The organism is Chloroflexus sp. (assembly GCF_034431535.1).
Classification (GTDB): Bacteria; Chloroflexota; Chloroflexia; order Chloroflexales; family Chloroflexaceae; genus Chloroflexus.
Genome location: NZ_DAOUDC010000048.1, coordinates 1 through 57,671, shown reverse-complemented (window position 1 = coordinate 57,671; position 57,671 = coordinate 1). Strand labels below are relative to the sequence as shown.

General features: G+C 59.1%; 47 protein-coding genes, 1 tRNA gene and 1 pseudogene (1 of these 49 running past the window's edge). 23 read left to right on the top strand and 26 right to left on the bottom strand.

Going from position 1 to position 57,671, the window contains the following annotated elements; translation table 11 throughout:
* From U9R61_RS11345 to U9R61_RS11315, 7 genes are all read right to left on the bottom strand, one after another.
* A protein-coding gene (locus tag U9R61_RS11345) for a fused MFS/spermidine synthase (protein WP_322488927.1) crosses the window boundary here: on the bottom strand, nt 1-299 show its start. 1,375 nt of this gene lie to the left of the window's left edge; only the first 299 of its 1,674 coding nucleotides appear in the window; the start codon lies at nt 297-299; its stop codon lies off the left edge, out of view.
* Nucleotides 300-341: 42 nt separating this feature from the next.
* The gene (locus U9R61_RS11340) at nt 342-599 is read right to left on the bottom strand and encodes a YggT family protein (RefSeq protein ID WP_322488926.1); all 258 of its coding nucleotides are present in this window, start codon (nt 597-599) and stop codon (nt 342-344) included.
* Nucleotide 600: 1 nt separating this feature from the next.
* Nucleotides 601-1,908 carry a histidinol dehydrogenase gene (hisD, locus tag U9R61_RS11335; protein WP_322488925.1) on the bottom strand — a complete coding sequence of 436 codons (1,308 nt, stop codon included), beginning with the start codon at nt 1,906-1,908 and terminating at the stop codon, nt 601-603.
* Nucleotides 1,909-2,290: 382 nt separating this feature from the next.
* Nucleotides 2,291-3,493 (bottom strand): S1C family serine protease, encoded by a 1,203-nt coding sequence (locus U9R61_RS11330; RefSeq protein WP_322488924.1) that lies wholly within the window; start codon nt 3,491-3,493, stop codon nt 2,291-2,293.
* A gap of 271 nt (nt 3,494-3,764) precedes the next feature.
* Nucleotides 3,765-4,292 (bottom strand): DUF2085 domain-containing protein, encoded by a 528-nt coding sequence (locus U9R61_RS11325; protein WP_322488923.1) that lies wholly within the window; start codon nt 4,290-4,292, stop codon nt 3,765-3,767.
* A 135-nt stretch (nt 4,293-4,427) separates the two neighbouring features.
* On the bottom strand, nt 4,428-5,432 hold the full coding sequence (locus U9R61_RS11320) for a phytoene/squalene synthase family protein (protein ID WP_322488922.1): 1,005 nt from the start codon (nt 5,430-5,432) through the stop codon (nt 4,428-4,430).
* 125 nt (nt 5,433-5,557) lie between these two features.
* Nucleotides 5,558-6,505: a MerR family transcriptional regulator gene (locus tag U9R61_RS11315; RefSeq protein WP_298401905.1), complete on the bottom strand. Its 948-nt coding sequence runs from the start codon at nt 6,503-6,505 to the stop codon at nt 5,558-5,560.
* A gap of 253 nt (nt 6,506-6,758) precedes the next feature.
* Between U9R61_RS11315 and U9R61_RS11310 the strand changes: the two genes are divergently transcribed.
* Entirely contained in the window at nt 6,759-7,733 is a 975-nt protein-coding gene (locus U9R61_RS11310) for a GDP-mannose 4,6-dehydratase (protein WP_322488921.1), read from the top strand.
* Between the two features lie 118 nt (nt 7,734-7,851).
* Nucleotides 7,852-8,964 carry an NDP-sugar synthase gene (locus tag U9R61_RS11305; RefSeq protein WP_322488920.1) on the top strand — a complete coding sequence of 371 codons (1,113 nt, stop codon included), beginning with the start codon at nt 7,852-7,854 and terminating at the stop codon, nt 8,962-8,964.
* A 54-nt stretch (nt 8,965-9,018) separates the two neighbouring features.
* On the opposite strand, the gene mscL is transcribed toward U9R61_RS11305, so the two are convergent.
* Nucleotides 9,019-9,432 carry a large conductance mechanosensitive channel protein MscL gene (gene mscL / locus U9R61_RS11300; RefSeq protein ID WP_322488919.1) on the bottom strand — a complete coding sequence of 138 codons (414 nt, stop codon included), beginning with the start codon at nt 9,430-9,432 and terminating at the stop codon, nt 9,019-9,021.
* A 426-nt stretch (nt 9,433-9,858) separates the two neighbouring features.
* Here mscL and U9R61_RS19940 point away from each other — a divergent pair.
* The 10 genes and pseudogenes from U9R61_RS19940 to U9R61_RS11245 all read left to right on the top strand — a co-directional run.
* Nucleotides 9,859-10,260 (top strand): annotated as a pseudogene (locus tag U9R61_RS19940) (sulfatase-like hydrolase/transferase); the annotation flags it as partial.
* Between the two features lie 321 nt (nt 10,261-10,581).
* A complete protein-coding gene (locus U9R61_RS11285; RefSeq protein ID WP_066787451.1) occupies nt 10,582-10,911 on the top strand; it encodes a hypothetical protein in 330 nt (109 codons plus the stop codon).
* Between the two features lie 25 nt (nt 10,912-10,936).
* A complete protein-coding gene (locus tag U9R61_RS11280) occupies nt 10,937-11,380 on the top strand; it encodes a universal stress protein (protein WP_322488916.1) in 444 nt (147 codons plus the stop codon).
* A gap of 279 nt (nt 11,381-11,659) precedes the next feature.
* Nucleotides 11,660-13,771: an elongation factor G gene (gene fusA, locus U9R61_RS11275; RefSeq protein WP_322488915.1), complete on the top strand. Its 2,112-nt coding sequence runs from the start codon at nt 11,660-11,662 to the stop codon at nt 13,769-13,771.
* Nucleotides 13,772-14,437: 666 nt separating this feature from the next.
* A tRNA-Thr gene (locus U9R61_RS11270) sits at nt 14,438-14,513 on the top strand.
* A gap of 161 nt (nt 14,514-14,674) precedes the next feature.
* Nucleotides 14,675-17,542: an excinuclease ABC subunit UvrA gene (gene uvrA / locus U9R61_RS11265; protein ID WP_322488914.1), complete on the top strand. Its 2,868-nt coding sequence runs from the start codon at nt 14,675-14,677 to the stop codon at nt 17,540-17,542.
* A 129-nt stretch (nt 17,543-17,671) separates the two neighbouring features.
* A complete protein-coding gene (locus U9R61_RS11260; protein WP_322488913.1) occupies nt 17,672-19,168 on the top strand; it encodes a multidrug transporter in 1,497 nt (498 codons plus the stop codon).
* Nucleotides 19,169-19,194: 26 nt separating this feature from the next.
* Nucleotides 19,195-20,139, top strand: coding sequence for a response regulator (locus U9R61_RS11255; RefSeq protein ID WP_322488912.1), 945 nt, complete (start codon nt 19,195-19,197; stop codon nt 20,137-20,139).
* A gap of 95 nt (nt 20,140-20,234) precedes the next feature.
* A complete protein-coding gene (locus U9R61_RS11250) occupies nt 20,235-28,592 on the top strand; it encodes a GAF domain-containing protein (RefSeq protein ID WP_322488911.1) in 8,358 nt (2,785 codons plus the stop codon).
* A complete protein-coding gene (locus tag U9R61_RS11245) occupies nt 28,589-29,425 on the top strand; it encodes an alpha/beta hydrolase (protein WP_322488910.1) in 837 nt (278 codons plus the stop codon). Before U9R61_RS11250 ends, U9R61_RS11245 begins: the two co-directional genes overlap by 4 nt.
* A gap of 474 nt (nt 29,426-29,899) precedes the next feature.
* Here the strand turns inward: U9R61_RS11245 and U9R61_RS11240 are convergent, their stop codons facing one another.
* On the bottom strand, nt 29,900-32,665 hold the full coding sequence (locus U9R61_RS11240; protein WP_322488909.1) for a valine--tRNA ligase: 2,766 nt from the start codon (nt 32,663-32,665) through the stop codon (nt 29,900-29,902).
* 171 nt (nt 32,666-32,836) lie between these two features.
* On the opposite strand from U9R61_RS11240, the gene U9R61_RS11235 reads away from it, so the two are divergent.
* From U9R61_RS11235 to U9R61_RS11215, 5 genes are all read left to right on the top strand, one after another.
* The gene (locus U9R61_RS11235) at nt 32,837-33,562 is read left to right on the top strand and encodes an ABC transporter ATP-binding protein (RefSeq protein ID WP_322488908.1); all 726 of its coding nucleotides are present in this window, start codon (nt 32,837-32,839) and stop codon (nt 33,560-33,562) included.
* A 58-nt stretch (nt 33,563-33,620) separates the two neighbouring features.
* Nucleotides 33,621-33,926: a hypothetical protein gene (locus tag U9R61_RS11230; RefSeq protein WP_322488907.1), complete on the top strand. Its 306-nt coding sequence runs from the start codon at nt 33,621-33,623 to the stop codon at nt 33,924-33,926.
* Between the two features lie 436 nt (nt 33,927-34,362).
* Nucleotides 34,363-34,620 (top strand): hypothetical protein, encoded by a 258-nt coding sequence (locus U9R61_RS11225; RefSeq protein ID WP_322488906.1) that lies wholly within the window; start codon nt 34,363-34,365, stop codon nt 34,618-34,620.
* Between the two features lie 7 nt (nt 34,621-34,627).
* Nucleotides 34,628-34,765: a hypothetical protein gene (locus U9R61_RS11220; RefSeq protein WP_322488905.1), complete on the top strand. Its 138-nt coding sequence runs from the start codon at nt 34,628-34,630 to the stop codon at nt 34,763-34,765.
* On the top strand, nt 34,762-35,145 hold the full coding sequence (locus U9R61_RS11215) for a TIGR04086 family membrane protein (protein ID WP_322488904.1): 384 nt from the start codon (nt 34,762-34,764) through the stop codon (nt 35,143-35,145). Before U9R61_RS11220 ends, U9R61_RS11215 begins: the two co-directional genes overlap by 4 nt.
* A gap of 11 nt (nt 35,146-35,156) precedes the next feature.
* Here the strand turns inward: U9R61_RS11215 and U9R61_RS11210 are convergent, their stop codons facing one another.
* The 3 genes from U9R61_RS11210 to U9R61_RS11200 form a co-directional block, all read right to left on the bottom strand.
* A complete protein-coding gene (locus U9R61_RS11210; protein WP_322488903.1) occupies nt 35,157-36,674 on the bottom strand; it encodes a hypothetical protein in 1,518 nt (505 codons plus the stop codon).
* 87 nt (nt 36,675-36,761) lie between these two features.
* A complete protein-coding gene (locus U9R61_RS11205; protein WP_322488902.1) occupies nt 36,762-37,697 on the bottom strand; it encodes an RluA family pseudouridine synthase in 936 nt (311 codons plus the stop codon).
* Between the two features lie 304 nt (nt 37,698-38,001).
* The gene (locus tag U9R61_RS11200; protein WP_322488901.1) at nt 38,002-39,138 is read right to left on the bottom strand and encodes a PLP-dependent aminotransferase family protein; all 1,137 of its coding nucleotides are present in this window, start codon (nt 39,136-39,138) and stop codon (nt 38,002-38,004) included.
* A gap of 131 nt (nt 39,139-39,269) precedes the next feature.
* On the opposite strand from U9R61_RS11200, the gene U9R61_RS11195 reads away from it, so the two are divergent.
* Entirely contained in the window at nt 39,270-40,658 is a 1,389-nt protein-coding gene (locus tag U9R61_RS11195) for a S41 family peptidase (RefSeq protein WP_322488900.1), read from the top strand.
* Between the two features lie 60 nt (nt 40,659-40,718).
* Here U9R61_RS11195 and U9R61_RS11190 read toward each other — a convergent pair whose 3' ends face one another.
* From U9R61_RS11190 to scpB, 3 genes are all read right to left on the bottom strand, one after another.
* On the bottom strand, nt 40,719-41,975 hold the full coding sequence (locus U9R61_RS11190; protein WP_322488899.1) for a glycosyltransferase family 39 protein: 1,257 nt from the start codon (nt 41,973-41,975) through the stop codon (nt 40,719-40,721).
* Between the two features lie 49 nt (nt 41,976-42,024).
* Nucleotides 42,025-43,467 carry a chromosomal replication initiator protein DnaA gene (dnaA, locus tag U9R61_RS11185; protein ID WP_322488898.1) on the bottom strand — a complete coding sequence of 481 codons (1,443 nt, stop codon included), beginning with the start codon at nt 43,465-43,467 and terminating at the stop codon, nt 42,025-42,027.
* 475 nt (nt 43,468-43,942) lie between these two features.
* Entirely contained in the window at nt 43,943-44,524 is a 582-nt protein-coding gene (gene scpB / locus U9R61_RS11180; protein ID WP_322488897.1) for an SMC-Scp complex subunit ScpB, read from the bottom strand.
* A gap of 90 nt (nt 44,525-44,614) precedes the next feature.
* On the opposite strand from scpB, the gene U9R61_RS11175 reads away from it, so the two are divergent.
* The gene (locus U9R61_RS11175; RefSeq protein ID WP_322488896.1) at nt 44,615-45,892 is read left to right on the top strand and encodes an ABC transporter permease; all 1,278 of its coding nucleotides are present in this window, start codon (nt 44,615-44,617) and stop codon (nt 45,890-45,892) included.
* A gap of 69 nt (nt 45,893-45,961) precedes the next feature.
* Here U9R61_RS11175 and U9R61_RS11170 read toward each other — a convergent pair whose 3' ends face one another.
* Complete coding sequence (locus tag U9R61_RS11170) at nt 45,962-46,216, bottom strand: UPF0158 family protein (RefSeq protein WP_322488895.1); 255 nt, start codon at nt 46,214-46,216, stop codon at nt 45,962-45,964.
* A gap of 140 nt (nt 46,217-46,356) precedes the next feature.
* On the opposite strand from U9R61_RS11170, the gene U9R61_RS11165 reads away from it, so the two are divergent.
* The 3 genes from U9R61_RS11165 to U9R61_RS11155 are packed head-to-tail and all read left to right on the top strand — an operon-like array spanning nt 46,357 to nt 48,304.
* Nucleotides 46,357-46,938 (top strand): RNA polymerase sigma factor, encoded by a 582-nt coding sequence (locus U9R61_RS11165; protein ID WP_322488894.1) that lies wholly within the window; start codon nt 46,357-46,359, stop codon nt 46,936-46,938.
* The gene (locus tag U9R61_RS11160; protein ID WP_322488893.1) at nt 46,911-47,360 is read left to right on the top strand and encodes a hypothetical protein; all 450 of its coding nucleotides are present in this window, start codon (nt 46,911-46,913) and stop codon (nt 47,358-47,360) included. The genes U9R61_RS11165 and U9R61_RS11160 overlap by 28 nt, the downstream gene beginning before the upstream one ends.
* A complete protein-coding gene (locus U9R61_RS11155; protein ID WP_322488892.1) occupies nt 47,357-48,304 on the top strand; it encodes a polymer-forming cytoskeletal protein in 948 nt (315 codons plus the stop codon). Before U9R61_RS11160 ends, U9R61_RS11155 begins: the two co-directional genes overlap by 4 nt.
* A gap of 55 nt (nt 48,305-48,359) precedes the next feature.
* Here the strand turns inward: U9R61_RS11155 and U9R61_RS11150 are convergent, their stop codons facing one another.
* The 10 genes from U9R61_RS11150 to puhE form a co-directional block, all read right to left on the bottom strand.
* The gene (locus U9R61_RS11150) at nt 48,360-49,100 is read right to left on the bottom strand and encodes a Yip1 family protein (protein WP_322488891.1); all 741 of its coding nucleotides are present in this window, start codon (nt 49,098-49,100) and stop codon (nt 48,360-48,362) included.
* A gap of 1 nt (nt 49,101) precedes the next feature.
* The gene (locus U9R61_RS11145; protein WP_322488890.1) at nt 49,102-49,800 is read right to left on the bottom strand and encodes a Yip1 family protein; all 699 of its coding nucleotides are present in this window, start codon (nt 49,798-49,800) and stop codon (nt 49,102-49,104) included.
* A gap of 43 nt (nt 49,801-49,843) precedes the next feature.
* On the bottom strand, nt 49,844-50,473 hold the full coding sequence (locus tag U9R61_RS11140; RefSeq protein WP_322488889.1) for a phosphoribosyltransferase family protein: 630 nt from the start codon (nt 50,471-50,473) through the stop codon (nt 49,844-49,846).
* Entirely contained in the window at nt 50,470-51,210 is a 741-nt protein-coding gene (gene pyrF, locus U9R61_RS11135) for an orotidine-5'-phosphate decarboxylase (RefSeq protein WP_416208845.1), read from the bottom strand. The genes U9R61_RS11140 and pyrF overlap by 4 nt, the downstream gene beginning before the upstream one ends.
* A gap of 16 nt (nt 51,211-51,226) precedes the next feature.
* A complete protein-coding gene (locus tag U9R61_RS11130; protein ID WP_322488887.1) occupies nt 51,227-51,664 on the bottom strand; it encodes a hypothetical protein in 438 nt (145 codons plus the stop codon).
* Nucleotides 51,664-52,749: a quinone-dependent dihydroorotate dehydrogenase gene (locus tag U9R61_RS11125; RefSeq protein WP_322488886.1), complete on the bottom strand. Its 1,086-nt coding sequence runs from the start codon at nt 52,747-52,749 to the stop codon at nt 51,664-51,666. The genes U9R61_RS11130 and U9R61_RS11125 overlap by 1 nt, the downstream gene beginning before the upstream one ends.
* Nucleotides 52,736-53,086, bottom strand: a complete 351-nt coding sequence (locus U9R61_RS11120; RefSeq protein ID WP_322488885.1) for a hypothetical protein — start codon at nt 53,084-53,086, stop codon at nt 52,736-52,738. Before U9R61_RS11120 ends, U9R61_RS11125 begins: the two co-directional genes overlap by 14 nt.
* An 8-nt stretch (nt 53,087-53,094) precedes the next feature.
* Nucleotides 53,095-54,165: a phosphotransacetylase family protein gene (locus U9R61_RS11115; protein ID WP_322488884.1), complete on the bottom strand. Its 1,071-nt coding sequence runs from the start codon at nt 54,163-54,165 to the stop codon at nt 53,095-53,097.
* 12 nt (nt 54,166-54,177) lie between these two features.
* Nucleotides 54,178-56,268, bottom strand: coding sequence for an acetate--CoA ligase alpha subunit (acs, locus tag U9R61_RS11110; RefSeq protein ID WP_322488883.1), 2,091 nt, complete (start codon nt 56,266-56,268; stop codon nt 54,178-54,180).
* A 276-nt stretch (nt 56,269-56,544) separates the two neighbouring features.
* Nucleotides 56,545-57,309 (bottom strand): putative photosynthetic complex assembly protein PuhE, encoded by a 765-nt coding sequence (gene puhE, locus U9R61_RS11105; protein ID WP_322488882.1) that lies wholly within the window; start codon nt 57,307-57,309, stop codon nt 56,545-56,547.
* A gap of 162 nt (nt 57,310-57,471) precedes the next feature.
* On the opposite strand from puhE, the gene U9R61_RS11100 reads away from it, so the two are divergent.
* A partial coding sequence (locus tag U9R61_RS11100; protein WP_322488881.1) for a hypothetical protein occupies nt 57,472-57,671 on the top strand: 200 nt, incomplete at its 3' end.

The following is a 57,671-nucleotide window of genomic DNA, read 5'->3' as shown; positions in this document are numbered from 1 at the left end:
ATGAACGGGATGATCGCACAGCTCAGGCCAGCCCAGCCGATCAATTGAAACAAGAGCCGCCAATCGGGCCGCCGGTCGGCCAGCACCCCGCCCATCCGGTAGCCGACCGCTAAATAGACCAGCGTCATTCCGATCACGACGGCCCAGATCGGCTGGGAAGTACCAAAAAAGGGCGCCAACATGCGCGGCATCACCATCTCGATGCCGAGCGTGCCGATCCCCGCTAGAAAGACCACGGCGAGCAATAGCCGATCGTTGCCAGCTCGCCGCGCACCTATCGAAAAGGTTTTCTCAGCCATTCACTTATCCGCTCGCAATAATGGGTTTGGCCCGCCGGCGTCTCACTGAATTGCACTAATGATCAGGCGTTCAAGCAGTTGCAAGACGAGCATTGCCACAATCGGCGAGAGGTCAAACATGCCGAGATTGGGCATAATGCTCCGGATAGGCCCCAGAATCGGCTCGGTAATCTCATGCAGAAAGCGGGTCAACGGAGAATTGCCCTGCGGATCAATCCACGAGGCCAACACCCGCCCTAAGATGGCGTAAAACAACACGGTAAACAAAATACTGACAAAGCTCACCAAAAAGCCCGACATCTTATTCCCTCCCGTCGGTATCGAGTGATTCAAGTCGCGCCCGCACCGCTGCCGCGTGCGCAAACAAACCTTCAGCTTCGGCCAGCCGCATCGCCGCCGGCCCGATCCGGCTCAGACCGGCTCGATTGACGCCAACTAGCGAGATGACCTTACGGAAACTATCGACATTGACCGGTGAAGCGTAACGCGCCGTGCCTTCCGTAGGCATGATATGCGATGGCCCGGCTACGTAGTCGCCCAACACTTCAAACGACTCTTCACCCAAAAAGACGCCGCCGGCATTGCGCACCTCTCCTACATACTGCCACGGATCAGCAATCAGCAGGCAGAGGTGCTCTGGGCCATACTCATTGGCCAAGTGAAACGCTGTCGCGAGATCGGGCACCAACACAATCCCGCCGCGTTGCGTGACCGCTTCGCGCGCCGCGCGCGCGTTTGCGTCGGGCAACGCCGCTAGTTGCCGCTCGACTTCTTGCTGCACTTGTTCGGCCAAGACCTGATCGGTGGTCAGCAAAATGGCGCTTGCTTCGACATGCTCAGCTTGCGCCAACAGATCAGCGGCTACTGCACGCGGATTAGCCGTGTGATCAGCGATAATCAACGTCTCGGTCGGCCCCGGCAGACTAACCACGCCTACCGTTCCGTACACCATCCGCATTGCCTGTATGACGTACCGGTTGCCCGGCCCCGCCACTGTATCCACCCGTGGAATGCTCTCAGTACCATAGGCCATCGCAGCAATCGCCTGTGCGCCACCCACTGCGAACACCCGGTCAACGCCAGCTAAGTGGGCCGCCGCCAGCACCATTGCCGCCGGTTCGCCGGCAGCGCGCTGCGGCGGCGAGCAGACGACAATCTCGCGCACACCGGCCACCCGCGCTGGCACCGCAGCGTGGATCAGCGATGACGGCAGCGGCGCTGCCCCTCCCGGCACATACATCCCTACCCGGTCGAGCGGGCGCACAATTTGCCCCAGCGCTCCTTCGACGCCAAATTCGACCCATGAGTTGCGGAGTTGTCGCTCATGGAAGCGACGAATTTCGCTAATCGCCAGCAACAGCGCGCGGCGCAACGCCGGATCGAGATCGGCTGCCGCCGCCGCCCACCGCTCCCGCGGTATCTCTATCGCCGTCCGGTCTACACCGTCGAAGCGCAAAGTGTACTCGCGCAGCGCGTTATCGCCCCGCTGCCGCACATCAGCAATAATCTCGGCGACGACGCGGGTCGTCGCGGCATCATCGTCCAGCGGCATGCGCCGCAAAATCCCGGCGCGAGCGGCATCGAGATCGGTTATAGTAGGGATTGCCATCGCTGCTCACTTTTCATACTACCGGCCACCCCCTCCAGCGAGAAGTGGCGCTTGCCTCGCTCTGTTATTGTCATTCTACCGCACCTTGGGGTTATAGTCGCACCACTGCCGTCACTCCCATCGCGGAGCGCGGGCCGCTGGCCCTTCCCCTATCGCGGAGCGCAGGCCGCTGCCCCGCATCACCCCCCAGCTGAGCGTTGCAGGGCGGACAAACCATTTGGTCAATCACCACCGTTGATCGCGGTGCAAGCCTCAACGTGCGGCACTCCGCCCCTCTCCCGCGCCAGTGGGAGCGGGGCTGGGGGGGAGCGCACCAGCGCATCGCAACCCCACCCCCCCTCGCGGAGCGCGGGCCGCTGCCCCGCCGCCGAAGCGTTGCCGGTTACGGTCGTGCAGCTAATGTCACCGCCATCTCAAGCTGCTCGTTGCCACGCTGAATCGTCAACGTGATCCGTTCGCCAACCGTAAACTGGTCAAGCAAGCCGATAAGTTGGTCGCTGGAGACGATCGGCACCCCATTGCACGCCAAAATAATGTCACCACCTATCCGCACCGGCAGACCGCGGTAGGTCTCGGTTGTATTGCCACCCCGCAACCCAGCCTGTTCCGCCGGACTATTCGGCTGGACTGTCCCCACCAGTACCCCACGGTTGACCGGCAACCCAAACCGGTTGGCAAACAGGGTGTCAATCGTGGTCATACTCACGCCAAGCCATGGATGGTCATACCGTCCTTGCCTAATGAGCACTGGCGCCACGCGCGCAATCGTCTGCGCCGGCACCGCATAGCCAACCCCCTCGAAATCGCGCCCGCCAAGGCTGACCGCAATCGCCGTATTGATCCCAATCACTTCGCCGCGCAAATTGAGCAACGGGCCGCCCGAATTGCCGGGGTTGATCGCGGCATCGGTCTGGATGACGTTCGGAATGCTGAAACTGCCGAAGCTGCGGGTTGGCCCGCGCAAGGTACGGCCTAAGCCGCTCACCACCCCCACCGTCAGCGTGTTCTGCTCGCCAAACGGGCTACCGATCGCAATCGCGGTCTGCCCCACCTGCACTGCCCGGCTATCACCCAACGGCAACGGCGTCATCCCCTCCGGCAAGCTCGTCACTTTAATCACGGCCAAATCACTATCGGGATCGCTGCCAATCAGATCGGCAATCACCGTCGCGCCATTGGCAAAGCGCACCTGTATCTGCACTGCGCCGGCCACCACGTGATGGTTGGTTACAATATGGCCCTGAGCGTCGAACAAAAAACCAGAACCCTGCCCGGTCGGCCCATCAGGCGTGATCGGCGGATGGCCTGGTGGCAAATTGGCGCTCGGATCAACGACCACATCAAGGCTCACCACGGCTTGGCTAGCCCGCTGGTAGAGTACGATCAGCCGTTGTTCGTACTCGGTGAATGAAGCCTCGGCCGTAGGAGCCGGCGGTGCAGAAGCGATTGGCGGCAACGGCGCATCGGTCGGGCGCACTGGCGGCGCTGTCGGGGTTGGCGCAACCGCTGCCGGCGAAGCCGGCACATCGGCGCGCGCGCAGCCGGTGAAGAGGACAGCCAACAATATAAACAACCATAAACGCATAGGTCGATCTCCTCACTTGATCAAGCGTATGGATGGAGCAGATGAGTCTCCTCGCCAATCTTGGAATCGGTGCATTCGGCGCGCCCACAGCGGGCGCATCTGCCAACCGGCGGCCTGCGCCTGCGGATCGTGATCTAAGCCGTCCGTCTGCTCCTCGGTGTGCAGCGCATGGCCTCACCACATGAGAAAAGGCAACAAAACCGGCGAGAGGTTGTGAGCTTTACCCCTCTCGCCGGCCTCATCATTTCAGGTTGCGTCGCTGCGCCAGACACTATCCCGCCATACGTGACGGCGCCGGCCACAAGCCGGGCCAAACCGAGGCAAAGAAGATGCCCGCGGCAAAACCGGCTTGCACACCATTGAGCAGCAACAACCAGAGGGGAGCAAACCACCAGCCACTGTAATGACCAACAATCTCAAGCGGCCAGAGCAAGAAGGGAAGGGCAGCGATGACGAACCGCAACGGCCATACCAGCGAGCGATAGGCGCGCAATATCGCCGGCGCACGTTTACCGATGCTTAGGCGCGCGAGCCAGAGACCAATCGTCGCCCCCCAGCACCGGGCGCAAACCGCCATCGGCCAGCCCCACAACCAAAACGAACGCTCCGGCGTCGGGCAAATATAGACTGCCAGCAGATCACGGGCCAGCACCCCGGCATCGCTTACCAGCGGCAACCCGGTCGCACGGAAGAGCGGCGATGCAATCGGGCCAAGAAAGAGAATCCACAGCAAGAGATCAAATATCCAGCGCGGCCACGGGCGGATCGTCTGCGGCGTCGACAAAGCGTATGTAGTCATAGAACCATTCTAGGCTTGAACAGCATCTATTCAGTACAAAACAAACATCATTAACGGGCTGATGACCGCTTTTGCATCTCGTTAGTACAAACCAGACCACCCCGTGCATCTAGCCAGTACAAACTAAACTGCCCCTCAACGGGCCTGCTTCTCCAACCGGCGTACATCCCACCAGATGCGCGGCAAGCACGCCACCTTTTCGCGCAAGGTCAAATACGCACGGTTGGTATAGGAATCATACTGGTTTGCGACGATTTTATCAAGGATGCCCCGGTAAACACACGCCGCAGCGGCAACTGCAAAGCGCACCTCCACCGGCAAGAGCGCAATACCGGGCCAGCTCTCCTCGTACAAGCGGTGAGCGCGTTCGATCTGAAACTTCATCAGGGCGATAAACCGGTCATCATAAACGCGGGCCAGAATATCATCAGCGGTCAGGTCAAAGCGCGCCAACTCATCTTCAGGCAGATATACGCGCTGGCGGCCAGCATCTTCACCAATATCGCGCAAGATGTTCGTCAACTGCAAAGCCACTCCTAGCTTAATCGCATACGGCGTCGCACCGGGAGCAGCGCCGGTGATCCCCATGACCAACAACCCCACGACCGAGGCGACCCGGTAGCAATAGAGCCAAAGATCGGCAAAGGTGGCGTAGCGCGAAATCGTCAGATCCATCGCAACACCAGCCAACAACTCATCGATCAAGTGAGGAGCGAGATTGTAGCGTTGGCAGGTATCGGCCCATGCCAACAGCACCGGGTGCGAAGTATCAAGGCACGGACGGCGGGCAACCCGCACCCATTCGGCAAGAGCGCGAGCTGGATCGGAGGTTGCCATATCCACCGTATCATCGGTCGTGCGGCAAAAGGCGTACAATGCCCGCACTGCCCGGCGCTGCGGCGGCGGCAAAAACTGCGTGCTAAAGAAAAAACTCTTGGAATGGTGCCGGATAATCTGGTCGCAGATTGCGTAGGCCTCAGCCAGCGAACGAACCGGCGGCGGCGGGAGTTCATCAGCATTAGACGAGGCAGGCAGATCGCTGAGATGGAAGAGCTGGGCAAGCTGCTCATCAGCCGGCAGAGCTTGGCTGACCGGTAATCCGTTCCCGCGCGTAATGATCGAGATCGAATTCAGCGACACACCGCACTCCTTTTGTCACATATTCACGCTTATTTGTACTATACGCAATCTTCCGTGTACAGGCAAGCTCGAATCAAGCGTTATGGGCCCGGATCGCCAATAACGCTCGCCTTCCTCGCACACCATTAGCGACTGCGACTCAGGAGTGCCGCGACGTTTTCTACCGCTTCCTGTGCATCGCGACCCAAGAATGTGCCCGGCATCTTATGAGTCAAGATCGGGTTAAGGTTGAACGCGCGACCGCCATAGCCGAAGAGCGGCGTTGGCGGCGGCAATTGTTGCAATGCGCGCCCAATTTCGAGCAGTTGGGTGGCGGTTTCAGTTGTCGAAGCTGACAAACAGACCAAATCGGGCTGAATGTGGCGCACCGCATCGAGCAGATCTTTCACCGGCACTTCCGGGCCAAGATAGACGACTTGCCAACCGTGCCGCACAAGGAAGACGGCCAGCATCAGCGCACCGAGATCGTGCTGTTCGCTCGGCGCGCAGCCTACCACCACCAATCCGCGGCCCTCGGTCACGTTGTAGGTGTTAAACAGGCTCGACAACTTGCGCCGGATGAACTGAGTGGCAAAATGTTCGGCGGTCACCGAAATCCGCCCAGCGTGCCACTGCTCGCCGATCTCGATCATGGCCGGCTGGATCAGCTTCAGGAAGACATCTTCGAGCGGGTAAAGCGCGAATGCCTCACCCAGAATCTGTTCGGCGCGGGTGGCGTCAAAATCGGTCAGCGCATTGATCATCCGTGCCTGCATGCGATCCCACGTGTGCGGTTCCGTATCAACCGCGGTATTCAGCCACGAGAGACTCGTCTCGCTTCCGTCAATCATCAGTGCGATCGCTTGGCTAATGGTTAATCCTTCCGCCGTGCGATCCCGAAGCCAACGAATCGTGGCAATATCACGCTCAGAATAGAGGCGGTGGCCGCCTTCGGTGCGCTGTGGGCGTGGCACGCCATAGCGGCGTTCCCATGCGCGGAAGGTATCGGCCGGCACGCCTGTCTCCTGTGCGACAGCCTTGGTGTTGTATCGCGGCTTGTCTGAAAATTGGGAGAGAAAATGTTGCGGTGCCATCGTTCCGCGGCCCTTCCCAGCGCTCAAGCTGTGCTGTAGCGATGGCGCATAATCTTTACACCCGATCCATATCGTACCACGGTTCACAATTGCGTGTGCGTTGCCCAAATCTATTTAGCGCTGCACAAGCTTTACGCTAAGCGTGGTACAATGTTGTCAATATTGTAGCATGTTGCACAATCACTGTCAATAAAATGCACAATCACTCGCGATATAATCTCAGCGCAGCGCGCTGACTGCAGCTATCACGATTATGCGTGTATTGATCACCGGAATTAACGGTTTTGTCGGCGGCCATCTTGCCGAGTATTTGCTGGCCAGCGGGCGCTGGGAGGTCTGGGGGCTGTCGCGCTCGCCTGCGCTCGCGCTGCCCGAACTCGCCGGCCAGGTGCAATTGGTGCAAGCCGATCTGGCTGACGCTGAGGCAACGATGCGTGCGCTGGTGCAGGTGCGGCCACATATCATCTTTCATTTGGCCGGCCAGCCGTTCGTGCCTGAGTCATTCCGTGATCCGGCCGGCACGTTGGCTGCCAATACCCTCGGTGCGCTCCACATCTTTCTGACCTTGATCGAATACCGTATGGCCACCCGGGTGCTGGTGATCGGTACGAACGAAGAGTACGGCAAGATCGACCCTGAAGATTTGCCGATCGATGAGGATACCCCCTTACGCCCAACCAGCCCCTACGGAGTCAGTAAAGTGGCCCAAAGTCTGTTGGCGTTGCAATACCACTATAGCCATGGGCTTGATCTGGTGCGGGTGCGCCCCTTTACCCATATCGGCCCGCGCCAAAACGAGCGGTTTGTGACCGCGGCCTTTGCCCGCCAAATCGCCCGCATCGAACTCGGTTTGCAACCGCCGATCGTGCAGGTGGGCAACCTTGCCGCGCAACGCGATATTTCCGATGTGCGCGATGTGGTAGCAGCCTACGCGCTGCTCGCCGAACACGGCGAGAGCGGCACCGTGTACAATGTGGGGTCGGGAAAAGCCGTAATGGTGCGCGAGTTGCTCGATATGCTCTTGGCCGAATGCACGGCGCCGGTCGAGGTACGGCTTAACCCTGAATTGATGCGCCCAATCGATATTCCGCTCGTCGTCTGTGATGCGAGCCGCTTGCGCGCGCGCACCGGCTGGCAGCCACGCTATACTCTGCCAGAGACCTTGCACGATATTTTGACCTACTGGCGTCAACGAGTCCGCGCCGAGACGCTGGCAGCCGCTGGCTAAGAAAATTGTCACCAAACCGCGAGCGATTGGTAAACTGTTTGTGGTCTACCGGCGCTATACTGCGCCTAGCCATATCGGATATCGTTTAGTTGGCAAACCTATCAACAGAAACAATGCTATGAAAGCAGTCATTCTGGTTGGCGGTCAGGGTACGCGCTTGCGCCCCCTCACTTGCCGCACGCCGAAACCGATGTTGCCGCTGGTTAATCAGCCGTTCATTGAGTGGATGCTCTTGCGCTTGCGCGATTATGGCATCCGCGAAGCGATTCTCGCCGTGCAATATCTGGCTGACCGCTTCCGCGCGGCGCTTGGGGATGGTTCCCGCTTAGGCATGAAGCTGCACATTATCGAAGAACCTGAACCGCGCGGCACTGCCGGTGCAGTCAAGTATGTCGAGCATCTGCTTGACGGCACTACCTTTATCTTTAACGGCGATGTGATGACCGATCTCGATTTGCAGGCGATGCTCGATTTTCACCGCGAGCGCGGCAGCAAGGTGACGATCTCGCTCACGCCGGTGGACGATCCCACCCAGTTCGGCTTGGTCGAAACCGACCGTGATGGCCGGGTGCGCCGCTTCCTCGAAAAACCGCGGCTGGAAGACATTACCACCAACCTCGTCAACGCCGGCACTTACCTGATCGAGCCAGAGATTTTCCGCTATGTGCCGCCGAACCAATTCTATATGTTTGAGCGCGGTCTTTTCCCCGTCGTGTTGCAGACCGGCGACCCGATGTACGGCTTCCCTTCGCGCGCCTATTGGACAGACATCGGCAAACCGCAAACCTACCTCGATGTCCACCACGATATTCTGATCGGGAAAGTACTGTACCATTTCCGTGGCCAGCAGATTGGCGAACGGATCTGGGTCGAAGGCGAGGCCGAGATCCATTCCAGCGCCCAAATTGTCGGCCCAGTGGTGATTGGTCATGGCACGCGGATTGGCCGCGGCACGCGGATTATTGGCCCGACCGTGATCGGGGCGCGCTGCGACATCGGCCCTGAATGCCAGATCGAAGGCGTGGTGATGTGGGATGGGAATGTGATCGAGGAGGGCGCTACGCTGCGCAATTGTGTGTTGGGCTCCGGCAACCGGATCGGCGAGCGTTCGCACGTGACCGATAGCGCCATTATTAGCGATGAATGCCAGATCGGGCAAGACAACCGGCTTGAACGTGGTATTCGCATCTGGCCAGGGACGACTCTCGGCGACCGAGCAATCTCGTTTTAGTAGTCTTGCCGCAGGATGCCGAACAGCGTGATGTTCGGCATCCCGTTTTGTTGTTCAACGCTGCGCTAGAAGATCGCGAATCTCGGCCAATAACCGCTCACTTGGTGTTGGTTGAGGCAGAGTAGGTGGCTCCGCCGGTTTCGTATTGAACCGGTTAGCCATTCGGACGATCAAAAAAATCACGAAAGCTACGAAGAGAAAATTGATTACCGCATTGAGAAATGCCCCATACGCCAATACAGGCCCCGCCACCTGCGCTTCGGCCAGCATCGTGGCCGTTTGGCCGGCCAGCGGGATGAAGTAATTGCGAAGATCGGCCTGTCCGCCAACGATCAAACCAATGATCGGATTGATGATATCGCTGACCGGCGAATCAATGATCGCAGTAAATGCCGCGCCAATAATCACGCCAACCGCGAGATCGAGCACACTCCCCCGGCTAATAAACTCGCGAAATTCCTTGAGCATACGAACCCCTTCCTGCGAGCGCCATAGCACGAAGAGCCATCTTACAACTGGCGCAGCATAAACCGGAAAAATCCGCTAATTCTACATTACAGACGACGACTTGAATATAAATAAGTTGCCACTTTTCGTCAAGTAGTCATTCAATAGTTAATTACACATTTAAAGATTATGGAAGCATTAAATTTACTCTGACCAAAATATTGACAATACCGGTCATGATATCGTCTTGCCGGGTCGTGTATGATGTTCATGCAAGCTTGAGCGAACCTTGTCGAGACCCCAACACCGGCTGGTCACAGAGACAGAACATTCGCATAGATCGGCTTTGATGCAATAGAGTTTGATATACCACCCTTGATCCGCCCTGACTCGTGCTATACTGCTCATGTTGATCCCGAACCATCTGTTCGTGGAGAAGACAGAATTGTGCGCCGCCACCCCGATATCGTGTTGCTGGTGCTTGACACGCAGCGCAGCGATCGTCTCTCTTGTTACGGCTACGCTCGCCCGACCTCACCCCAGCTTGATGAATTTGCCACCGGTGCAACCCACTTTCAACGCGCTTTCGCCACTGCCCAATGGACAATCCCCTCGCATGCGTCGCTCTTTACCGGCACATACCCACTTGAACACCGAACCACCTAGTCGTGGTCGATCTTGCCGCCAGAGATGCCCACATTAGCGGAACGGCTGCGAGCCAGCGGGTATTTCACCGCGGCTTTTTGCAATAACCCGCTGGTGGGGGTCGTCAACAACGGTTTCCGGCGCGGCTTTGAGAGTTTTCCCAATTACAGCGGGAAGCTGAGCCGGCCCCAAATATGCTCAGCATCCATCCTCCGCCGATTCAACCTCACCATTCCCGACGGATTACGTGGCAAGGCATTGGCACTGTAGCGACGTTACGAGACCATCCTTGGTGATATGAGACGCCGTTCCCTTTGTAGCGAGTAGATGCAATAAGACAGCACAGTATTCCCATGCACCTCATGGCGAAAACCGGGGCAAAATACCGAATCATCAAAGATTGAACATTAGTCCAAAAATCTTCACATACGGTTGTGAGCTATTGTCCCCTCTTTAGTCGAATTCGTGATACCGTGTACATAGAATGGCTGCTGGCACTAGCTTCAAGCCGGGAAGGGTCAGGCTATGGCACGACCGAAACGACCGCCACATCCGATGATCGCGCGCGCCCGCGCGCATCTGCGCACGATTGCGCCTGATCTGCAATACGCGCCGCTGATCTTGCGCACCCTCGACGGGCCGCCGGGAAGCCCACGCTACGCAGTTTCGGTGGCGCGGTGCCAGAACGTTGGCGAATGCCCTTACGACATGGCCGATCCGTCGGTCTGCACCGTGCCAAGCTGCGATCTGCGCCGTTCGCTCCGCCTCTTGCTCAATGCCGACGGCAGCTTAGCGCAAGTGATTGAAGGCCACCGGCGCTGGAATCCGCGCCCGCTCGATGATATCGGCCCCTAGAAGGTCTAGCAACAAGGAGGTTGCGATGTACCGCCACATTCTCGTCCCGCTCGACGGCTCGGCGCTGGCCGAGCAGGTGCTGCCCCACGTCCACGCACTCGCCGCCAGCGAAGGCACGGTGAAGATCACGTTGCTGAGGGCAGTGCCGCCGATCTTTACCACCAGCGTTGATTACAGCGGCATGCTGGCGACCACGGCTGACGCGATCACCACGATGGAGCAAGAGGCGCTAGAGTATCTCAATCAGATCGCCAAGCAGTTCCAGAGCGAAGGCTATCAGGTACACACCGAGATTAGCGCGCTGCCACCGGCGGAAGCGATTATCGAATACGCCGAGAGTCACGATGTCGATCTGATCGTGATCGCCACCCATGGTCGCAGCGGCATCAGCCGCTGGGTGTTCGGCAGCGTCACCCAAAAGGTGGTGCAGGTTGCGCCCACACCGGTGCTGGTCATCCGCCCCAAATGATTGTAACGACGCACGGCTGTGCGTCTCTATTATCAGGGTAATGCCATGCCATACCTTCCTTTGGGGTAAACCGCACGGCAGGGTATTCCTCATGATTAGGGAGACGCACTGCCGTGCGTCTCTACGTATGATTGGCCTGTGAATTGGCTGTGCAAAGGTTGTGTTGCGCTGTTACCTCTTGACGCAACCATGCCAACCCTGATAATCTGTTCTTAACAAAAATTTTTTCCTTTCCAGCACACGCCCATCGGGCGCGGGCTTGCGTCAAGGAGGACAGCCATGCGAGCGTTCGAACCGGAAAGGATCCACAACATCGGCATATTCGGTCACCTCGGCAGCGGGAAGACAACGCTGGCCGAGGCAATGCTGATGACGGCCCACGCCATCCCGCGGATGGGGCGCGTCGAGGACGGGTCAACCACCAGTGACTACGACCCCGACGAGCACCGACGCGGGATGTCTATTTCGCTCAGCGTTTTACCGCTTGAGTGGAACGGCGACAAGATCAATTTGATTGATGTACCCGGCGCCGCCGATTTCGCTGGCGAGGCCGCGGCGGCGATGCGCGTGATCGATGGCGCGGTGATCGTGCTTGACGCCAGCGCTGGTGTCGAGGTCGGCACCGAACTCTTCTGGGAAATGGCGGTGGAGCAGCGCGTTCCCCGCATTCTGTTCGTGAATAAGCTCGACCGCGAGAATGCCAATTTCTACCGCGTGATCGAGCAGGCGCGCGAGGTGCTCGATGCCGCGGTAATTCCGCTGCATCTGCCCATTGGGGCCGGCAAAGATTTCAAGGGCATTATCTCGCTGCGCCAGCAGCGGGCATGGTTGACCAGCCCCAAACACGACGGCGGCTATATCGAGGCCGATGTGCCGGCTGAACTCGATGCGCTGATGCACGAGTGGCGCACGGCCCTGATTGATAAAATTGCAGCAACCAACGATCATCTGATCGAACGCTACCTCGAAGGTGGTGAAGATGCTCTTACCCGCGAGGAGCTGTTACTCGGTCTCCGCACAGGAATCGCCGACGGTACGATTGTGCCGGTCTTCTGCGGCTCGGCGACGGAAGTGGTCGGGATTACCCAGTTACTCAACGGGATTATCGACTCGATCCCCTCGGCTGGACGCAAGACAACAACCGCGCTCGATGCGAATAGCGAGGCTGCGGTTGAGCTGCGCCCCGACCGTAACGAACCGCTGGCGGCATTGGTCTTCAAGACCGTGTCTGACACTTACGGCAAGCTCAGCTACTTCCGGGTCTTTTCGGGTGAAGTCCGCGCTGGGATGACGCTGATGAATGCGCACACCCGCAAAGAGGAGCGGATCGCGCATGTCTACATCGTGCGCGGTAAAGAGCAGATTGAAGTTGAGGCAGTCGGCCCCGGCGACATTGGCTTGCTCACCAAGCTCGGCGAGACACAGACCAACGACACGCTCTGCCTACCGTCGCGCCCGCTGAAGCTCAGCCCGATTGAATTCCCGGCGCCGGCCTTTATCGCCACGGTCAAACCGCGCAGCCGCGCCGATCTTGATAAGCTCAGCTCGGCGCTGAGCCGGATGATCGAGGAAGATCCGTCGCTACACGTCTCGCGTGATGCGCGCACCGGCGAAGCCTTGCTCAGCGGCCTCAGCGAAACCCACTTGCAGATTATCGCCGAGCGCATGAAGCGCAAGTTCGATGTGAATATCGATCTTGAGCTGCCGCGCATCCCGTACCGCGAGACGATCCGCACCGTGGCCACGGCCCAGTACCGCCACAAGAAGCAGACCGGCGGCGCTGGCCAGTTTGCCGATGTCTCGCTGCGGGTTGAGCCGCTGCCGCCTGATCCCAACCGCGAAGACCCGCTCGAATTCGTCAACGAAATCGTTGGCGGCGTGATCTCGCGCGGCTTTATGCCAGCGATCGAGAAGGGCATCCGCGAGGCGATGGAAGAGGGGATTATTTCGGGCAATCCGGTGTTTGATGTGCGCGCTGCGGTCTTCGACGGCAAAGAGCACCCGGTCGACTCGAAGGAAATCGCCTTCAAGACCGCCGCGAAAGAGGCGTTCCGCTTGGCCGCGCAGAAGGCTGGCGTGATTATCCTCGAACCGATCTACAGCATGGAGATTATCGTCCCCGATCAGTACGCCGGTGACGTGATGAGCGATATGAGCACACGGCGCGGGCGGGTGCAAGGGATGATGCCGCACGGCAACGGCAAGACGGTGATCCATGCCCAAGCACCGCTGGCCGAGATTCAGCGCTACGCCACCGATCTGCGCGGCATGACCCAAGGCCGTGGCCGCTTCTCAATCAGTTTTGCCGGCTACGAAGAGGTGCCGCCGCATCTGGTCAACCAGATCGTCGAAGCGTACAAGAAGGAGCTGGAAGCGGCGCACAGCCATTAGGACAACTGTTGACCGCATCTGGCCAGCTGCAGCCCCTCTCTCCTGTACGCAGGGGAGAGGGGTAAACATCTAATCGAGCAGAGCACTCAGCCGATCAGGGCCGGGTTCCGTTTACAAAGCCCGCTGCGCGAGCAAGAAAGCCCGGCCCGCATTCGCCCGGCCCATCAGGGCCGGGCATGGTTACGAAGCCCGCTGTGCGGGCTGGATGTTTTGTGGCTCTTTGGAGCTATCCCCCAAAACCCTTTGCGCCTTCTGCGTGCTTCGCGCGTACACTGCCTCTCGGCAGTGGTACATCGTCGACTTGACCCCCAAAACCCTTTGCGCCTTCTGCGTGCTTCGCGCCTTTGCGTTAAACTCTTTGCGCTCTTTGCCATCTTTGCGGCTTTGCGTTGACTCCCTCGTCTCATACCCCTCTCCCACTGGCGTGGGAGAGGGCAAGATGCTTACCGCAGCGAGCGCCGAGGACGTGGAGGGGGAATAACGACGAAACAATGAAAAAAACCAAAAATATGATATTTATTTTTTGTGTCTTTTGGCGTTTCTTGGTGGCTATGCCGCTATCCCCAACCCTGAAGGGCGAGACGCCACTTGCTTCATGCTTGCACTGTTGGGCGCTTCCCGCTTGACAAACTGCCCCGCTTCGACTACAATCCTGAATGGCACAACGCCAATGTAGCTCAGTCGGTAGAGCAGCTGTTTCGTAAACAGCCGGTCGCCGGTTCGAGTCCGGCCATTGGCTCCACCCGTTGCCCCCTTGCGTTGCAGAGGCCCACGTTGATGCAGGTCATCGACGTGGGCCTCAGGCTTTTTGCCACAGATCACTGAATCCGTGGTACCATGATATGCTGTATATTCAAGGGATAGGGACAACGCGGTGCGTTGTCTGGTTGGCAAACAACATGTATGGACTGGATACGCATTCGCGGCGCGCGGACACACAATCTCAAACACATCGATCTCGACATCCCTCGCGGCAAGCTCGTCGTGTTGACCGGCGTGTCTGGTTCGGGGAAGAGTTCACTCGCGTTCGACACCATCTTTGCCGAGGGCCAGCGCCGGTACGTCGAGAGCTTATCGGTCTATGCCCGCCAGTTGCTTGGCCAGCTTGAAAAGCCTGATGTCGATCTGATCGAAGGGTTATCGCCGGCGATTGCGATTGACCAGAAGAGCGGCGCGCGCAACCCGCGTTCGACGGTTGGCACTGTGACCGAGATTTACGACTTTTTGCGCCTGCTCTTTGCCCGCATTGGTCAGCCGCATTGCCCGCAGTGCTTTGCGCCGCTGCGCCGGTATACGCCACAACAGATGGTCGATCTGATCGTCGAGTTGCCGGCTGAGCGGCGGGTGCAGTTGCTGGCGCCGCTGAGCGGCGAGGCTGAAGCGGCGCTGGCCGAGATCCGCCGGCGCGGGTTTGTCCGCGCACGCATTGACGGCACGGTGCGTGATCTCGACGAGCCGATCCGGCTGGAAAAGTACCGTCCGCACACGATTGAGGCAGTCGTTGACCGCTTGATCATCCGCCGCACCGCCGATGGCGCACCGGCGCTCGACCGGGTGCGGGTGGCCGACTCGGTGGAAACGGCGCTTAAGTTGAGCGGCGGGCAGTTGATTGTCCAGATCATCGACGGCGAAGAGTTGTTGCTCAGCGAACGCTACGCCTGCCCGCACCACGGCCTCATTGAGCTGGGTAAGCTCGAACCGCGCGATTTTTCGTTCAATAACCCGCAAGGGGCCTGTCCCGCCTGTGATGGCTTAGGCGTGGTGCCCGAAGTTGATCCGGCGCTTGTGATTCCTGACCGCAGCCTGCCGCTGAACGAGGCGATCGCATCGTGGCGCGAGGGTGATGCCGGCAGCCAGCAATACTACCGCGATGTGCTAGTCTCATTTGCTGCGCACTTTGGCATCGACCCGCAAACCCCGGTGCAAGCGCTCGCGCCTGACATCATCAGTGCGTTACTCTACGGCACCGGCGGTGAGCCGATCACATTACGTTACCAGCTTAACGGCAAAACCCGCAGCGTCGAAACCGAATTTGAAGGCGTCATTCCCAACCTGCGCCGCCGCTTGGCTGAACAACGCACCGGCAACGAACCATCCGCGCTCGACCAATACACCACGCCACACACCTGCCCGGCTTGCGCTGGTGCGCGCTTGCGCCCGGAAGCGCGGGCGGTCACGATTGCCGGCGCCTCGATTGTGGATGTGCATCGCATGAATGTGGCCACGGCGTTGGAATGGGCGAGTGGATTGCTTGAACGAACTGATCTGAACGGACGTGACCAGACGATCGCCCGCCCGATTATGCATGAGATCAACCAACGGTTGCGATTTTTATGTGAAGTCGGCTTGCCATATCTCACGCTTGACCGCACCGCGATCACGCTCAGCGGCGGCGAAATGCAGCGTGTGCGCTTGGCGACGCAGGTCGGCGCCGGCCTTTCCGGCGTGCTCTACGTGCTTGACGAACCGAGCAGCGGGTTACACCCGCGCGATCACGATCGCTTGCTGGCCACGTTGATCCACCTGCGCGATCTCGGCAATAGCGTGCTGGTGGTCGAACACGATGAAGCGACGATCCGCGCCGCTGACTGGGTGGTCGATATGGGGCCGGGAGCCGGGCCGCATGGCGGCGAAGTACTAGCGAGCGGCACACTGGCCGAGATCATGGCAGCGCCGCGTTCAATCACCGGCCAGTACCTAAGCGGGCAACGGCGCATCCCGATCCCCGCCCAACGCCGCCCGGCCAATAGCCCGTGGCTCGAATTGCGCGGTTGCCGGGCCAACAACCTGAAGAACGTCGACGTGCGCATCCCGCTCGGTTGTTTGGTGGCGGTCAGCGGAGTGAGCGGCAGCGGCAAGAGCAGCTTAATCAGCGACACGCTAGCGCCGCGCCTCAGCCAACTGCTCCACGGCGCCAAGGCGCGGGCCGGCGACCACGATGCCTTGCTCGGCGTCGAGCACCTCGATCGTGTGATCGTGGTCGATCAAAGCCCGATCGGGCGCACGCCGCGCTCGAATCCGGCCACCTACAGCCGGATTTTTGATCCGATCCGCAATCTGTTTGCCGCTACCAACGAAGCCAAAGCCCGCGGCTACGACGCAGCGCGGTTTAGCTTTAACCTCAAAGGCGGGCGTTGCGAACACTGCGCCGGCGAGGGGCTGATACAGGTCGAGATGCAATTTCTGCCCGATCTCTTTGTCACGTGTGACGTTTGCGGCGGAACGCGGTATAATCGAGAGACGTTGGATATTCGTTACCGCGGTCTCAATATTGCTGAGGTGCTCGATTTAACGGTGGCCGAGGCGCTCGATTTCTTTGCCCGCGTGCCGGCCATCGCCGAGCGGTTACAGGCGCTGCACGATGTCGGGCTTGATTATTTAAAACTCGGCCAACCGGTGCCAACGCTGAGCGGCGGCGAAGCGCAGCGGATCAAACTAGCCGCCGAACTCAGCCGGCGCAGTAACGGGCGCACCCTTTACATCCTTGATGAGCCGACCACTGGCTTGCATCTGGCCGATATTGAGCGCCTGTTAGCCGTGTTGCAACGGCTCGTCGATGCGGGCAATACGGTGCTGGTGGTCGAGCATCACATTGATCTGATTGCGGCGGCGGATTGGGTAATCGAGTTGGGGCCAGAGAGTGGCGATCGGGGCGGCCAGTTGATCGGCACCGGCCCGCCGGAAGTGATCGCAACCACGCCGGCATCGCCAACCGGACAGTATCTACGCCAGCGCTTGGGGATTGAACTCGCCAGCAAACTGGCGTCCTAATGCGGTAAACGTGGTAATCCGACTGTAATCTGTACGCCTTGTGTCTACAGGAGCTACAACCTATAGTAACAACAGCACGATAAGACGGTTGGCACATCCGCGCCGACAACGGCAGAAAGGACTCGCCCGATGGAGCGGATCATTCTACGCGATCTAACGCTCATACCGCCCTTCGCTGAGCCTGCCCGTGAGTTGCGCATTCTCAACAAGCCGCTTTGGCTCCTGCAGCGCGATCTAGTCAAGGTATACGGCAAGAGCGCAATTGAAATCGATCACTTAGCTGAAGTGGCCGAACTGCCGGCTACTGATGAGCGGTTGATCTACCGTGATAATCTCTTTTTCAACGCAGCATTGATCGACACCTTCATGAGCGAGGCGCGGAGACGCGGCATACCGGCGCAGATTGCATTTAAGGCGAGCAATCCGGCGACCGGCCAGAAGGGCGATCCGAGCATCGAACGCCACGCCTTGCAGCTCTCGCGCCACATCCGGCGGGTAGGCGACTATTATGTCGCCGATCTCTATTACCTCCCCGCTGGTGTCAACGATCTGGCACAGGCGCAGCCGTTAGTGATTGACACGCTCAGTCATGAGATGGGCTATTATCGTATTCCCAGCTACATGGCGCACAAAGGCGATCTGACCTATCAGATTCCGATTCGGGCGTTCATCTCAATCGAGAGCTGGTTGCACGTCTTGATGGCCAACGTCTTGATGGGGGTCTTTTCGTGGGCGGCTGACCTTGATACACGTATGAGCAAGGCGCGCCTGCGCAACATCCTGAAATGGACGGCGGAAGACTGGCGTCTGTTTCCGGGCAAGATTGCTTTTACGCTTAAGGCGTTCTGGGAAAAGATTAATCCGCTGGAAGAACAGTGGCGCAATCACTTTCTCGCCTCACGGGCACTCGTCAAAGTTGGAAAACGCTGTTCGATCGATCCGACGGCCATCATTCACGGGCCGACCGTGATCGGCGACGATGTCTATATTGGCCCCGGCGTCGTGATTGCCAACAGTTATATTGGCAACAACGCCAACATTATGCAAGGGTCGCAGATCATGCTCAGCGTGGTTAGCGATCGCTGCTTCTTGCCCTTTAATGCCGGCCTGTTTATGACCGTGCTGATGGAAAACAGCATGGTGGCGCAAAACAGCACGTTGCAACTGTGCGTCGTCGGGCGCAACACCTTTATCGGCGCCAACAACGTCTTTACCGACTTTAATTTGCAAGGCGAACCGATCAAGATCATCCACGAAGGCGTGCCGGTTGAAGTCAATATGCCGGTGCTTGGTTCGGCAGTGGGGCATAATGTCAAGCTCGGCAGCGGATTTGTAGTTTACCCCGGTCGCATGATAGAGTCAAATGCTGTTATAATCTTTGACAATGAGCAAAATCTCATTCGGAAGACTGTTACCGGCCACGATCTAAACGATATCGATGAAACAACCGGTGAACCGCGCCGCATCATTTACCACTGGCCGAACGTCTACTATGATCCAGCTCGACCAGAGGCCAGCGCGGCCACCGAAGACGAGCCGCCGGTACACATGACAACACTTCGTTCCAGCCAACCTGCCGGGAATGGACGTCTGCCCGAGCACATCAGTGCGAGCCAGCGGTCGTAGCCGCCGCATCGCGAGGAGAAGGCATTGTGAGCAAGGAACGCATCCTCGTCGTTGAAGATCAGCCAGACATTTCGAGCCTGCTGAAAATCTACTTCACCGCACAGGGGTACGAAGTCTACACTGCGCTGCGTGGCCAGCAGGCGCTCGAGATTTGCAGCAGAACGCCGCCGAATCTGGCCTTGCTTGACGTCAATTTACCCGATATGGAGGGGTACGACGTTGGGCGCGCGTTACGCGCCAGCCCGCGCACGCGGCACATTCCGATCATTTTCTTGACAGCGCGCGGCGAACGGCGCGACCGGCTAATCGGCTTAGGTGAAGTGCAAGCGCAATACTACATCGTCAAGCCCTTCGATATCGAAGAGGTACATACGATCGTCAAGAACCAGCTCGAAGACGCGCGCCGGCGCAATCAACTCCATCCGGTCACAAACTTGCCCACGGCGGAACTGCTCAATGACCAGCTCCGCCAATTGCTGACGGCGCCGCGGTGGGGGCTGATCAATGTGCATATCAACGGCTTCGAGACCTTTACCCAAGTCTACGGCGCGATTGTTGGCGAAGACGTGCTGCGCTTTGTGGCATTGATGCTCAACGAAGTGGTGAGCGAAGTGGGCGGCAATGAGGAATTTATCGGCCAACAGTCGGTTGGGCAGTCTTTCCTGATTACGACCATTCCCGAACGGATCCAAGCGATTTGTGATCGCATCATCGCCCGCTTCGACGATGAGATTGGCCTGCACTACAATTACCGGCATCGTAAACAAGGCTATATCGAGTTTGTTGATGACACCGGTGAAACGCGGCAAGCGCCGTTGATGTCGCTCTCGATCGGTGTGCTGACCAACGATAACGGCCCCTTCGCTGACATCCGCGAGCTGAGTGAAGCGGCGGAAGAGGTGCGGCAGCGAGCATTGGTGCAAGCGCGCGAACAAGGCAAGCGCAGCTTCGTGGCTTATGGTCGCTCCTGATTAAACCCGTTATGAATGGTCGAACTGCATGTTGTTGATGCATTCCGTAGTCGCCTGTGCAGCCCAAACATGTCAGCAGGAGCGATAGCGACACTATGGATACGACGATCACCGGAGCACCACCTCAGGGTTGGGAACTACTCGCCCAACTGGCTCTGCATAGCCAACAGCCGCTTAGCCAAACTGAGCCAGCCGAGCTATGCGCGCTGATCGGCGAGTTGCTCGAACGCCACCTCGGCGTTGGTGGTCGCTTAACCCTACTGACCAGCGAACGTGAATTGGCAAGCGTGGTCTGGGGGCATGCGCCGCTGAATGGGACGGCGCTGGAATTACGCGATGCCACATCGCTATATGGCCGCTTGACGCTCACGGCTACGTTCGAGGCAGCCTTTACCACTGCGCTCACCACCCAAATCACAACCCTCCTCAGTGTATGGCAACGCGCGCGCGTCCACGAGCGGGGTGAGCAATTGCGCACCCTTGGCTATACCGCGCTTGAAAACATCGGCACCAGTGATCTGACCGTGGCGCTGGCGCAGTTATGCCGGCAAGCGACGACGCTATTGCCCGCAACAGCACTGGCGTTGTATTGGATTAATTTTAGCAATCAAACACTGACGCGGGCGGTCAGCAGCGCCGGCGACACTGTCTTTCCCGAACAAGTTGCGATTAACGACAATACAACCATCGAGCAAACGATCGCCTTGCAAACCCTCCAACGCGGCGTATGGCGCACACGCACCCAACGCCGGGATATACCTGCCGAATGGGATCTGTTGGTTGAACCGCTCTCGGTAGGTGTTGAGCTAGTAGGGTTGCTCTTGTTGCTGAATCCCGGCCCAGAGGCCGCGCACACGATTCACTTCCTTTCCCGCCCGCTTGCCCTGCTGCTCTATGCCACGAAGCTCCAGCAACACGAAAGCCGCCACGCACGCGAGCTCTTCGTGCTGTACGAGAAAAGTCTGGAAATCGGGTCAGGGGTCGTGATCGAAGAGACGATCGCCCACGCGGCCGAGAATATGGCGCTGGCGCTTGAAGCCGATTTTGGGGCGGTCTATCTCATTGATCCGAACCAGCCGCGCCACCTTCAAACCATCGCCGTCTACAGCGAGCATGCCAGCGGGGTGAGCGGGTTTGAGCGGATGAAGCTGGCGCCGGCCTTGCAAGCGATGAGCAAACGTAACGAGCCGGTGTTAATCGCGGAAACAAATGTTGAGGCCAAGAGCAACCCAATCGCGGCACACGCCGCAACCTTTGGCTGCCGCAGTGTGTGGCTGACGCCGTTGCGGAGCAAGGATCAGTTTGTCGGCCTGTTGGCGATGGGGTATGCGGCCCCGGCTCATATGCTTGACCAGATCGAACGGAATCTGCTGCAAGTGCTGAGTGCGCAGATTACGACGACCGTCCAACACCGCCGGCTCTACGATGCCGCCCAACAGCGCGCCGGCGAACTGGAACGGCTGCAACAGATTAGTGAACTCTTGGCAGCGGATCTCTCGCTGGATGAAACGCTGGAGTCAACCTTAGCCGGCGCAGCGAAGTTGGCGCGATTTAGCGGCGGACGAATTACGCTCTTTGACGAACGCAACCAGCGCCTGCGCGTCGCTTGCCAGCAGGGTCTGCGTTGCCGGGTAGGTGATGAAGGTGACACACTCAGCTCGTGGGTAGCCCGCCACCAGCGACCGCTGCGGATCGATGATCTCAGCCTCCCGCCAGCGTGGCTGGGTACGCTCGACGATGTGAGCGGGTTGACGCTGAACACCAACCTGCCGGCGCGCAGCTATCTGGGGATCCCGTTACGCAGCGGCAACGCCCTGCTCGGCGCGTTAGAGCTTGTTTCTGCCCAACCCAGCGGTTTTAATGCCGAAGATGAACGATTGTTGAGCATTTTGGCCGGCCAATCGGCGCGCGCCATTACCAATGCTAGCCGGTTTGCCCAAGTGGATAGCAGCTTGCGGTTGCGTATCGAACAACTGCGCGCGCTGCAACGGATCGGCAGCCAACTGGCGATTACGCTCAACCAAAACGAAATCCTTGCCTTTGTGCTCGAACAGGCGCTCCGCGCGACCGGCGCCAGTCACGGCCTGATAGCGTTGCGTATTAACCCGGCCAATGCCCAAAATAACAACTCTTCGCTAGCCGAACTACTACACCAATCGCTGACTGATGAGGTTGAAGCGGAAACGAGCGCATTCCTCATTGTCGAAGTGATTGGCTACACGCCGCCGCTGCGCAGCCGGCTGATCGGGAGTATGCTTGGCCAAGCGGTGCTTACTGCGCAAGAAGCGCTAACTAAGCGCGAGGCTACCTTAGGCGACTATCTCAGCGAAGGCGAGCGCGAGGCGTTACTGTGCCCGAATGCAAATTCGGCGCTAGCGGCGCCCATCTTCTATCAGGGCAGCGTGTATGGGCTCGTCTTGCTGCTGGCGGAACAATCACGCCATTTCGATTACGAAGCGGTCGAATTCCTGCGTGCTCTGACCCATCAGGCTGCTATCGGCATCGGCAATGCCCAACACTACCTCGAGCTAGAGCACATGGCGAAGATGCTCCAGCGCCGGGCCGACATTCTCAACGACGTGTTGGAAATCGGGCAGGCGCTGCGCGCCGACCAATCGTTGGCGAGCCTGCTCGAACAGATTGGCTATAGCATTATCGAAGCGGTCGGGCTGCGCACCGTGCTCTTCTGCCTCACCCGGCCAGATCAGACTGATTACTTCTATCTAGAGGCAGCAGCTGGCATCCCGCTCAGCGAGCAAGCGCGTCTGGTCCAACACCCATTGCCACTCAAACTGGCCACCCGCTACCTTGATCCACGCTTCCGCTTTGGCCGGACGTACTTTATTCCGGCAGACGAAGCACGGGTGATAGAAGCAGGCTTCGACACTAGCATCTTCGATTATCATCCGTTCGTTGATGAGCGCAGCAGCGATGAATGGCAACTCGAAGACCGGCTCTGCGTGCCGCTCTACTCAACCGATGGCATGTTATTGGGAATGATCTTCGCCAGTGACACCGAAGATCGCCAACGCCCAACGGCCCGCATGGTTGAACCGCTCGAGATTTTCGCCGATCAGGCCGCGATTGCGATTGAAAACCACCTCTTGCTCCGCGAGGCGCGCGACCGGGCCGAAGAGATGGCGGCGCTGTTCCACGTCGGCGCAGCCGCCACCTCAACCACCGATCTCGCTATACTCCTCGAACGGGTGTATCAAGAGATTGTCGCGTTCCTTGGCACGCCGGACTTCTTCTATATTGCCAGCTACAATGCTGAGCAAGAGACGGTACGGTTTGAACTGTTCAAGCAACACGGCGCGACGTTGGCTGAATATCACAAACGCACGGCGCCGAAAGCGGGACTGACCGCCAAAATTATTGACGAGGGCAGCCCATTACGGATCGATGATCTGCTGAAGAGCAACTTGCACAGCCAAGCGCAAATCTTAGTGAGTGAAGGCCGTCAAGTGCGTTCGTGGATCGGCGTACCGCTGATTAGCCAAGGCGCTGTGATTGGCGTACTGTCGGTGCAGAGTGAAACCGCCGGCGCCTTTACCGATCGCACGCTCCGCTTCTTGGCGGGCTTGACCAACCAACTCGCGATTGCGCTGGAAAATGCACGCTTGTTCGCCGAACGCGAGCAGCGCATCACTGAGCTGAACAGCATTAACCGTATTGGTCAGACTATCGCCTCAACGCTCGATCAGCGGCAGATGCTGCGCGATGTGTATCATCATCTGCGCAGCTTCCTCAGCCTCGATTCCTTCGTCGCTTACCTGTATGACCCGGAAAGCGATGAAATGACCTTTTGCTATGAGGTAGATGAAGGGATCGAGTCCGTTACCGAACAGCGCGAGCCGCCAAGACCGGACAGCTTGACGGCGCATATCATTCGCACGCGCCAGCCGCTCGCGTTCACCGATCTTGGAGCGGAAGCTCAGCAAGCCGGGTTTGATTTTCAACCCGTAGCGTTTGGCTCTGACCGCGTCTCAGCAGCATGGCTAGGAGTGCCGCTGCTGGTTGGCGATCAAACCGTGGTCGGCGTGCTGGCGGTGACGAGCTACACTCCCGGCATCTACCGCGAGCGCGAGCGCGCGTTTCTGACCACCGTCGCCAACCAACTCGCGCTGGGAGTACAGAATGCCCGGTTGTTGGAACGAGCGCGGGCACAGGTCGAGCAATTGGCGTTGATTAACCGCGTTGCGGCTACCACGAACGCCCTGACTGATTTACAGGCAATCTACCAAGAGATCGTCAATGCGATGGCAGCCGCCACCGGGGTTGATCAGGCGCGCATGGTGATCTACGACCGCAAAAGCGGATATGCGCCGACCGTCGCCGAATATGTCGAGAGCGGCATACTCGATCAGCTCCGGATTCAACTGTTTGACAATCCCTCGGTTGACTGGCTCGACCGTGAGAAACGCCCGCTTGTTGCGGAAGACGCTCAGAACGATCCGCTCTTTGCGCCAACGCACCAGATCTTCCGCGAACTCGATATTCGGTCGATTGGCATTATTCCAATCATTCTCAACGACGAAGTGATTGGCGCAGTCGGGCTCGACTTTGTCGGACGACATGGCACCTTCTCGCCACAAGTGCTCGAGCTTTGCCAAACGATTGCCAATCAGACCAGCACTGCGATCGCGCGAGCGCGCGCCACTGTCGAAGCGCAGCAGAGCGCTGAAGCAACTCGCCAGAAGGTCAGCGAGTTGTCAACGCTGCTTGACGCAGCGCGCATTCTTTCATCGTTGCTGCGCCCGCAAGAGGTGCTCGATAAGCTGATGGAGCTGGTGAGCCGCCAGTTGAACGTCACCACTGTGGCGTTGTGGACGATCAGCGAGGGCAACGTATTGACGCCGGCAGCGCTCGATGGCATTCCAGCCGAGCAAGGCCGCAACATGCGAGTGCCGATCGGGCAGGGCTTTACCGGAAGGGTAGCCGAAACCGGCCAGCCCTTGATTATTGAAGATGTCAATGCGCAGGGCGGATCACTCTACCCCAATTACCAGCAGCGCAACAACCTGATCTCATTTATGGGCGTGCCCGTGATCTACCGCGAGCAGATCATCGGCGTGCTCAGTGTGATGACCAATTACCGACGCCAGTTTACTAACGATGAAATGCTGCTGCTAGCCGGTCTGGCCGATCAGGCGGCGACGGCGCTGGAAAATGCTCGCCTGTTTGAAGAACGCGAGCAGCGTATCTCTGAGCTGACGATCATTAACCGGACTAGCGCAGCGGTTAATGCCTCGCTTGACATCTACGAATTGATCGAACGGCTGCATCAGGGAATCAGCGAGATCATTGACACCAGCACCTCGCTCATCGCCCTGTACGATGAATCCAGCAATACACTCAGCTATCCTATCGCCTACGACCGTGGCGAACGAATTTGGCTCGAACCGCGACCGCTTGGCGGTGGCACAAACGGTTGGGTTATTCGCAACCGGCGGCCGCTCTTATTGGGCACGGCAGCGGCAGCGCGGGCAATGGGCTTGCTGATTGACCAAGGACGGATTGGCGACGATACGGCAAACGAAGAGTCATATCTCGTTGCGCCGATCATCTATGGCAACCAAGTGTTAGGCGTCGTCAACATTCAGAGCTACGCTCAGCATGCCTTTGACGAGAACGATCTGCGCTTTGTCACCACCGTCACCAATCAAGCCGCGGTAGCCCTCAACAACGCTCGTCTGTTTAGCGAAACGCGCCAAAACGCGAGCGAAATGAGTACACTGTTCGAGGTGTCGCAGAATTTGTCGGGCACCCTCGATCCAGATACCATCCAGATGCTTATTGCCGACGCAGCCGTACGGCTGCTGCGGGCTGAACTTGGCGCAGTGCTCCGGATCGACCGGCGGGGGAATATCGAACGGCAAGTCTTGATCGATGGGTATGAGTTTCGCGAAGACATCTATGTTGATTTCCGCCGTGACGGTCTGACGACTGCGCTATTACAGCGTGACCAGCCGATCGCGATTAGCGATCTGGCTGAGATCGATAATGGCGACCATCACGCGATGAAGCTCGGTGTGCGCAGTGCGCTCGGCATTGCCGTTGGCCCTAGCGAAGAGCGGCTGGCGGTGATCTGGGTCGGCATGCGCACCCCACACGAATGGACACCGCATCAGATCGCGTTGCTATCGATTTTGGTCAATCAAGCGGCGCAAGCTCTCAAGAGCGCACAGCTCTTCGAGATTGAGCAAAAACGGCGCCGCCAAGCCGATATGCTGCGCGAAGTGGCGCAATCGTTCACGTCTACCTTGGCGCTGCGCGAAATTCAGACGCTGGTGCTCAGCCAATTGCAGCGGATCGTGCGATACGATAGCGCCGCCATGCTGCTGCGCGATGAAGGCTACGGCGATCTCCGTGTTGTCGAGGCGTATGGCTTTGGGCCAACGATACTCTCGCATGGCAGCATTGCCCTCGAAGCGAGCAGCCTCTTCCAGACCATGGCGATCGAGCACCAGCCAATCTTGATCGCTGACACGCACAGCGACCCTCGCTTTAGCAACCTTCGCCAGCTTGGATGGAGCGATGGTTCGTGGATCGGTGCGCCGCTGCTGGTTGATAACGAGTTGGTTGGCATCCTGACCATCAGTATCAATGAACCAGACGCCTATAATGAAGAGACGCTGGCGGTCACGTTTACGATTGCCAGCCAAGCGAGTCAAGCGATTCAGAATGCGCGCCTGTTCGATCAGATTAGCAATCTGGCCGCCGATCTGGATGCGCGGGTGCGCGAGCGCACGGCTGAGCTTGAGGAAGCCACTCGATTGCTGTCAGAGGAGAAAGAGCGGCTTGAAGCCGTAAACCGAATCACGCTGGAGCTAACCACCCAGCTTGATACCAACATCATTATTCAGCGTGCGCTTGAGCTGATCTCGGAAAATCTTGAGGTAGAACGCGGATCGCTGATGCTGCGCGATCCGGTCACTAATGTGCTGGTATGTCGCGCCGTGCTGCATGGTCGCGGCCACGTCGAGGGAGCGAACATTCCCTTGCGCTTCTCAAATGGCACTGAGGGGTTGGCCGGCTGGATTATGCGCCATCTCGAGCCGGTCAATATTCCCGATGTCGATCGCGATCCACGCTGGTTGAAAGAACCCGGTCGCGCCGATGATGTGCGCTCAGTCGCCGGTGTACCGTTGCAGACCAGCGATACTGCTGTCGGCGTGCTGATCCTGTCAAGCCCGCAACAGAACTACTTCAGCGACTCGCAAATGAATTTGCTGGGCACGATCGCCAGCGTGGTGGCCACTGCGGTCAATAATGCACAGCTTTACAGTTTTATCAACGATTTGGCGCTCCGCAACGCAGTGCTGCTCGAAGAGCAGCGCGAGGAGTCGTCAAGGAGCGCCGCAGTGTTCCGCTCGATGACTGAAGGCGTGATCGTGCTCGATCCCCAACAAAAGATCACGCTTTTCAACCCGGCGGCTGAACAGGTATTGGAGATTGTTGCTGACCAAGTGCGCGGCCAACCACTGTCTCGGTTGGCCGAGATCGGCGAAGATGAAGCGAGCCGACGGCGCGGCCAAACCATCTACAACGGCATTCTGCATGGCTTGCGCCGGATGCGAGAGACGCAAGGAATCTTTAGCACGTCAGTTGATTTAACCGACCCCACGCAGGTGATTGCGATCAATATCGCGCCGGTGCGCAGCCCTGATGGTCAGCATTATGGCGAAGTGGCGGTGTTACGCGATATTACGCGCGAAATCGAGGCTGATAAAGAGAAGCGCCAGTTTATTTCAGACGTCAGCCACGAGCTGCGCACACCGCTCACCGCGATCAAGGGTTATGTCGATGTGCTGTTGCTGACGGCTAGCCTTAACCTGACGCCCGATCAGCTTAACTACCTGAATATCATCAAGAACAACACCAACCGGCTGCGTGCCCTGATCGAAGATATTCTGGAGTTCTCGCGACCTGACTCGAAGAAGAAGTTGACCTTTACGCAGGTTGACATCCCAACGGTCATTGATGAAGTGGTGCAATCGTTGCGGCTCGAGTATGAGCGCAAGGGGATGACGGTGCGCATCGACGCCTCACCCGCTCTGCCATACGTGATCGCCGATCAGAAGCGCGTGAGCCAGATCATCTTCAACCTCTTCTCAAACGCGGTGAAATACACCTACGAGGGCGGCTCGATTACGGTGCGGGCCTTCGTGAACCGGGCCAATATGATGCAGATCGAGGTGGAAGACACCGGCGTCGGTATGTCGCCTGAACAACTCAAGAAACTATTCCGGCCTTTCTATCGTGCCGACAACCCGCTGCGCGATGTGGCCGGCGGCACCGGATTAGGGTTGAGCATCGCGAAGCAACTAGTTGAGATGCACGGCGGCGAGATCTGGGTAACAAGCGAGCTAGGCAAGGGAAGTACCTTCTCGTTCGCGATCCCGCTGCAACAGGCGGCCAACAACACTGATAACGAGGAGGTGGAACTATGAGCGTCATCCACCTCGATAGCCGCCTCGCCCATTATGAAGTCTTTGGCCGCGGCCAGCCGATCATCTTCTTGCATAGTTGGATGGGATCGTGGCGCTATTGGGTGCCGATTATGGATATCGCCTCCGAGCGGAATCGCGCCTATGCCTTCGACTTCTGGGGTTTCGGCGAGAGCGACCGCCGCGGCGATCAATTTACCGTCACGACGTATGTCGAGATGCTAATTCAGTTTATGAATCGCCTCGGTATTGCCCGCGCCACACTAGTCGGTCATGGCATGGGAGGGATGGTGGCGATTATCGCCGCTCATCAGCACCCTGACCGGTTTAACCGGTTGCTGACCGTGGCGACGCCGCTGCACGGGCAGGTGCTGGCACAGCACATTAAGCCGGGTACGCTGTCGCGCTTGCTGGGGATGAACACAACGCAAAACGGCTGGGTGCGAATGGTGCGTTCGTTGCAGGTAGCCGATGCCGAAATTCAGCAGGAGATTGAAGAGGATACAGCAAGCTTGAGCGAAAAGGTGCTGAATCAAGTCCACGAATCGCTCTTAGAGACCGATCTGCGCCCGCGGATTATTTCGTTGCAAACGCCGTTGCTGGCGGTGTATGGCGGCAAAGACCCGATCGTCAATCCGGCCCACGCTGCCTTCCTCAACGAATTGGCTGAACGCCCAATCCAGTTGTTGGTGCTACCGAAAGCCAGCCATTTCCCCTTCCTCGAACAGGCGAATACCTTTGGCCGGTTGTTGCTCGATTTCTTGGTCTCGCAGGGCACGGCGATTGAGATCAAGGAGGAGTGGCGGCGACGGGTCAATCAGCGCGAATATTTGTAGCGCAGCGACGGTGAGGGGTGATGAGAGAAACGGGGCATTGCCGCGTATAGCAATCACCGAGCATTCAGTGCAGTAAAGCGAAGCAATCTTCTGTTCCCCATTTGTCATTGCGAGCCGCCGAAGGCGGCGAAGCAAGCTCCCGCGAGCACGGATTGCATCCCCTCCCGTACCACTTCCGCTGAAGCGGGAGATTGCTTCGGGGGCTACGCCCCCTCGCAATCACAACCGCCCCCCCATTTGTTATTGCAAGCCGTGCGGAGCATGGCGAAGCAATCTCCCGCGAGCACGGCAGCAATGCCTCGCTCGCTTTCCCAACAGCACCCCCTCTCCCGCCGTCAAGTGGGAGAGGGGGCCGGGGATGAGGGCTAGCAGGCCCACGTAGCTCTTGCAGGAAGCGATTGTGTTGGATTAGCTGTTCTGTCTGTCACTCAAACGCATGAGAAACGCATGAGGCAAGGGGTAACACAGTACGCATCACTCCAACTCGGCGATGCGCTCGCGCAAGCGGGCCAAGGCCGCTTGAGCCGCCTCAAGTGCCTCACGTTCGCGTTGTACAACGTGAGCCGGCGCTTTGCTGACAAAGCTCTCGTTGTTGAGGCGGGCAGCGCGCCGTTCCACATCAGCCTCGGCTTGGGCTAGCTCCTTTTGCAGACGAGTACGTTCGGCAGCCAGATCGATCAAGCCGGCCAGAGGCAGGAAACATTCCACTGCGCCGATCACGATCGAGGCCGCCTGCCGCGGACGCTCGGCCAGCGTGGCGACAACTGTCAAATCATCCACTGCCACGCGGGCCAACCGGCTGATTAGCGGCGCCTGCCCGCACAAGAGATCGGCCCGCTCACCGGCTACGATAGTAGCCGCTACCCACTTCGCCGGCTCAACCTTGTACTCGCTGCGCACATTGCGGATCGCGACGATCAGCTCTTGCACCAGAGCCCAATCGGCTTCAACCGCCTCATCACGCATCCCTTCCACCGGCATCGGATACAGCGCGTAGCTGAGCGTGCGCAGACCAAGCTCGGCGTACGACGTCTCAGGACCGGGATCGGGGCGCTGGTAGGCGTCAGTCAGGTACTGCCACACCTCTTCGGTGACGAAGGGCATAAAGGGGTGGAGCAAGCGCAAGCTGCCGTCGAGCACGGTGAAGAGCACGCGCCGGGTAAGCTGCGCGCGCTGCGCATCGCCTTCGAGCTGTACCTTGGCAATTTCGACGTACCAGTCGGCAAACTCGCTCCAAAGGAAATCGTGGATCTGGCGGCCCGCTTCGCCGAAGTTATAGCCTTCCATCAACCGATCCACTTCGGCCACCAGATGGGCGTAGCGCGAGAGGATCCAGCGGTCGGCGAGGGTGAAATCCTCGGCACGCAACACTTCTAGCGTCACCTTCACGCTCTCGTTGCGCGGCAGATCGCCGAGTTTGCCAATCACAAAGCGGGTGATATTCCAAATCTTGTTGGTAAAATTGCGCGCCGCCTCGATTCGCTGCGGGTTCAGGTTGACATCTTGGCCGGGGGTACCGCTCGTCACCAATGTATAGCGAAGCGCATCGGCGCCGTGCTGCTGGATCACCTCCAGCGGATTGACCACATTGCCGAACGACTTCGACATCTTGCGGCCATGCTCGTCGCGCACCAACCCGTGCAGATAGACCGTGTGGAAGGGTGGCTGGCCGGTGAAATAGCACCCCATCATCATCATACGCGCCACCCAGAAGAACAGGATGTCGTACCCTGTCTCCATGACGCTGGTGGGGTAGAAGTGGCGGTAGTCTTCGGTGTCGTCGGGCCAGCCGAGCGTGCTAAATGGCCACAGACCGGAACTGAACCACGTATCAAGCACATCGGGGTCTTGCACGCCTGCGGCAGGCGGCGGCTCGTCGGGGCCGGGCACGACAATTGAACCGTCGGGCATATACCAAACCGGAATCCGATGCCCCCACCAGAGCTGGCGCGAGATGCACCAATCTTCGATGTTTTCCAGCCAGTGAAAATAGACCTTCTCGAACCGTTCGGGCACGATCCGCACCTTGCCATCGCGCACTGCAGCGATCGCCAGCTTGGCGAGCGGTTTGGTGCGGACAAACCACTGCTCGGAGAGGAGCGGCTCGATTACTTCGCCGCCGCGCTGGCTAATGCCGACATTCATCTTGTGCGGCTCAGTCTTGACCAGCAAGCCTTCGCGTTCGAGATCGGCCAGAATCGCCTTGCGACACTCGAAGCGATCCAAGCCGGCGTAGGGGCCGCCCGCCTCGTTGAGAGTCGCATCGGGATTCATGATGTTGATCATCGGCAAGTGATGGCGCTTGCCAACTTCATAGTCATTCTTGTCGTGGCCGGGAGTAATCTTGACCGCGCCGGAGCCGAACTCCGGATCGACATACTCGTCGGTGATGATCGAGATGGGGCGGGCCAGCGCTGGCAAGATCGCCTCTTTGCCGACCAGATGGGCATAGCGCGCATCACCGGGGGCGACAGCCACCGCCGTATCACCCAAGATCGTCTCGGGGCGCGTAGTGGCGACGGTGATAAACTCGGTCGCACCGGCGGCCCACTGGCCTGACCCCCACGGCGCGGACGGGCCGGCCCACTCGGCAGTGCGGATCGGGTAGCGCACGTACCAGATCGAGACATTACGCTCTTCGTGCTCGACCTCAAGATCGCTGACGGCGGTTTGCAGCTTGGGCGACCAGTTGACGAGATAGGTGCCGCGATAGATCAGGCCATCGTCGTAGAGGCGCTTGAACGCGGTATGTACCGCGCGCGATAAACCGGGATCGAGGGTGAAACGCTCGCGCGACCAATCGCACGACGCACCTAGCCGGCGCAACTGGCGCGTAATCTCACCGCCGTACTTCTCTTTCCATTCCCACGTGCGGCGCAAAAACTCTTCGCGACCCACCGCCTGCCGCGACGTTCCCTCGCGTTCGAGCAGCTTCTCAACCTGCGTCTGGGTCGCGATGCCGGCATGATCGGTACCGGGCACCCACAGCGTCTGATAGCCCTGCATCCGGCGCCAGCGGATCAGCAGATCTTCGATGGCGACAAACATCGCGTGGCCGAGATGCAACTCACCGGTGACATTGGGCGGCGGGATCGAAATAACAAAAGGCGGACGGGGAGCATCATCACGCGGTGCAAACAGACCGCTACGCTCCCACCAATCGTAGAGCCGCTGCTCGACGAGGCAGTGCTCGTAGGCTTTATCCATCTCTAGCGGGCGGGCGGCAGCCGGATCGGTCATAGATGCCTCAACAATTAGTGCTAGAATACCGTCACATTAAAAACTATTATACCAGTCTTTCCGGCCCGGCGATGTCAGGCACATGGCGGGGAAAATCGGGTACAATGCGAATCAGGACTGCCGCGCACCGCCGCGCGCCGGAGATCAGCAACCATTGCGGCAAGGAATGTTATGACCCCGCTGATTCAATTGAACAATATCACCAAAGTCTACGTCATGGGCGAAACCGAAGTGCATGCCTTGCGCGGAATCTCGCTCACGATCAACCAAGGCGAGATGGTCGCAATTATGGGGCCATCGGGCAGCGGCAAAAGCACGCTGATGAACATCATCGGCTGCCTTGACCGGCCCACCTCAGGTGAATACCTGCTCGAAGGGGTCAACGTCGGCGAGCTGACCGACGACGAGTTAGCGATCATCCGCAACGAAAAGATCGGCTTCGTCTTCCAGCAATACATGCTGCTCCAGCGCACCACGGCGCTGCGCAACGTCGAGTTGCCGATGCTGTACGGGAGGGGCCGGCCCGACCGGCAAGAGCGAGCGCGGATGGCGTTAGAGGCCGTTGGGATGGGCGACCGGCTGCACCACCGGCCCAACGAGCTGTCGGGCGGGCAACAACAGCGGGTAGCGATTGCCCGCGCCCTCGTCAACGAACCACGAATTATCATGGCCGACGAGCCAACCGGCGCACTCGACACACGCACCGGGGCCGAGATTATGGGCATTTTTCAGCGACTGAACGCCGAGCAGGGCATTACCGTCATTCTGGTGACGCACGAACACGACGTTGCCCAACACGCCGAGCGGGTCATCAGTGTGCGCGACGGCCAGATCGCTGACGACCAGCCGGTCAAGAACCGGACGATTGCGTGGCAACGGGAAACGGCGATTGTATGACCGGACGGCAGATTTGTTATCATAGCGCCGGGTGAGCCGCCGTCACGGAGACGCCTGTATGCACAACCGAACGTTCCTGAGCCATGTCCTGCTCGTAACTCTTCTCGCCACGATCGCGCTCGCTGCGCCGCCGGCCAGCGCAGCTATGAGCATTTTTTCTGCGCCGACCGCCACACTCACCATCACAACGAACGCCATGACGCCACGTACTACGCAAGAGCCAGAAGAATCGCTGATCAGCGCACTGCTTGGCCGTTATGCGACGTGGCTGATGCTGGTTATGTGTAGTTCAATGCTCGCCTTGGTGGGAGCGGCGGCCATTGTGGCTCGGATGCGCCGCATCGCCGGAGATGACGACGATTAGAATGATATGGAGTGCGGCAGTTTCACTGCCGCATGTGCTTGTTATTAGGCAAGCACGTGTTCGGTTGTCATTGCGAGGGAGCGGCGCTCCCCAGCGTGACTGGAGGCTCCCGACCGAAGCAATCTCCCCCTTCAGCGACAGTGGTGCGGGAGGGGATGAGTCCCGTCCTCGCAGGGGATAGCGTCGCCGCCTCCGACCGCTCGCAATGGCAGGAGGGGGGCGGGAGACGGTGGCGCGGCGCCCGCACTGACCATGAGAATATTGCTCCCATAGGATAACATCCACCCCGCAACCAGGAAATTTTCCGCACATCCCCCTTGCGCATTTGGGCAAAATCAGTGCATACTACGTACAAAGAGTGATCTTGTGATCACTCTGCGCCAGCGCCGGCGCCCACTGACGCAAACCACAACACCACATCAAAGGAGTGCGCTGCATGGAGGTGCTACTGCAACTACTGGTTGCGGGAGCGTGGATGGTTACGCTCGCCAACAGTCTTCGCCGGTTATTACGCTTAGCTCGTGTCTCACAGTTGCAACGGTGGGATAGCGATATTCGGGTGCGATCCGGTCTCAACCGGATCTGGTGGTGGTTAGGCCAAGAAGAATTTTGGGTCGCGGCGCGGTACGATGTCGCTCATGCCTTGCAGATCTCGTTGCTCGTCTTTCTCTTTGTCTGGCGAATGGCAAGTTGACGCGAGGATGCCAACGCAACCGGCGAATGCAGTGGCACGCAGCGGATTGTGTTACGATATTGGCGCTGGCATAATCACTGATGCCAGCGCGTATACCGGTAAGCTGTTGCGCCTTGGCGTTATCATCCTCAAGGAAAAGCCGTGAATATTCGGTGGACGGCGGTGATCTCTGGCTTTATGGCCGATTTTGCGTTTACGATCCTGTTGCAGGTGGTCATCTTGGTCACCGGGCATAGTGCAGTGTTTACCGATCCATCTTTATCCAACCCAATCCATGTGCTTTTAATCTTGATCGGCGCTAGTTTGACTGGCGTAGGCGGGTTTGTCGCCGGGTGGCTGGCCGATAATTCCTACGCGATGCATGGCTTGCTGGTGGGAGTAGTTGGGATTCTGGTCGCAGCCATCGCTAACGTCGGGATCGTTGTGCCGCCATTGTTGTTGCTGGGGCAAGTGATTGGCTGCGCCTTCGGCGCAGTAGGCGGGACGCTAGCCGGACGGGTGCGGTGCTCGCCACGGGTGGGTTAGGTGTTCTTCGGCTATGCGCGCAACCGTTCACTGGCCTGTTCCCAAATCTGGTACGCAATTTGATTGATGCTATAACCGGCCGGCAACCGCACGAACGGCTTATTATAGCGTTCACAGAACTCGCGCACCGCGCCTAATCTATGGCTCGCCCACCGGATGGCTAAGAGCACGACCGAGACTTCGGGCCGGGCAATAAAGGGTTCAATCGCGAGATGACTCTGATGCGGGCGGGTATCGCACCAGATCAACTCGCGCAGACCGAAGGCTTCTTCGATCGTTTGCCGTACGAGCGGTCGTTCATCGCCGCCGATCAAGACGACACTCGTATTGCGCAGGAGATCGGCTACTTGCTCAACCAGCTTTTCGTCGCGATCGGCGGGAGATAATGGTTCAGTGTCCGATGGCGAGGTGGCGGCACGGGCTACTTCGCGCGCAACCCACCCTAGTTGCCGCGATTCGGCGCTAGCAGCGTTCAGTTGATCACGGAACGGCCACAGCAACTGGCGCAGCATGCGGTGGCTCGGCGGCACACCGAGATCGATCAGCGCGTTGATGGTTTGCAACGCACGCGGCCACTGGTCAGCCGCTCCAGCCACCACTTGGCTGAGTTGGTAGCGCAGTTTGCCAAACAATTTACGCTCGTGGCGGCGACGATAGATCTCTTTATCCAGCGTTTCCCGCCACGCTTGCACCCGCGCTAGCCGTTCTTGCCACTGATCCGGGTCAGCCGTATCATCTCGCCACATATAGCGCGGCAGATACACCCGATCGACGTCGGTTCGTTGCCGCAGCCACCGGAAGAAACGCTCTTGCGCCGGATCAGGCTTTTTATACAATCGCCGCACTGCGGCGGCAACTGCAGATTGAGCCTCGGCAGCGAGCAACAAGCCTTCCGGTAAGTACTCCTTGAGCACTGCGTTATTCACTATTTCGCTCAGTGCATCGGCAATCAGCGCCACCACTTCGCATGAACCAGCGAATACTTCCCAATCAGATCGCTGAGATTGGGCCGATTGCTTGAGTTTGGCACCAATCCATTGCGTGCAAGGTGACGGTTCGAGCGAATTCTTCCCTGATGAGCTTAACGCCTGTCGAATATACGCAGCCTTGGCTTGAAAACAATCGCTCAACTCGGCAAGTTGGATCGCTTCGTCTTGATCAGATGGCGTACTAGGCAATGGAGAAACCGGTTGATCGGCAGCATCAAGCTCGCCAGCAAAATGAGCGGCTAAACGCTTAATATCATCATCCGTTGCCAGTGGCTGTGCTAGGACACTCGCATCAACCGTTGCATACGCTCGACCATCAGCGACATCTGCTGCTTGCAGCGCGGATGATCCGCTGCTCTCACCTTCACTAGGGAGTTTCACGAACGCATCGTTATGATCACCGGCAATGCTCAGCAACGCGGCGCCAATCACGCGCAGATGGCGGCGCAATTCGTGATCGTTGCGCGCTTGGCGCTGCAGCGCATCGAGAACTGCTTGGATTGCGCCGGTGAGGTCGGGTTGATGTTCTTCGGTCGGCATAGGTATACTCGTAAAGCGATAGCAGCGCTCGAGGTGCCAAGCAATTACTTGGAGATATTTCAGACATTGTAGCATAGTACTATACGCTTAGCCGCCGGCTAGACGGGAAACAGCCGTCACAAACACCGGCGACGGCGGGCAGAAGAGGTGCAGCGGCTTGCCGTCACGCGGATGCGGCAGGCTGAGTTCGGCGGCGTGGAGGAGCGGATGGGCCAGCGTTAGACCGGCAATCGTCGTTGGCCCGCCGTAGCGTTCGTCGCCGAGGATCGGGCAGCCCAACGAAGCGAGATGGAGACGAATCTGGTGCGTGCGTCCAGTTAACGGAATAGCCGATACCAGCGCGGCTTGGGTGAATTGGCGGCGCAGTATGAAGCGGGTATGAGCCAATTTGACGCGCTGGCCATCAGGTAATGCTCGCCCGATCTCTGACCGATCGTAGAGGCGCCAGCGCCCGCCGGCAGCGCGGCCATGGCCAGTCACCAGTTCCAGTTCCACCTGCGCCGGCATAGAGTCAGTACATACCGCTAGATACCGTTTCTGCGCCTGACCACGGTTGAAGGCGGCATGGAGCGGCGCGTTGGCGCGGGGATGCTTGCTGAGCACGAGGATCCCTGAGGTACCGAAGTCGAGTTGGTGGGCAAGATGGAGGGTTGGCACTTGGCCGTCGCGTGCAGCGAGCAACTGCGTCAAGACCGCCAGCACACTGCCCTGCGTATCCCATGGCGTGTCGCCGACGTAACAGGCGGGTGGTTTGTTGATCACCAGCAGATCATCGTCTTCGTAGATGATGTGAGCCAAGGTTACTGGCGCGTCGCAGTAGCCACCCGCCGGCGGCAGCCGCACGAGCAGCGTCTCGCCGGCAGTGGCCGGCGTGTCAGGCGTCACCCGGTGCCGGTGCAACCACAGGCCGCCACGGGCAGCAGCTTGCCGGCCAACCTCGCCCAAGCGTTCGACGACGATCGCGCCGAGTGGAAGGCCAGCATCATCGCTCGTTAGTAACAACGAAATGGAGGCGGGAGACATGCGTGATTCCAAACGGTCTCGCAACGCGACGAACTGTTGCTGCGGGCCGGCGACCCGCGCTCCTCACTTACCCCTGGCGGTTCAAGAGCAAACAGAACCCATGAGCGTAGCTGTGGTTGATGGCGTTGCGATGCACTGTTTCACCCTCATCCCCAGTCCCTCTCCCACCTCGCGGCGGGAGAGGGAAGCGCAGCGCCGAGCGTCGAGGCATCGTACAGCGATCAAATAGGGGATGTTCTATCCTCTCCTCAACCCTTGACGGGCCTGCGCCCCATAACCCTGATGGCAGGCCGGCAAGCTTACGCTAACCGATAGCCCGCTTCAACACTTGACCCAACCGGCGCGCGCCTTCGACCAGCTCGGTTTCGGACACCATCGAAAAGGCGAGCCGTAGCTCGTTACGACCGCCGCCATTAGCATAAAACCGTTCGCCGGGAATGTAGGAAACCCCCGCCGCTTCGGCTTGGCTCAGCAGCGCCGTAGTGTCAACCGTGGCCGGCGTCCGCAACCAGACAAAAAACCCACCCAGCGGCGGACGCCATGTAACACCGGGTGGCATCGAGCGGGCCAATGCAGCCAGCAACGTATTGCGGCGCTCCCGTAGCGCTGCCCGCAAATGCAGCAGATGCGGCTCAAAATCGCCGGCCTGCAAGAGCGCCAATACCACATGGGCTGTGAAATGGTTCACCCCGCCGCCACTGTCGAGCATACCCGCCTGTGTGCAGCGTTGAATCACGGCGGCCGGCGCTTGCATCCAGCCTAACCGGAGGCCGGGGGCCAGCACTTTGGCAAAACTGCCCAGCCGGATGAGCGGGCCGCCGGGAGCGAAACTCGCAATCGGCGGCGGCGGCGGCGCATCATACCACAACTCGGCGTATGCCTCGTCCTCGATCACAGTCAATTCTAACGCGGTTGCCACGCGCGCCAATTCAGCCCGCCGCTCAGCCTGTAACGTGACGCCGCTGGGATTATTGTAGGTCGGCACTAGATAGAGAAAGGCGACCCGTTCGCCCCGGCTGCGCAAGAGCTTGACCAGCGCCGTCACCGCATTCACGTGCAACCCCTGCTGATCACCCGACACCGTCACGCACCGGAGAGCATAGTCACGAAAGATCCGCAAGGCCAGATGGTAAGTTGGCGCTTCGACCAGCACCACGTCACCCGGTTTGGTGAATTGCTTGCAGAGCATATCGAGCGCCTGCGATGTACCGCCGGTAATCATCAGCTCGGTTTCGGGCACCGCAAATCGTTCGGCCAACAGGGCCAACAGCCGGCCTGGCCCTTGGGCATAGCCATAGGTCAACGCAGCCGGCGCATCGTTGGTCAATGTCCACGTTGCGGCGCGCAACACTTCGGCACGTGGCAACAGCTCGGCGGCAAGATGACCCCAACCGAACTCGATCATCCCCGGTCGTTGCACGAATTGAATATCTGGCAACATACGGTCTCTCTCGTCTTATGCCGGCGCCACGTTCCTAAGCAAGCTCTCACCGCGCAGGCATAACGCTAATGGTATCATACTGTTGAGCAGCAACCTGCTCTGAACCAAGGGTATCTATGGTTATAAACGTTATGCATCGCCTACGAATCATTCTGCTGTTGCTCACCACGCTGGCGATTGTCGGCTGCACGTTTGGGCGCGGCGAGCCAGAGCTAACGATCACCGGCTATAATCGGCCGGCAGCGCCGGCGACCCGCATCCCGTTGCCAGCCGAAACCCCTGCGCCGGCAGGCGGCGCTGTGAACGGTTGGAACCTTTCGCCAACCCCGGCGCCACCAGTAGCAACTATCGCGCCAACCCCGACCCTTGCCCCGCTGAGCCGAGATCAGCGCCTGCAAATCTTTCAGCAAGTGTGGGAAACGGTGCGCGACAATTATTTGTACGAAGACTATAACGGGCTCGATTGGCAGGCAGTACGCGCCGAATTGCAACCAAAAGTTGAAGCTGCGGCGACGCCGGAAGAGTTTTACGCAATTATGCGCGATATGATCGCGCAGCTTGGCGATGAGCATTCGCGGTACGAGTCACCGCAAGAAGTGGCGGCTCAGATCGCTGAAGCGCGCGGCCAATTGCAGTATGGCGGCATTGGCGTGAGTGTGCGCACGATTGATGAAGGCGGTTTGATCACGCGGGTCGTTGCCGGCGGGCCAGCCGATCAGGCTGGGTTGCGCCCGCGAGACCTGATTGTAACGGTGAATGGCATACCGTTTAATGACCCCGACGCCTTTGGCCCTGCCGGCGCGATTGGCGCAGTGCGCGGCATCCCCGGCACCACGGTGCGGCTGACGATCAAGCGCGGCGACGAGCCGCCGCGGGACGTTGAGGTGATGCGGGCCGTGATCGATATCGCTATCTTCAACCGGGTGACCGCCGAGCGGTTGGCCGGTGACATCGGCTTGATTACCATTCCTAGTTTTTATGTCGATAACGCTGACACGCAAGCCCGCGATGCGCTCACCAGCCTGCTGGCCAGCGGGCCAGTGCGCGGGATGATCATCGAAGTGCGCGACAACAGCGGCGGCTACATTCACGTGATGCGCAACATCATCGCCCTCTTCCAAGATGGCGGCAGCATCGGCGCATCGGTTGGGCGGCGCGATCGGGAAGAGCAACGCATTCCGCGCGGACGCACCATCCCCGGTCTCACCAACATTCCAGTGGCGGTGCTCGTTAGTGAAGAGACGGCCAGCGCCGCCGAGATGTTCGCCGCCGGGATGCGGGTGTTGCGCCAAGCCACGATTGTCGGCGTACCATCGGCGGGCAATACCGAAAATCTCTACGGGTACGAGTTTAGCGATGGATCGCGTTTGCTACTGGCCGAAGTCGCTTATCAACTGCCTGATGGCACGCTGATCGAGGGTACCGGCGTCGTACCCGATGTGCTGATTGAAGCGGAATGGTGGCGCTTCCCGCCGGAAGAAGACCCGCAACTGCAAGCAGCGATTAATCTCCTCAAGTAACGCGGCACGGCCGTGCGGCTCTCGCCTCACCAGGGACGATAGCCGCACGTCAGCGCAGCGTCATCTCTGTACCCGGCCTTGCCACCAGCGCCACGCCACTGACCCCACCACCGCAGCCAACATGAGCAAGATCGGCTCGACCGGCAGTCGATAACGAGTATTACCGGCCACCGAAATGGCGTAGGGAGCGGTAAACGCAACCAGCCACCAAAGACAGAGCCATAACGCTGCCCGGTAGCGACGATACGCGATTACCGCACCGATCAATGCCAGCAGCAACAGGGGAATCTGGATCGCGTAGCGTATAAGGTAAAAGTACCCCGGCTCAGCAATGTTTTCGCTGGTGATCTGGAAGGTCGGCGAAATGAGCCACAGATACCCGATCCGCTTGATGGTCAGCTCAAGGAAGCGAGCGGGATGGGCAGCGATCCACTGCCACGCTTCACGCTGCAACACGGCATAACGCTCGGCTTCGTTGAGGGTAGCGAGATAGGCCGCTCGCTCAGGCGCGAGTGTATTCGGCATCGGTTCACCGGCCATGGTGTAGAGCAAGCCGGTAGCGTTGGGATTATTGCCCATCCAGACATTGAGGCCAAACGAAGTTTTAAGCGGCACAAAGCGGTGAAACACTAGATAGTTGCGCACCGTCCACGGCGCGACGATGACCGCCGCGACCAGCGCAGCCCCGACAAGCAGCAACACATTCCGTTGCCGTGCTGACGGCGTTTGCCGGAACCAATAGAGCAAGGCCGCTCCCGGCGCAGCTACCAGCAAGATCGGCTCGGCCAGCAACCCGACGCCCCAAACCAAACCAAGCAGCGCCGCGCGTTTCCGGTTTGGATGCGCAAAAAACAGCACGATGGCATAACAAACGAGCGCGGTACAAAACGCGGTCAAAATCGCCGGCGAAATCTGCTTACAAAAATAGATCAAGGGCGGATAAACCGTTGTCGCTACAGCCGCGATAACCCCAACCACCGGAGCGAACACCTGTGCGGCAATCTTGCCGATCACGTAAATGATGAGGGCTGAGAGGACTGCCTGCACCAACTCAACGGCCAGAAACGGCAGTGGTATGCCGATCCATAACCAAAACACCAACAATAACGGGTAGAGCGGCGTATTGAGCGCTGTCGGCTGTTCGGGGCCAAGCCAGCCGCCGCCGGAAAACCCCTTGCCGGCAACCAAATTGTGGGCCACAATCCCGTATTCGGCGGTGATTGGCGCGCGATAATCATTGAGCACGAAAACGGCTGCCACCCGGATCGTTAACCCGATCAAGGTCAGCAGCCACAAGAGGCGATCAAACCGGTTCATCGACAACATCAAAGTAGAAAGTTGGCGTGTCGTCGTAGGGGCATAGCGCCTACGACGACACACCGCGCATCATCTGGATCCGTTCCCGGATCGTCATGACTTCACTGCGCAAATGGTTATCGGTATTAATCTCCTCAGCAATCTTCTCGCAACCGTACATCACCGTCGTATGATCACGTCCGCCGAGCAGATTACCGATATCGACCAACGAACTCTCGGTCTCTTCACGCAGCAGATACATCGCGACTTGGCGCGGCACCACCACGTGGCGCGAGCGATTGCGAGCGCGCAATTGCTCGACTTCGATCCCGTAATGTTCGCTCACTACCTGCAAAATCGCCTCGGCGCTGACGCGGCGGCGGCGCTGATTGCCCAACAGATCGGCAAGGGCAGCCGTTGCCGTATCGATGGTAATCGGCAACCGGTTGAGTTCGGCGTAAGCTGCAACCCGGTTGAGGCTGCCTTCAAGTTCGCGGATATTGCTCTGAATCTTGTGAGCCAGAAAATCGATCACCTCATCGGGCACATGCACGCTCATCTGATCGGCCTTCGCGCGCAGAATCGCGGTGCGCGTTTCAAGGTCGGGCGGCTGGACATCGACGATCAAGCCCCACTCGAAGCGCGAACGCAGCCGCTCTTCGAGGGTCAGAATCGCCTTCGGCGGGCGATCAGAGCTAATCACAATATGCTTCGCCGCCGAATGGAGCGTATTGAAGGTATGGAAAAACTCTTCTTGGGTGGCGTCTTTGCCGGCAATAAATTGAATATCGTCGATCAGCAGCACGTCGATATTCCGGTAGCGCATGCGGAACTCTTCGGTCTGCTGGCGGCGAATGGCATTAATCAAGTCGTTGGTAAATTTCTCAGATGAAACGTACAGCACATTAATTTCGGGATCGCGATCGAGCACGCGATTGCCGATTGCGTGGAGCAAGTGGGTCTTACCCAAGCCGACACCGCCATACAGGAAGAGCGGGTTATAGGCTTGGCCGGGGTTATCGGCCACGGCGAGACAAGCGGCGTGGGCCAAGCGGTTGCTCGAACCGACAATAAAGCTGGAAAACGTATATTTGGGATTCAGCATCCCCGAACGCATTGCGCTGGCCAAATCGAGCTGGACAGCGCGCTCGCTGGAGCCATTGCCGGGCGCAAAGGCCGGCGTGGCAGATTCGGCGATCATCGGTTCAGGTTCAGCAGCAAACCGCGAGCCGTTGAACGAGGCAGGGAGCAATTCAGGGCGCAACGATGGGCTAGCAATCAGCACCTGCACTTGCACCGAGTAGCCGACAACCCGCGTCAGCGTATTGCGGAGCGGCATGAGTAACCGGTTTTCCAGCCCTTCTTTCTGAGCCGGTGACGAGACCCCAATCCGCACCACGCCGTTGTCAAGCGACAACAGCGTTGCCGATCGCAGCAGCGCATCGTAATCATGGCGCGAAATTTGCGATTGCAGGGCGGTCAGTGTTGCTTTCCAGATTTGAGTTAGGTTCACGCTGCGCCTCCTTGCGAGCCGCGCTTAATCCTCGCGCACATAATGAATCACCCGCGTCGAAACGCGGGATCGGCAACGCAGCCGTTTAACATCTCGGTCTCAGTGCGCTCGTAGTGAGAGCGGGCAGCAAGTCTTCAATTGACGTGGTGTGATCATACTCGATCTGTTCCCATATTTCAAGCAACATAATGCGGGAGATCTATAAATGTTCCTTATAGTGATGCGATGTGGTAGGCGTTTGTTTCTTGTGATCGTAGCGAGATAGAGACTGCGTTATGTTGAGATTAAACTGTGGATAATTGTGGATAAACCAGCAAACAATTTGCCGGGCAGCTTCCATTTTAGTGCATCGTGGTGCGCTCATCACCGATCGAACAACAAACGCGATCACCCTGCCCTTCATGTGGATAATGAGTGGACAGGCGGGGAGAAGGACGTGGATAGTGATGGCGCAGTGATCACAGTCACTGCACCATTATTCCGGGAGTTCAACCGGCGGCAGATCGGCAAGGCTCGTTAAACCAAATTGTTGGAGAAAGGCCGGGGTTGTGGCGTAGAGGATAGGCCGACCCAGCGTTTCGAGACGGCCAGCCTCACAGATCAGATCGCGCGCGAGCAACGCGCGCAGCGCCGCACTGCTATCAACGCCGCGAATAGCATCGATCTGGGCGCGTGTGATAGGTTGGCGATAGGCAATAATCGCGAGCGTCTCTAGGGCAGCATGTGACAGACGTTGGCCGTGTTGCGCACCGAGCAAGCGCCGGATGGCCGGCGCCGCTTCCGGCGCGCTGACCAACATCACCTGATCACCGTGGCGCTGAAGGCGAATCCCGCGCTGCGCATAGCTTTGGCTCAATGCATCGATGGCCGCGGTAATGTGCTCTTGCGTCGCCTCTAACACGCGCGCCAATTGCTCGATCGTCACTGGTTCGCCGGCAACAAAGAGCACTGCTTCAATTAGTTGCGCCAACGAAGGTGGCGCCGTATCGGGAAAGAGCGCCGGCTGGTCGGGCGAACCGGCATTAGTTGTTGGTGAGACGTGGTCAGATTCAGTCATGGGCGATGTTCAGGCATCAGGCGCTATCCAGAAGATGATTGCTTATGGTATCATAACGGCTGCAAGTGCAAGCAGGAAAGGACGTTGCCAATGAGTGAACGCCGTCGTGGCATTTCCCGCCGGCAAGTGATTGCTGGTTTCTTTACCCTCTTGGGCTTTTTGATGTTGTTCAACTACGTACCACTAGCACTAGCGGGCGATACCGTGGTAACCCGCATTGCGTTGGCGGTGCCGCAACCGGTGATAGCCTTCCCCACGGCGTGGAGCCTGACCGTTATCGGTTTGATTGCGCTGATTGCCGGCGTGCTGGGCCTGAGCAACCGCGCCCAACGCTGGGCCGACGGTCTGCTGTGGACGAGTGCGGTGCTCTTGTTTCCGGCCATTCTGATCTGGGCCGCAGCTGGGAAACAGACCAATGCGACCGTGATGCTCAGCGAATCATTACGCCTCGGCACACCGCTCGCACTCGGCGCATTGGCCGGGATCTGGGCCGAACGTTCGGGTGTGATCAATATCGCCATCGAGGGCATGATGTTGATGGGAGCCGCCTTTGGCTTCGCCATCTTTATCTTCACCGGCAATATCTGGGTTGGCGTGATTGGCGCAATTGTCATCGGCGGCATCATGGCGCTCTTGCACGGCGCGCTCTCGATTTCATTCCGCACCGACCAGATTATTAGCGGTACGGTGGTCAACATTTTAGCGATTGGCGTGACCGGCTACCTCAGGCGACAGTATATCGTTGTGGAAGGCGGAGGACGGATCACGCTACCGTCGATTTCCGGCCTGCTGACCAACGCCGGTTTTCCTGACCTTGCCCGCTCGCTCGAATCCATTCCGGTGTTGGGGACGTTGATCTTCAGCGGCAAGCCAATCTTTTTTGCTATGCTGCTCCTTGTAATCATGACCCACATCGTACTCTTTATGACCCGTTGGGGCTTGCGCACGCGGGCCGTGGGCGAGAATCCCAAAGCCGCTGACACGGTTGGCATTGCGGTCAACCGGATGCGCTACTTCAACGTCTTCATCAGCGGGTGCATTGCCGGGCTCGGCGGTGCATGGTTCTCGTTGGAAACGGTGGGCCAGTTTGACGACGGGATGACGGCTGGCAAGGGCTTTATCGCGCTAGCGGCGATGATCTTCGGCAAATGGATGCCGTTTGGCGCCTTTGGCGGCGCAATGCTGTTTGGCTTTGCCGAGGCCTTAGGCACCCGCTTCCAAATCTTGCAGGTACAGGTCTTTGGCGGCCCGGTGCCGGTGCAATTTTTGCAAATTACCCCGTATGTGGTGACGATGATTGTGCTGGCTGGATTAATTGGCCGCGCTATCGGGCCGGCGGCGGTGGGCAAACCGTATGAGAAACAATAACCGCGCAGCAGCGATAGGATCGGCAAGGCAGAGATGAATGATCATCTCGCCTTGCCGAACATGCCCAATTTAGGCCAGCCCTTCAGCTTCGAGCCATTCCTGCACATCGGCATCGGTAGGGCTGGCCTTACCGCCGGGAATATACCGGAACCGATCACCATACCCTTCCATCACCTGATTGCGCAGTGCTTCCGCCTCGGCGCTTGGATCGGTGTCGGGAACCCGCAACACCTCACCGGAGTTTAGGTCGAGATAAAAGCTCACAGCCGGGTCGGTCTCGGCCAGCGCGGCGCGAATTTGCTCACGATTGATGTTAGCGGCCACAGCATCCTCCAGTGGATTGACGACGGCATACGAACGACCGCCGAATCACGATGATGGTACACGAACCTGCCCGCTCTTGCAAGTTGACAGAGTGGTAACGTTTATCGTAATGAGTCGTATAGTATCTGTGAGGAGCGCCTGTGAGCGATCCACCATCTGACGAGATCGACCTCGTCAACCGGGCTTGCGCCGGCGACCAATCGGCATGCGCCACGATTGTCCAGCGCTATACCGGCATTTTGTATAATCAGGCCTATCGCATGCTCGGCGATGCGTCCGAGGCGGAAGACGCGGTGCAGGAAGTCTTCTTGCGCGCCTTTCGCCATCTGCAGAGTTATGATCCGTCGCGCCGGCTGGTCACGTGGCTGCTCACGATCGGATCGAACTACTGCATTGATCGCCTGCGCCGGCGGCGATTCAACTGGTTAACGTTGGAAGATGTCGCCTTTTGGCTGCCAAGCACGCAGCCGGGTCCAGAACGAAGCGCCTTGCAGAGCGCGCAGCGTGAAGCGGTGCAACGGGCATTGCAACGGCTACCTGAAAGTTATCGCAGCGTGACAGTGTTGCGTTATTGGCACGATCTTTCGTATGACGAAATCGGCGCTATCTTGGGTTTAACCGAAGCAACCGTCAAGACCCGGCTGCACCGGGCGCGCAAAATGCTGCAAGAGACGCTGGCCGCTGAGGAGGAGGTATGGAACGCGGAAGGGATGGCGAGTTGACCGATGCCGAGCTGACCGAGATCGAAGCCGAGACGCGCACATTGCTAGCGCGGTGGGGTGAACCGAAGATGGCAGCGCCGCCAGCCGATCTATCGGCGCGCGTGGTACGACGCCTCTCCGCCACTCCTGCGCACCGTGGTTGGCGCTGGCGTTCACTCTGGCTGGCTGCGCCGCTCGTCTTGCTGATGCTGGGAGTCTGGGGATTGAGTATTGACAGTAATGGCCCAGCCTCGCTGTTCGGCGATCCAGCCACTGGCGCCGGACGATATGTGTTGGGGATCATCCTTGTCGCCAAGCCGCTTTGGTATCTGTGGCTGGCCGGCGCTGGGTGGTGGGTGCTCGGATTGTTCGTCCTCTTTGGAGCTGGATGGCTCTGGCGGCGCTTGATTCTTAACGCACCATTGGCTGAGGTTTGGCAGTGATACGACAAAGTTGGTTGCTTGCAGTTATGCTCTGTTTGGCAATGCTCGCTATGCCGGCGCGCGCATTTGCGCAAGGGCCAGCGGCGCTGGTCATTACTGCCGGCGAGCAGTACCGTGGCCACGTAGCCACGTTCGATCAACCAATTGTGATACTGGGCGAGGTTGATGGCGATGTGACGAGTTGGGCCGGCTCGATCACCGTGCAAGGCATCGTGCGCGGCGATGTGGTGAGCTACACCGGTACGATCACGATAGCTCCCGGGGCCATTGTCGAAGGAAACGTCCTTTCAATCGCTGGCGGCGTAGAGATTGAATCGCGCGCCAGCTTGCACGGTACCGTGATCGGGGTCGAACCACTAACCGGATCGGCGGCAGCCACCGCGTTGATTGGCACGCTGAGCGGCCAAACCATCGTCCGTCGTTGGTTGCCGCCGGGAACTACCGGGGTGCTCGGTGCGCTGATGTCGGCAATGCTCTGCGTGGCGATTGCACTCATCTGGCCACGCCGCACCGCCGGGATCGGGCGAGCCTTGCGGGCCGCGCCATTGCGCAGCGCCGTGGTTGGCCTGCTCTCAAGCATACTGGCACTCTCGGCATTACCACTTGTGGTGGGGGTATTGACGCTCAGCCTCGCCGGTCTGATCCTGCTCCTGCCATTGCTCATTCTGCTCCACATACCGTATGCCATCGGCCTCACCGGCGTCGCGCGCGCGATCGCAGCCACCTGGTCACCCGGCTGGGCGCTCAAGCCGCCACTAGCCGCCGCCCTCGGCGCGTTCATTGTGCTCGCACCGCTGGTCATTATCGGCATCGTTGCACCAGCGCTCGCGTTGGCATTAGGCTATGCCGTGGCGAGCTGGGGGTTGGGGGCGGCGTTGATTAGCCGCGGCGGCGCGTTACCGATTTGGCGCGATGAGTGGCCGGCGGTAAAACACATTGGTTAGCACGGCTGCGAAAAGCACCAACCAGGTCGTAGCGACGTGTAGGCAACGTCGCTACCTATACGCTGGTTGCCAGCGCAACAAATAAGAGACCAAGCACACAACTCAGCAATATCCCCAACACGATGAGCAGGCTGGGGTAGAGCAATACGGCCAGCGTAGCCTTGCCGCTATCGAGCCGATGCACCACAGCGGTGCCGCTGATCAGGATAATCAAACCCCATCCCCATGCGATCACCGAGAGTGGAAAGCTCAAGACCGGAATAAACGTAAGCGCATCGAGGGCATGGGGCGCAACCGAGAGCGAGCCGACGGCGACCATCGCGCGAATGCCGCCTTGCCCACCGAGTTGGCGGGCGGCGAGATGGGTGAACGTCACCGCTAGCAACATTCCGCTCAAGTAGGTCAGCGGCGTCGAGACAGTCTGGCCGATCGCCTGCAAGACGAGCGCAACCAGACGAGGCAAGGCGGTAGGGATAGTAATCATATCGCGCACCATCTGCGCTATCTCATCTTCGCTCTCTTGCAGCAAGCGAACGACTTCACGCTGCCCAGGCGTGTTTGCAGCGGCTTGCTGTTGTTCGAGCGATTGACGGTAGTTCAGCATCACCTCTTGTACAACGCGCTCTGGGTCAGTGGCGTTGATCAGCGCACTCGCACTCTGGACTGCGCCAACGAGCAACCCTACCATCAGAATGATCAGAAATCCGCGCCGCACCCCGTCAGGCGCGTCGCGCATCTCAGTAAATACCCGTTGGTTGAGGGTCAAAGCCCCATTAAAGGTATCGATCACCGGCATATCATCTCCCCTGCGCGGTGGCAACCAGCACTGCCAAAGCGCCACAACTGAACAGCATCAGCAACACAACCAACACAATCGGCCCGATCAGCGTCGCCCAAAACGCGCGCCATGCCGGCAGATTGTGCGCTGCGCGCAGACCAAGATAACACCCGATCAAGCCAAGCAGCGTCGTACCGGCGACTTGCGCGAATGGCACAATCTGCACCACCGCCAGCCAATTCGCGCCACTCGCTAACGCCGTGCAGCCGAGCGTCTGGGCAAAGGCACCTTCACCGCCAAGTGAGCGGGCGGCGAGATGGGCCACCAAGCCGTAGATCAGCCAAATAACCAAATAGACGAACGGCGTGGCAATCGCGCCGATCAAGCCACTCCAGCGGAGCGGCGCAACAAGCTGGGCCAATTGAGTAAAGAACGGCTCGAGTTCGAACGCCGGATTTACCTGTTGCAGTTCGGCAAAAAAGGGAGTGCGTTCAATGCCGCGCTGGACAACATCGAGCACGGTCAGCGGATCGGGACTAGCCAGTGTGCTGAGCAAGCTGCCGATACTGCTCGCTGCCCCAACCACGACTCCCACCAGCGCCACAACCAGAAAGCCATCGCGTAAGGTTGCCGGATTATCGCGCTGTTCGCGAAAAGCGTTGGGATCGAGAAACAGACCGGCAGTGCTGAGGCGAAATAGGTAGGCGAGAGATTCCATTGCTTTCCTTGTGCTAAGCGAAAGAACCGGATCCTGAGACAGGTTACGCACGCAGATACGCCGCCCCTTTGCCGAGGCGGGTATTGATGGGAACGCCGGCAGCGCAGAGCGGGCACTCCTCGGCGGGATAACTCTCAAGCGGCAATTCGGTCAACGCCACGAGGCGCGGCGCGCCGAGATCGAGCGCCGTGATACCGCCGCGATTGCAGAGCGCGCCAACGCCGACCACAATCCCACCGGCAGCCGTCACCGCCTCAACCACCAGCCGCGCCGAGCCGCCAGTGGTGAGGACATCTTCGACCACCAACACCCGCTTGCCGGCGATCAGCGCATCATAGCCACGGCGAAACACCCGCCGCTTACCGGTCTCTGTCTGTTCTTCTTCAGCGTAGACCGCCAACACCTCCCGCCCGTTCAGTTGCGACAGGTGATGCGCCGTCCACTGGGCCATAATCACTCCACCCACAGTCGGCCCGGCCACCGTCTCGACGCCGGCATCGGCAAAGTGACGGGCCAACGCCGCACCGACCATGCTAGCGGCAGCCGTATGCGGATAGAGCGCATCCTTGTTCACGTAGCTGCTGCCATGGCGGCCAGAGGTATAGACAATGTGATCGTTGGTGACAATCGCACCCAATTGATGCAAGACATCTAAGAGATTGGCATCGCTCATAACGTTCCGTGATCCTGTTCAAGCTCAGCTACGATTCGGGCCGCCGCCGCCGCCGGATCGCCGATCGCAACCGGCGGGTTGGTAACCGGGCGGCCAATCACCAGATAATCTGCACCAGCTCGCAACGCGGCAGCAGGCGGCATCACCCGCCGTTGATCGCCTTCGCCGGCCCACAACGGGCGAATGCCCGGCGTCACAATCCGCACATCGGGGCAAGCAGCGCGGATCGCGGCCACTTCGTGCGGCGAAGCGACCACGCCATCGAGGCCACAATCGCGCGCCATCCGCGCCAGATGCACTACATACTCAGTGACTTCCTGCCTCACCTGCAACTCGCCCGCCAACGCCGCCGCATCGAGGCTGGTCAAGACGGTGACGCCGAGCAGCAAGGGGCGATACGGCATGCGCTGCGCGGCAGCGACTGCCGCGCGCAGCATGGCGCTGCCGCCGGTACAATGCAAAGTGAGCATCCGCACCGCCGGGCCGAGCGCACAGACGGCGCGCACCGCGCCAGCCACCGTATTGGGAATATCGTGCAGCTTGAGATCGAGAAAAACGCTGCCGCCAACCGCCGCAATCGCCTGCACCACTTGCGGCGCGCCGGCGGCGGTGCAGAGTTCCAGCCCTACCTTGAACCCGCCCACCTGCCCGCGCAACTGGGCCGCTAGCGCCACGGCCCGATCAAGCTCAGGCGTGTCAAGCGCAACCAAGATGCGTTCGTGAGGAGGTCCTTGCATTGTCGTCATGATGCGCTCACGTATGGATCAAGAAATACACGGCAACCCCTACGACCGTTGCCACCCAATAGAGCGCAAAGGCAATGCGCATAAACGGCTTGTAATTGGTGAAGCGCCAGCGCTCCGGCAGCCAGCCATTACCAACGAACACCACATACACCCCAAACAGCATCGCGACCGTGCCAACCACCTCGTGAGCCGGCATCGCGACAAAGGCTGCCGCCGGTAAGGTAAGGTTCTCATCAGGCGTGACGGCAAGCAGCGATGGGATCATCACACCGAACACCAAGACCAAATTAGCCGCTGTCGCGCCGGTTTGCAGCCAGCGGTGCGTAGCAGAATAGCCCTTCACCGCTAGATAAGCGCCAATGGTAAAAGCGATCGCCACCACGATACTGCCTACCAATGACACATCTTGAGCGAAGGTAGCCTTTGTGCCGAGAAACCCGCTCATCACCGCTCCTTGCCGGCAGCTAATAACGCGCGGTTAATCCGGCGCGGCAGCAGCGGCCCGCAATAGACCAAACCGGTGTAGAGCTGGATCAAGCTCGCGCCGGCATCGAACATCCGTAGCGCATCATCAGGCGAATGGATGCCGCCGACGCCGATAATCGGCAATTTGCCGCCAGTCGCGCGCGCAATCAACTGCACCACCTGCCGGGCGCGTTGGGCGAGCGGTTGCCCGCTGAGGCCGCCGGTCTCGGCCACTAACGCCGGATCGATCCCCTCAAGGCCACTGCGCCCAATCGTGGTATTGGTAGCAATAATACCAGCGACAGCGTGATCGGTGCATACGGCCAACAGCTCTTCGATTGCTGCATCGCTCAAATCCGGCGCAATTTTCACCAACAGCGGGCGCGGCCCGCGTGGATCGGCGCGGCCAAACTCAGCGTTATCGCGCTGCAACGCGGCCAAGAGCGCGCGCAAGTGGTCGGCGTCTTGCAATTGACGCAGGCCGGGAGTATTGGGCGAACTAACATTGATCGCCGCGTAGGCGGCATACGGGAAGAGCAGTCGGAACGAGGCGCGATAATCGTCGATCGCCTGATCGAGCGGCGTCACTTTCGATTTACCGATCGAGACGCCAACCGGGATGGAAACCGGCGTCGCTGCCAGCCGTTGCGCCAAGGCCGCCGCGCCGGCATTATTAAACCCCATGCGATTAATCAGCGCCTCGCGCGCCGGTAAGCGAAACAGGCGCGGACGCGGATTGCCGGGTTGCGGGTGATGGGTGACAGTACCCACCTCGACAAAGCCAAAGCCAAGCGCAGCCCATGCCGGCAGCGCCACGCCATCTTTGTCCATGCCAGCGGCCAACCCGACCGGGTTAGGAAAGTGAACCCCGAAGACGGTACGCGCTAAGCGTTGATCACGGACCGCAGCAATCAACTGCAGAGAGCGGCACAACGAGCGTGAACGGCTCAGCAACGCCAACAAATGCAAGGTGCGTTCGTGAGAGGTTTCGGCATCGCCACCGCCCAGCCGGAACAAGATCGGGCGCAGCAGGAAGCGGTATATCGTTAGATCAGAACGGTTCAACACCCACCTCAGACAACTCATCGGCAAAGCGCTCGATATCGCGCGTTGTGCGGAGCCGGTCGATCCGGCTGAGCAACCGTTTCCGGTCGGCGCTCCCCTCAATCACCGCCCGTTCCAAATATTGGGTGAGATAGAGCTTAATCACCTCAAGCTGATCGGCGGTCAGCGGTTCACCTTGCATATAGCGTTCAATCGCAGCCGCCAGCCGCCCGGTCGTCTCTTCCATCCAGAAACGGGGTGGGCGAGCGACCGGAAACGGGTAGGGGTAATCAGGATTAGGCACAAACACTAATGGCCCAATCACTTCGGCGTTCTCAGGCAACGGATCGGTGGTCATAGCGCGTCCTAGTGGATCTTCAACCCCAGCAAGCGATACAAACGGTCAAAATCAAAATGGGCATCGAGCAATTCGGTAAAGCGGCGCAGCTTAGCTTCTTGATGGAAGCGGACGCGACCAAACAGACGCTCGGCCCGATCAACCGTGCTCAGGGTATCATCGGCCACCAGAATAATCGGCACCTCCAACTCGGCAGCGCGATCCATCACCTGCATCGTCGGGCGGATATTGCCGGTCAGCACCAGCGCGTTGGTGCTGGTCTGTAGCGCAATCAGTTGCAAATCGCTGCGATCTCCGCCGGTAATCACCGCCTTGTTGGCGCGGCGGCGGAAGAACGACAGGCTCGCTTCGGCACCCATCGCCCCGATCATCAGCGAATCGAGCATCTTTTCACCCCACTCAGGCCGGCCAATAATTTGCCCGCCCAAATGCTGGGCCAGCTCGTTGACGCTCACCCCAGACAAGAGCCGGTCACGCGGCATAATCCCGAACACTGGAATGCCCCGCCCTTCGAGGAACGGCGTCACCCGATTGCGAACAAACTCGCGGTGCGGCTCTTCGACCTGATTGATCAGCACCCCCAGCAAGCGATCGCCGACGTAGCGTTGCACGCTCAAGATGGTATCAACCGACAAGGTAGAGGTATAGCGGCACACAAGCAAGCCGGGAGCTTGGAGCATATCCGTCACCTGATCGGCGGTCAGATCAACCAACGCCCCTTCGGCCCACGTATTGGTGCCCTCAAGCACCATCACATCCTTCTGGCGCGACACGGCCAGATAGGCATCGCGCAGCGTCTTGGTGAACGAATGGGGCTGCCCGCGCAGGATCGACTCAATCACCCCCGGCGTAATCAACACCGGCGCGACCTGCTCCATTGGCGCATCAAGGCCAATCGTCTGGCGGATAAAGGCGGCATCTTCATCGAGCACCGCGTCGGGCGTGTGCGTGACCGAAACGCTGACCGGCTTCATATAGCCGACGCGGAAGCCGTCTTGCTGCATGCGACGCAGCAAACCGACGCAAACCGCGCTCTTGCCGACGTAGGTTTCGGTTGAGGCGACATACAGTGTTGCCATCATTGCCTCCACTTAGTTGAGGATGATCCGGGCATCGAGGACGATCGCGCCCTCGCCTTCGTGATGGACGACGAGCGGATTAATATCCATCTCGACAATTTCCGGGAAGTCGGTGACCAATTGGCTGACCCGCAGCACCGTCTCTTCGATGGCAGCGATGTCGGCAGGCGGTTCGCCACGCACGCCGCGCAAGAGCGGGTAGGCGCGAATCGAACGAATCTGCGCGCGCACCTCTTCAACGCTGAGCGGCGCGAGGCGGAAGGCAACATCTTTCAAGACCTCGACATAGATGCCTCCCATTCCCACCGCGATCAGCGGCCCAAATTGCGGATCGCGGCTAACACCGACCAAGACTTCACGGCCTTTGCGCACCATCTCTTGGACAAGGATACCCCAAATGCGGGCCGAAGGGACATATTTGCGCGCGCGGTACTCGATCAGCTCGAAGGCGTCGCGCACCGCTGTAGCGTCGCTCAGGCCAACGCGCACGCCGCCAATATCGCTCTTGTGGAGAATATCAGGGCTAGAGATTTTCATGACCACCGGGTAGCCAAACTCATTGGCAATCGCGACCGCCTCTTCCGGGGTATGCGCCAACCGGCTCCTAGGCAACCGCATCCCATAGGCTTCCATCACTTCACGCGCCTCGACCTCGCCTAATTCAACCCGGCCCGCCGCGCGCACCTCAGCGAATAATTGTGCCACGCGATCGCGATCAACGTCAAAATGGCGATAGGTAGGAGCCGGACGTTGTTGCCAGAGTGATTGGCGATACATTGCGGCCAACGACTGGACGGCGCGTTCGGGGAAGAGGTAATTCGGAATGCGCGCCTCATTGAGGGCGCGCACTGCTTCGCCGAGGCTCGCGCCACCCATAAAGCTGGTCACCACCGGCTTATCGGTCTGCTTGGTCAGATCGGCAATCAACCGTGCCGTCACCAAAGGGTCAGAGACGGCTTGAGGTGTAAACAACACGATCAAGCCATCGACATTCGGATCGGCCAGTGCCGCTTTCATCGCCCAAGCGTAGCGATCCGGTGTCGCATCACCAATAACATCAATTGGGTTAAAAAAATTCGCATTAGGCGGCAACTTCTCTTGCAAGCAGCGGATGGTTTCGGGGGTAAACTCGGCCATTGCCAAGCCGCTGCGTTCAACGGTATCGGTAGCGATGATACCGGGACCGCCGGCGTTGGTGACAATCGCCACCCGATTGCCGCGGATCATCGGCTGGTAAGCGAAGACCAAGGCCAGATCGAACAACTCGTTCATCGTGCGGGCGCGCAAAATACCGCTTTGGGCAAAAGCGGCCTCATACGCCGTTTCAGAACCGGCCAGCGAACCGGTATGGGACGAGGCAGCGCGGGTGCCGGCGGCAGTAGTACCGCTCTTAATCGCCACCACCGGCGTACACTTGGTCACCTCGCGCGCAACGCGAATGAAGCCGGGACCGTCATCAATCGCTTCCAAATAGGCCAAAATCACCTTGCTATGCTCGTCACGATTCCACGCCTCAAGCAGCGCCACCTCATCAACATCGGCCTTATTGCCGAGGCTGACGAAACGCGAAAAGCCGATCCCTTGCTGATAGCTCCAATCGAGAATAGCCGTACAGATCGCACCTGACTGCGACATGAGCGCAATATTGCCGGGCAACGGCATCGCATTGGCGAACGAGGCATTGAGCTGGCTGATCGTATCGATAATGCCGAGCGAATTAGGACCGATCATGCGCATGCCATAACGGCGCACGGTTGCCAACAACTCGCGCTCAAGCTCGCGCCCAGCGCCGCCGACCTCTTTAAAACCGGCGGTAATCACGACCAAGCCACGCACGCCCTTGCGACCGCACTCATCAACCGCAGCGTTGACGTGTTGGGGTGGAATAACGATCACCGCCAAATCGATCGGATCAGGCACATCGAGCACCGAGCGATAGGCGCGCAAGCCAAGCACTTCGGTGGCGCGCGGATGGATCGGGTAGATACGACCCTGATAGCCGTGATCGATAATATTTTTCAGAACACGATGACCTAAGCGCGCCGGTTCAGGCGACGCGCCAAGCACGGCTACCGACCGAGGGTCAAAAATGGCCTCTAACATAGCGCGGATGCTCCTTTTCCGCACACCTTGCCCATTCATCATAACCGATACGCGACATTGCGACAAGCGATGTTTCGTGCAACTACCGCAATGATGCAAGGGTGCGCAAATATGACGATCGTGAATTGCTGTAGTGCAGACGAGTATGCGACCGGCATGCGGGGAAGGTTGCAGGATTGCCGGCAATTCCAGCGTATCGCACACACGACCAAGGAGCATGCAGCTCCCTGCATGCAGAGTAGCACGCAAGGTTACAAGCGCGGCTACACGGCGCGGTTAATCGGTGGCCGGGGCGGTGGCGGGAGCAGGAGCAGGGAGCAGCAGAAGCCAGTGTTCGAGCGCACCAAGGGTAAACAGACTAGCGAGCAGGGCCAAGCGAATGGCCGCCGGATCACCAAGATGCGCCCCAATGCTAAACCAAAGCATAATCGCGAGCAACGTAGCGACGGAAACACTAGGGCGAAAAAACGCGCTCGGCGGGCCGGGCCGCCAGTAGCTGGCGAGAAAGGCAAGGTGTGCCGGGAAGAGTTCGACTTGCAGCGCCCGCACTCCGTAGAGCACATTGAGCTTGGCGCTCTGTTGCAAGGCCCAGCTTAGCCCAAAGGTGAGCGGGCCAAGCCAATGGCTGGCGTCTTGCAACAGCCAGATCAGCAAAGCCATCTCAAGCAAGAAGGCGAGCTGGTGGTAGAAGTGAGTGCCGAGGGCGTAGAAGAAGCGCTGCACCCCACGTGCGTCTGGTGGGCAAGGTTTCCGGCGCGGCCCGGCCAGTAACCCGCTGTAGAAGGCCAGTTCGTGCCACGCCCACACCACTAAACCGGCGGTAAACGCCCGGTACGCACCGAGAGCACCGAGATCGTGGCGGGTCACCAGCAATTCACTGTGGGCCACAAGTAACACCGGTACGGTCAAGAACACTGCCCACCCTGCCACCCGTTGCCCACGTCGATTGAGCCAGACCAGACCGAAGGTCAGACCAAGCCAAAGCGTGACGACGATTAGAAGCGGCAACAGGTAGTAGAGGGCAATTTCCATGAAGTTCATAGCCGGTGCTTTCGGTTTTGTTACACTAATGTCATAATTGTACACGAAAAGCAGGCATCCGTGAAGAGTGGGCACACCTCCCCGTTGCGCTCTTCGCGCCCTTTGCACCTTTGCGTTTGCGTTCCTGTGAGGTCGGTACACGTTGTCATATCGTAGGCAGATATGGCACAATATCTATACCCGAGCGGGCGATACGATAGCATCAACGTACCTCGCAGGCAACACCTGAAGATCGACCGCGTCGAACCGATAGAAACCGGCACAAAACGTATGAAACTAACAATCAGCACCCTCACCCCACTATGGACCGGCGGCGTAGAAACGGGAAAGGTTGACCGTATCCACGAAACCGGAATACTCGG

What these genes read in the sequence shown, in the direction of transcription:
- U9R61_RS11340 (WP_322488926.1), bottom strand. Translation starts at nt 599, where the DNA reads ATGTCGGGCTTTTTGGTGAGCTTTGTCAGTATTTTGTTTACCGTGTTG.
- hisD (WP_322488925.1), bottom strand. Translation starts at nt 1,908, where the DNA reads ATGGCAATCCCTACTATAACCGATCTCGATGCCGCTCGCGCCGGGATT.
- U9R61_RS11330 (WP_322488924.1), bottom strand. Translation starts at nt 3,493, where the DNA reads ATGCGTTTATGGTTGTTTATATTGTTGGCTGTCCTCTTCACCGGCTGC.
- U9R61_RS11325 (WP_322488923.1), bottom strand. Translation starts at nt 4,292, where the DNA reads ATGACTACATACGCTTTGTCGACGCCGCAGACGATCCGCCCGTGGCCG.
- U9R61_RS11315 (WP_298401905.1), bottom strand. Translation starts at nt 6,505, where the DNA reads ATGGCACCGCAACATTTTCTCTCCCAATTTTCAGACAAGCCGCGATAC.
- U9R61_RS11310 (WP_322488921.1), top strand. Translation starts at nt 6,759, where the DNA reads ATGCGTGTATTGATCACCGGAATTAACGGTTTTGTCGGCGGCCATCTT.
- U9R61_RS11305 (WP_322488920.1), top strand. Translation starts at nt 7,852, where the DNA reads ATGAAAGCAGTCATTCTGGTTGGCGGTCAGGGTACGCGCTTGCGCCCC.
- mscL (WP_322488919.1), bottom strand. Translation starts at nt 9,432, where the DNA reads ATGCTCAAGGAATTTCGCGAGTTTATTAGCCGGGGGAGTGTGCTCGAT.
- U9R61_RS11285 (WP_066787451.1), top strand. Translation starts at nt 10,582, where the DNA reads ATGGCACGACCGAAACGACCGCCACATCCGATGATCGCGCGCGCCCGC.
- U9R61_RS11280 (WP_322488916.1), top strand. Translation starts at nt 10,937, where the DNA reads ATGTACCGCCACATTCTCGTCCCGCTCGACGGCTCGGCGCTGGCCGAG.
- fusA (WP_322488915.1), top strand. Translation starts at nt 11,660, where the DNA reads ATGCGAGCGTTCGAACCGGAAAGGATCCACAACATCGGCATATTCGGT.
- uvrA (WP_322488914.1), top strand. Translation starts at nt 14,675, where the DNA reads ATGGACTGGATACGCATTCGCGGCGCGCGGACACACAATCTCAAACAC.
- U9R61_RS11260 (WP_322488913.1), top strand. Translation starts at nt 17,672, where the DNA reads ATGGAGCGGATCATTCTACGCGATCTAACGCTCATACCGCCCTTCGCT.
- U9R61_RS11250 (WP_322488911.1), top strand. Translation starts at nt 20,235, where the DNA reads ATGGATACGACGATCACCGGAGCACCACCTCAGGGTTGGGAACTACTC.
- U9R61_RS11245 (WP_322488910.1), top strand. Translation starts at nt 28,589, where the DNA reads ATGAGCGTCATCCACCTCGATAGCCGCCTCGCCCATTATGAAGTCTTT.
- U9R61_RS11240 (WP_322488909.1), bottom strand. Translation starts at nt 32,665, where the DNA reads ATGACCGATCCGGCTGCCGCCCGCCCGCTAGAGATGGATAAAGCCTAC.
- U9R61_RS11235 (WP_322488908.1), top strand. Translation starts at nt 32,837, where the DNA reads ATGACCCCGCTGATTCAATTGAACAATATCACCAAAGTCTACGTCATG.
- U9R61_RS11230 (WP_322488907.1), top strand. Translation starts at nt 33,621, where the DNA reads ATGCACAACCGAACGTTCCTGAGCCATGTCCTGCTCGTAACTCTTCTC.
- U9R61_RS11225 (WP_322488906.1), top strand. Translation starts at nt 34,363, where the DNA reads ATGGAGGTGCTACTGCAACTACTGGTTGCGGGAGCGTGGATGGTTACG.
- U9R61_RS11220 (WP_322488905.1), top strand. Translation starts at nt 34,628, where the DNA reads ATGCCAACGCAACCGGCGAATGCAGTGGCACGCAGCGGATTGTGTTAC.
- U9R61_RS11210 (WP_322488903.1), bottom strand. Translation starts at nt 36,674, where the DNA reads ATGCCGACCGAAGAACATCAACCCGACCTCACCGGCGCAATCCAAGCA.
- U9R61_RS11205 (WP_322488902.1), bottom strand. Translation starts at nt 37,697, where the DNA reads ATGTCTCCCGCCTCCATTTCGTTGTTACTAACGAGCGATGATGCTGGC.
- U9R61_RS11200 (WP_322488901.1), bottom strand. Translation starts at nt 39,138, where the DNA reads ATGTTGCCAGATATTCAATTCGTGCAACGACCGGGGATGATCGAGTTC.
- U9R61_RS11195 (WP_322488900.1), top strand. Translation starts at nt 39,270, where the DNA reads ATGCATCGCCTACGAATCATTCTGCTGTTGCTCACCACGCTGGCGATT.
- U9R61_RS11190 (WP_322488899.1), bottom strand. Translation starts at nt 41,975, where the DNA reads ATGAACCGGTTTGATCGCCTCTTGTGGCTGCTGACCTTGATCGGGTTA.
- scpB (WP_322488897.1), bottom strand. Translation starts at nt 44,524, where the DNA reads ATGACTGAATCTGACCACGTCTCACCAACAACTAATGCCGGTTCGCCC.
- U9R61_RS11175 (WP_322488896.1), top strand. Translation starts at nt 44,615, where the DNA reads ATGAGTGAACGCCGTCGTGGCATTTCCCGCCGGCAAGTGATTGCTGGT.
- U9R61_RS11160 (WP_322488893.1), top strand. Translation starts at nt 46,911, where the DNA reads ATGGAACGCGGAAGGGATGGCGAGTTGACCGATGCCGAGCTGACCGAG.
- U9R61_RS11150 (WP_322488891.1), bottom strand. Translation starts at nt 49,100, where the DNA reads ATGCCGGTGATCGATACCTTTAATGGGGCTTTGACCCTCAACCAACGG.
- U9R61_RS11145 (WP_322488890.1), bottom strand. Translation starts at nt 49,800, where the DNA reads ATGGAATCTCTCGCCTACCTATTTCGCCTCAGCACTGCCGGTCTGTTT.
- U9R61_RS11140 (WP_322488889.1), bottom strand. Translation starts at nt 50,473, where the DNA reads ATGAGCGATGCCAATCTCTTAGATGTCTTGCATCAATTGGGTGCGATT.
- pyrF (WP_416208845.1), bottom strand. Translation starts at nt 51,210, where the DNA reads ATGCAAGGACCTCCTCACGAACGCATCTTGGTTGCGCTTGACACGCCT.
- U9R61_RS11130 (WP_322488887.1), bottom strand. Translation starts at nt 51,664, where the DNA reads ATGAGCGGGTTTCTCGGCACAAAGGCTACCTTCGCTCAAGATGTGTCA.
- U9R61_RS11120 (WP_322488885.1), bottom strand. Translation starts at nt 53,086, where the DNA reads ATGACCACCGATCCGTTGCCTGAGAACGCCGAAGTGATTGGGCCATTA.
- U9R61_RS11115 (WP_322488884.1), bottom strand. Translation starts at nt 54,165, where the DNA reads ATGGCAACACTGTATGTCGCCTCAACCGAAACCTACGTCGGCAAGAGC.
- acs (WP_322488883.1), bottom strand. Translation starts at nt 56,268, where the DNA reads ATGTTAGAGGCCATTTTTGACCCTCGGTCGGTAGCCGTGCTTGGCGCG.
- puhE (WP_322488882.1), bottom strand. Translation starts at nt 57,309, where the DNA reads ATGAACTTCATGGAAATTGCCCTCTACTACCTGTTGCCGCTTCTAATC.